This window comes from Psychrobacter glacincola, assembly GCF_904846075.1.
In the GTDB taxonomy this organism is placed as follows: domain Bacteria; phylum Pseudomonadota; class Gammaproteobacteria; order Pseudomonadales; family Moraxellaceae; genus Psychrobacter; species Psychrobacter glacincola_C.
Genome location: NZ_CAJGZH010000001.1, coordinates 1,384,114 through 1,441,784, shown reverse-complemented (window position 1 = coordinate 1,441,784; position 57,671 = coordinate 1,384,114). Strand labels below are relative to the sequence as shown.

At 43.4% G+C, this 57,671-nt stretch carries 46 protein-coding genes and 3 pseudogenes (2 of these 49 only partly in view); 23 read left to right on the top strand and 26 right to left on the bottom strand.

Translation table 11 applies throughout. The features are described 5' to 3' along the window. From JMW85_RS06100 to JMW85_RS06090, 3 genes and pseudogenes are all read right to left on the bottom strand, one after another. Positions 1-33, bottom strand: partial view of an IS982 family transposase gene (locus JMW85_RS06100; protein ID WP_201581201.1) — the start only. Its footprint begins 849 nt before the window's first position; 33 of the gene's 882 nt are visible here — the first part of the coding sequence; the start codon lies at positions 31-33; its stop codon lies beyond the left edge, outside the window. A 415-nt stretch (positions 34-448) separates the two neighbouring features. Next, positions 449-2,620, bottom strand: a complete 2,172-nt coding sequence (locus tag JMW85_RS06095) for a cytochrome c biogenesis protein CcdA (RefSeq protein WP_201581200.1) — start codon at positions 2,618-2,620, stop codon at positions 449-451. A gap of 113 nt (positions 2,621-2,733) precedes the next feature. After that, a pseudogene (locus JMW85_RS06090) lies at positions 2,734-3,562 on the bottom strand (IS982 family transposase). Positions 3,563-3,780: 218 nt separating this feature from the next. Between JMW85_RS06090 and JMW85_RS06085 the strand changes: the two are divergent. Beyond that, positions 3,781-5,005 (top strand): annotated as a pseudogene (locus JMW85_RS06085) (IS3 family transposase). A gap of 140 nt (positions 5,006-5,145) precedes the next feature. Here JMW85_RS06085 and lnt read toward each other — a convergent pair. Then, the gene (lnt, locus tag JMW85_RS06080; RefSeq protein WP_201581199.1) at positions 5,146-6,714 is read right to left on the bottom strand and encodes an apolipoprotein N-acyltransferase; all 1,569 of its coding nucleotides are present in this window, start codon (positions 6,712-6,714) and stop codon (positions 5,146-5,148) included. Positions 6,715-6,953: 239 nt separating this feature from the next. Here lnt and JMW85_RS14390 point away from each other — a divergent pair, with 239 nt between their 5' ends. Next, the gene (locus JMW85_RS14390) at positions 6,954-7,574 is read left to right on the top strand and encodes a DUF411 domain-containing protein (protein WP_201581198.1); all 621 of its coding nucleotides are present in this window, start codon (positions 6,954-6,956) and stop codon (positions 7,572-7,574) included. Positions 7,575-8,370: 796 nt separating this feature from the next. Beyond that, on the top strand, positions 8,371-9,093 hold the full coding sequence (locus JMW85_RS06070; protein WP_011513678.1) for a CHAP domain-containing protein: 723 nt from the start codon (positions 8,371-8,373) through the stop codon (positions 9,091-9,093). 148 nt (positions 9,094-9,241) lie between these two features. Here the strand turns inward: JMW85_RS06070 and cadR (JMW85_RS06065) are convergent, their stop codons facing one another. Then, the gene (gene cadR, locus JMW85_RS06065; protein WP_007394845.1) at positions 9,242-9,652 is read right to left on the bottom strand and encodes a Cd(II)/Pb(II)-responsive transcriptional regulator; all 411 of its coding nucleotides are present in this window, start codon (positions 9,650-9,652) and stop codon (positions 9,242-9,244) included. A 142-nt stretch (positions 9,653-9,794) separates the two neighbouring features. Between cadR (JMW85_RS06065) and JMW85_RS06060 the strand changes: the two genes are divergently transcribed. The 7 genes from JMW85_RS06060 (at position 9,795) to JMW85_RS06030 (ending at position 18,232) form a co-directional block, all read left to right on the top strand. Next, a complete protein-coding gene (locus JMW85_RS06060; protein ID WP_058368778.1) occupies positions 9,795-12,011 on the top strand; it encodes a heavy metal translocating P-type ATPase in 2,217 nt (738 codons plus the stop codon). A 121-nt stretch (positions 12,012-12,132) separates the two neighbouring features. Next, positions 12,133-14,181, top strand: coding sequence for a heme lyase CcmF/NrfE family subunit (locus JMW85_RS06055; protein WP_201581197.1), 2,049 nt, complete (start codon positions 12,133-12,135; stop codon positions 14,179-14,181). Continuing rightward, the gene (locus JMW85_RS06050; protein WP_011513682.1) at positions 14,182-14,844 is read left to right on the top strand and encodes a DsbE family thiol:disulfide interchange protein; all 663 of its coding nucleotides are present in this window, start codon (positions 14,182-14,184) and stop codon (positions 14,842-14,844) included. It abuts the gene before it with no gap. 83 nt (positions 14,845-14,927) lie between these two features. Then, entirely contained in the window at positions 14,928-15,410 is a 483-nt protein-coding gene (locus JMW85_RS06045) for a cytochrome c-type biogenesis protein (RefSeq protein WP_020443538.1), read from the top strand. Further along, positions 15,407-16,687: a c-type cytochrome biogenesis protein CcmI gene (gene ccmI / locus JMW85_RS06040; protein ID WP_101211261.1), complete on the top strand. Its 1,281-nt coding sequence runs from the start codon at positions 15,407-15,409 to the stop codon at positions 16,685-16,687. The genes JMW85_RS06045 and ccmI overlap by 4 nt, the downstream gene beginning before the upstream one ends. A gap of 141 nt (positions 16,688-16,828) precedes the next feature. After that, complete coding sequence (lspA, locus tag JMW85_RS06035; RefSeq protein ID WP_037026031.1) at positions 16,829-17,536, top strand: signal peptidase II; 708 nt, start codon at positions 16,829-16,831, stop codon at positions 17,534-17,536. Positions 17,537-17,869: 333 nt separating this feature from the next. Further along, on the top strand, positions 17,870-18,232 hold the full coding sequence (locus tag JMW85_RS06030) for a DUF3817 domain-containing protein (RefSeq protein WP_058023733.1): 363 nt from the start codon (positions 17,870-17,872) through the stop codon (positions 18,230-18,232). A gap of 644 nt (positions 18,233-18,876) precedes the next feature. On the opposite strand, the gene JMW85_RS06025 is transcribed toward JMW85_RS06030, so the two are convergent. Beyond that, positions 18,877-19,467, bottom strand: coding sequence for a recombinase family protein (locus JMW85_RS06025; protein WP_025643766.1), 591 nt, complete (start codon positions 19,465-19,467; stop codon positions 18,877-18,879). Between the two features lie 267 nt (positions 19,468-19,734). Continuing rightward, positions 19,735-19,809: pseudogene (locus JMW85_RS06020) on the bottom strand (IS1 family transposase); the annotation flags it as partial. 72 nt (positions 19,810-19,881) lie between these two features. Between JMW85_RS06020 and JMW85_RS06015 the strand changes: the two are divergent. Next, positions 19,882-20,718, top strand: coding sequence for a cation transporter (locus JMW85_RS06015; protein ID WP_057758797.1), 837 nt, complete (start codon positions 19,882-19,884; stop codon positions 20,716-20,718). 520 nt (positions 20,719-21,238) lie between these two features. Here the strand turns inward: JMW85_RS06015 and cueR are convergent. Then, the gene (gene cueR / locus JMW85_RS06010; protein WP_087814389.1) at positions 21,239-21,631 is read right to left on the bottom strand and encodes a Cu(I)-responsive transcriptional regulator; all 393 of its coding nucleotides are present in this window, start codon (positions 21,629-21,631) and stop codon (positions 21,239-21,241) included. Positions 21,632-21,695: 64 nt separating this feature from the next. Beyond that, a complete protein-coding gene (locus tag JMW85_RS06005) occupies positions 21,696-24,173 on the bottom strand; it encodes a heavy metal translocating P-type ATPase (RefSeq protein WP_109590098.1) in 2,478 nt (825 codons plus the stop codon). 150 nt (positions 24,174-24,323) lie between these two features. Between JMW85_RS06005 and JMW85_RS06000 the strand changes: the two genes are divergently transcribed. Further along, a complete protein-coding gene (locus tag JMW85_RS06000; RefSeq protein ID WP_109590099.1) occupies positions 24,324-24,518 on the top strand; it encodes a heavy-metal-associated domain-containing protein in 195 nt (64 codons plus the stop codon). A gap of 141 nt (positions 24,519-24,659) precedes the next feature. On the opposite strand, the gene cadR (JMW85_RS05995) is transcribed toward JMW85_RS06000, so the two are convergent. Continuing rightward, entirely contained in the window at positions 24,660-25,070 is a 411-nt protein-coding gene (gene cadR / locus JMW85_RS05995) for a Cd(II)/Pb(II)-responsive transcriptional regulator (protein WP_276529644.1), read from the bottom strand. A 152-nt stretch (positions 25,071-25,222) separates the two neighbouring features. Here cadR (JMW85_RS05995) and JMW85_RS05990 point away from each other — a divergent pair, with 152 nt between their 5' ends. Then, positions 25,223-27,376, top strand: a complete 2,154-nt coding sequence (locus tag JMW85_RS05990; RefSeq protein WP_109590101.1) for a heavy metal translocating P-type ATPase — start codon at positions 25,223-25,225, stop codon at positions 27,374-27,376. A 115-nt stretch (positions 27,377-27,491) separates the two neighbouring features. Here the strand turns inward: JMW85_RS05990 and JMW85_RS05985 are convergent, their stop codons facing one another. After that, positions 27,492-28,472, bottom strand: coding sequence for a GlxA family transcriptional regulator (locus tag JMW85_RS05985; RefSeq protein ID WP_109590103.1), 981 nt, complete (start codon positions 28,470-28,472; stop codon positions 27,492-27,494). A 108-nt stretch (positions 28,473-28,580) separates the two neighbouring features. Here JMW85_RS05985 and JMW85_RS05980 point away from each other — a divergent pair, with 108 nt between their 5' ends. The 4 genes from JMW85_RS05980 (at position 28,581) to JMW85_RS05965 (ending at position 31,835) form a co-directional block, all read left to right on the top strand. Next, positions 28,581-29,126 carry a cysteine hydrolase family protein gene (locus tag JMW85_RS05980; protein WP_087814383.1) on the top strand — a complete coding sequence of 182 codons (546 nt, stop codon included), beginning with the start codon at positions 28,581-28,583 and terminating at the stop codon, positions 29,124-29,126. A gap of 93 nt (positions 29,127-29,219) precedes the next feature. Then, entirely contained in the window at positions 29,220-30,134 is a 915-nt protein-coding gene (locus tag JMW85_RS05975; RefSeq protein ID WP_087814382.1) for an MBL fold metallo-hydrolase, read from the top strand. Positions 30,135-30,226: 92 nt separating this feature from the next. Next, positions 30,227-31,294, top strand: a complete 1,068-nt coding sequence (locus tag JMW85_RS05970) for an LLM class flavin-dependent oxidoreductase (protein WP_087814381.1) — start codon at positions 30,227-30,229, stop codon at positions 31,292-31,294. A 262-nt stretch (positions 31,295-31,556) separates the two neighbouring features. After that, positions 31,557-31,835, top strand: coding sequence for a peptidylprolyl isomerase (locus JMW85_RS05965; RefSeq protein WP_045446094.1), 279 nt, complete (start codon positions 31,557-31,559; stop codon positions 31,833-31,835). Positions 31,836-32,205: 370 nt separating this feature from the next. Here the strand turns inward: JMW85_RS05965 and JMW85_RS05960 are convergent, their stop codons facing one another. Then, a complete protein-coding gene (locus tag JMW85_RS05960) occupies positions 32,206-33,093 on the bottom strand; it encodes an SDR family NAD(P)-dependent oxidoreductase (protein WP_087814380.1) in 888 nt (295 codons plus the stop codon). Between the two features lie 189 nt (positions 33,094-33,282). Between JMW85_RS05960 and JMW85_RS05955 the strand changes: the two genes are divergently transcribed. Continuing rightward, positions 33,283-33,672, top strand: coding sequence for a DUF1622 domain-containing protein (locus JMW85_RS05955; RefSeq protein WP_087814379.1), 390 nt, complete (start codon positions 33,283-33,285; stop codon positions 33,670-33,672). A 50-nt stretch (positions 33,673-33,722) separates the two neighbouring features. On the opposite strand, the gene dusB is transcribed toward JMW85_RS05955, so the two are convergent. From dusB to JMW85_RS05940, 3 genes are all read right to left on the bottom strand, one after another. Next, positions 33,723-34,754, bottom strand: a complete 1,032-nt coding sequence (gene dusB / locus JMW85_RS05950) for a tRNA dihydrouridine synthase DusB (protein ID WP_087814378.1) — start codon at positions 34,752-34,754, stop codon at positions 33,723-33,725. Positions 34,755-34,886: 132 nt separating this feature from the next. After that, complete coding sequence (locus tag JMW85_RS05945; protein WP_087814377.1) at positions 34,887-36,932, bottom strand: BCCT family transporter; 2,046 nt, start codon at positions 36,930-36,932, stop codon at positions 34,887-34,889. A gap of 318 nt (positions 36,933-37,250) precedes the next feature. Continuing rightward, on the bottom strand, positions 37,251-37,691 hold the full coding sequence (locus tag JMW85_RS05940) for an HIT family protein (protein ID WP_055124213.1): 441 nt from the start codon (positions 37,689-37,691) through the stop codon (positions 37,251-37,253). Positions 37,692-37,948: 257 nt separating this feature from the next. Here JMW85_RS05940 and JMW85_RS05935 point away from each other — a divergent pair, with 257 nt between their 5' ends. The 3 genes from JMW85_RS05935 (at position 37,949) to JMW85_RS05925 (ending at position 42,259) form a co-directional block, all read left to right on the top strand. Next, complete coding sequence (locus JMW85_RS05935) at positions 37,949-38,710, top strand: hypothetical protein (RefSeq protein WP_227681678.1); 762 nt, start codon at positions 37,949-37,951, stop codon at positions 38,708-38,710. 205 nt (positions 38,711-38,915) lie between these two features. After that, the gene (gene ilvD, locus JMW85_RS05930; RefSeq protein ID WP_201581195.1) at positions 38,916-40,802 is read left to right on the top strand and encodes a dihydroxy-acid dehydratase; all 1,887 of its coding nucleotides are present in this window, start codon (positions 38,916-38,918) and stop codon (positions 40,800-40,802) included. 209 nt (positions 40,803-41,011) lie between these two features. Next, positions 41,012-42,259 carry a cation:proton antiporter gene (locus tag JMW85_RS05925; RefSeq protein WP_201553713.1) on the top strand — a complete coding sequence of 416 codons (1,248 nt, stop codon included), beginning with the start codon at positions 41,012-41,014 and terminating at the stop codon, positions 42,257-42,259. A gap of 18 nt (positions 42,260-42,277) precedes the next feature. Here the strand turns inward: JMW85_RS05925 and JMW85_RS05920 are convergent, their stop codons facing one another. The 4 genes from JMW85_RS05920 to JMW85_RS05905 all read right to left on the bottom strand — a co-directional run bounded on the left by JMW85_RS05920 (position 42,278) and on the right by JMW85_RS05905 (position 47,538). Continuing rightward, on the bottom strand, positions 42,278-43,690 hold the full coding sequence (locus JMW85_RS05920; protein ID WP_201581194.1) for a serine hydrolase domain-containing protein: 1,413 nt from the start codon (positions 43,688-43,690) through the stop codon (positions 42,278-42,280). Positions 43,691-44,123: 433 nt separating this feature from the next. After that, a complete protein-coding gene (locus JMW85_RS05915; protein ID WP_201581193.1) occupies positions 44,124-44,666 on the bottom strand; it encodes a beta-lactamase hydrolase domain-containing protein in 543 nt (180 codons plus the stop codon). A 176-nt stretch (positions 44,667-44,842) separates the two neighbouring features. Next, entirely contained in the window at positions 44,843-45,760 is a 918-nt protein-coding gene (locus tag JMW85_RS05910; protein WP_055124219.1) for a MaoC family dehydratase, read from the bottom strand. 377 nt (positions 45,761-46,137) lie between these two features. Further along, positions 46,138-47,538 (bottom strand): 3-oxoacyl-ACP reductase, encoded by a 1,401-nt coding sequence (locus tag JMW85_RS05905; protein ID WP_201581192.1) that lies wholly within the window; start codon positions 47,536-47,538, stop codon positions 46,138-46,140. Positions 47,539-48,115: 577 nt separating this feature from the next. Between JMW85_RS05905 and JMW85_RS05900 the strand changes: the two genes are divergently transcribed. Then, positions 48,116-49,675: an acetyl-CoA C-acetyltransferase gene (locus tag JMW85_RS05900; RefSeq protein ID WP_201581191.1), complete on the top strand. Its 1,560-nt coding sequence runs from the start codon at positions 48,116-48,118 to the stop codon at positions 49,673-49,675. Between the two features lie 248 nt (positions 49,676-49,923). Further along, positions 49,924-50,937 carry a polyphosphate kinase 2 gene (gene ppk2, locus JMW85_RS05895; RefSeq protein ID WP_265090728.1) on the top strand — a complete coding sequence of 338 codons (1,014 nt, stop codon included), beginning with the start codon at positions 49,924-49,926 and terminating at the stop codon, positions 50,935-50,937. Positions 50,938-51,237: 300 nt separating this feature from the next. Here ppk2 and JMW85_RS05890 read toward each other — a convergent pair whose 3' ends face one another. The 7 genes from JMW85_RS05890 to JMW85_RS05860 form a co-directional block, all read right to left on the bottom strand. After that, positions 51,238-51,585, bottom strand: a complete 348-nt coding sequence (locus tag JMW85_RS05890) for a PilZ domain-containing protein (protein WP_045446052.1) — start codon at positions 51,583-51,585, stop codon at positions 51,238-51,240. 55 nt (positions 51,586-51,640) lie between these two features. After that, a complete protein-coding gene (locus JMW85_RS05885) occupies positions 51,641-52,786 on the bottom strand; it encodes a DNA polymerase III subunit delta' (protein ID WP_201581190.1) in 1,146 nt (381 codons plus the stop codon). Positions 52,787-52,870: 84 nt separating this feature from the next. Continuing rightward, positions 52,871-53,683, bottom strand: a complete 813-nt coding sequence (kdsB, locus tag JMW85_RS05880; protein WP_201581189.1) for a 3-deoxy-manno-octulosonate cytidylyltransferase — start codon at positions 53,681-53,683, stop codon at positions 52,871-52,873. Between the two features lie 36 nt (positions 53,684-53,719). Then, positions 53,720-54,859, bottom strand: a complete 1,140-nt coding sequence (gene lpxK / locus JMW85_RS05875; RefSeq protein ID WP_201581188.1) for a tetraacyldisaccharide 4'-kinase — start codon at positions 54,857-54,859, stop codon at positions 53,720-53,722. An 85-nt stretch (positions 54,860-54,944) separates the two neighbouring features. Continuing rightward, positions 54,945-56,732 carry a lipid A export permease/ATP-binding protein MsbA gene (gene msbA / locus JMW85_RS05870; RefSeq protein ID WP_227681677.1) on the bottom strand — a complete coding sequence of 596 codons (1,788 nt, stop codon included), beginning with the start codon at positions 56,730-56,732 and terminating at the stop codon, positions 54,945-54,947. Positions 56,733-56,826: 94 nt separating this feature from the next. Continuing rightward, positions 56,827-57,258: an ExbD/TolR family protein gene (locus tag JMW85_RS05865; RefSeq protein WP_025651795.1), complete on the bottom strand. Its 432-nt coding sequence runs from the start codon at positions 57,256-57,258 to the stop codon at positions 56,827-56,829. A gap of 100 nt (positions 57,259-57,358) precedes the next feature. Further along, a protein-coding gene (locus JMW85_RS05860; RefSeq protein WP_055124227.1) for a MotA/TolQ/ExbB proton channel family protein crosses the window boundary here: on the bottom strand, positions 57,359-57,671 show its 3' portion. 422 nt of this gene lie beyond the right edge of the window; 313 of the gene's 735 nt are visible here — the last part of the coding sequence; its start codon lies beyond the right edge, outside the window; the stop codon is at positions 57,359-57,361.

Below are 57,671 nucleotides of genomic sequence, written 5' to 3'. Positions count from 1 at the left end.
AATATGGCAGTATAGTTCGGTTAGGTTGTCCATGTAAGAAGTCCTTGTTGTGAAGTTTGTCTTGGTAAACTTACTTTAGCAACTTCGGACTTCTTTTTTTATCTTTTTTTTGAGCCCTTATCCCGAACTGGGGTTAGAATAAGAACTAAAGAAAATCAATAAATATGGACGTGCAAGGTAGCCATTACTCGTGGTAATGCGCCTTTAGCAATGTTGCTTTATTGTAATGAAAATAAGGGCACTATACTAGCGTTATTGCGAGCAAATACTGATGTAAATAATAAGGTAAGTAGTTAAATGAATAGTAATAAATAACGTTAAACCAAGGATTTAGCGTCTATATTAAAAAGGCTATTTAGTAAGATTGAAAAAGACAACGTCCTATTATCAAAGGACGTTGGCTTTTTAATGGGTAGAAATGATGTGGAATTTATCTACATTTAAACGATTAATTTAGCGCGGTTAAGGTTTGCTCAAACGCTGCGCGCCCGATTTCACCCACTTGCTGATTGACCAATTGCCCGTCTTGATAATACAGCAATGCTGGCGGACCAAATAGTTTATAACGCGCTAAGATTGCTTTTGAATCAGCCGTAGTCTCCGTGATATCAAGTCTGACCAATTGCCAATCTTGCATTTGCGCCGGGCGATTATGAAATAAGTTTTTATCCATAATCCGGCACTCGATACACCATTCAGCAGTGACATCGACCAGCACTTTAGGGTTAGCGGCGACAATAGTGTCTAGTTCAGCGAGTGTCGTGACCGTCTTATCGGTTGCATTACTCATGGCTGGTTGACCAGCAGTCGTCTGCATCATCGGAGCTGCGCTTAATGACGCGAGCGGATGTAAGCTGTCGTCATTGCCCAATGCGGCGCCGACGATTAAACACGTCGCCCAAATACCAGAGATTAAGCTTAATGCTTGGGTCAACATTCGACCTTTGCCTAGCCAGCTCCATGCCCACATCGCCACGACCATAAACCACAGGGCCCAAACTATCAGCATCACAGGCGAGATAAAGACGCGTTCAATTAATAACAACGCCACGGCAAACAGCAGCAAAGCAAAGCCCTGCTTGACCCAATTCATCCACTCGCCTGCTTTTGGCATGATTTTACCTTGGGTCGCGCCAATTAAGATAAGCGGCGCCGATAAACCAAAACCGAGCATAAATAAAGCGGCAAAGCCAAGTAATGGACTTCCAATCGTTGATACGGCAAGCAGCGCCCCAAATAAGGGTGCCGAAACGCATGGCGATACCACGAGCGCCGATAAGAATCCCGCAATTAAACTGCCACCCGTACTACCAAGTTTGCTATCCCCCGCTTGGCTTAGACCCTGCATTTTACTACTGATGAATCTTGGCAGACGAATGCTAAATACGCCCAACATATAAAGGGCTAATAAGACAAAAACGATGGCAAACCCAATTAAAATAATCGGATTTTGTAGCCAACCGATAATGCCTAACGATTCGCCAAATACCGCAATGACCGCGCCTAAAATACCATAAGCGATGGCAACACCAATAGCGTAGCTGGTCGTTAAAATAACACCGCGTTTTACCGTTGGATTGTCTTCACGCGCGACGATATTGGCAACAATCGGTAGCATCGGTAACACGCATGGCGTCAATGCCAAGACCAACCCTGCCAAGAACAATAACACCAATGCCAACCACGGATGCGAAGCTAAGCCAAAAGGGTCACTATTAATGGCGTTATCAACGACAACGGTATTGTTTGTTGCAGCAGCATTATTTATGACAGCGTCATTGTTCGCTGCTTCACTTGTGACATTATCGCCTACCACTTCTTCATCGGCTCCAGAGATGGTATTGATTGCACCAAGCTCTGCATCTAACGCTTCGTCATCTAACAATGCATAATCAATCACCTCGTCATCTGGCGTAGTTTGCTCTGTAGCAAGACTATTGGTAACTGTCCCATCTGTAGAGGCTTGCGCAGTTTCTACATTGCTGTTATTGCTCGCAGAACCTGTAGCAGTACTACTTGAACTATTGGCTGCCGATTGTGACGCAGCAGCAATATTGACCGTGGTTTTTATTTTCTCCGGTGGATAGCATAGACCCGCTTTGGCACAGCCTTGCCAACCTATCGTTACAGCGGCATTATTTATCGCCTTGCCATTACTACTACTCAAAATGGTAGTAGCAACCATATTGGCTTGGTCAAAGACCAATACTTGACCAAAGGTCGGATCATCTATGGAGATAGGCTTTTGGCTAAAGCTAAAAGGTGCAGCGCTCACGCCAGCAGGCAACGTTAGCTTAATTTGGTCTTTATAAACATAGTGCTCAGGCGTAATGTCAAAGTTAATGGCTAAGCGCGTGCCATTATTGGTCGGTTTGCTGCTACTGCTAACTTGAAACGCTTCATCAACAGGCAAAAATTTCGGTTGGGTCGCGCTTTTATCACTGCTAAATAAATCGCCCAATCCTGCCGCTTGCGATGCCACTGGCACGGCCGTCAGCCCAGTCGCTGCTAGCCCTGTCAATAATGAACCCGCGCTGAAAGCGAACGCCAACAGATAAGATTTTTTCGACGATTTATTTTGCGTTAATGACGGAGACTTTTCTGCGCTCTTAAGGGACATGAAGGGCTACCTATTATTTCCAATATTCGAATTGACCAATTCACTGTCTGTATGGACTTGTCTATTTACAACCCCAGTTCGGGATAAGCCACATTGTAACTCATTGATACTATTTACAATGTGGCTACCTGTCCCTGCTGAGGCATATTTTTGATGGTGGGTTTATAGGGAAACCAGCAATAAGCAATCAAACCTGACAGCAAGTTTGTAATAAAACCCGTGACACTACGATGGCGTGAGTGGATGATTGAGTAGTGCCTCATCCATCGGCTCAAGTAATTGGGGTTTCATATTACGCCGAAGTTTGGTTATCAACGTGGTATCACTGTGTTTTGTGAGCCACTCGTTTAGGGCTTTACTGATATAGCCTCTATCACCAAATAGTTTTCCAAATAAAGACGTTGCCATATCCTTAACAGGCACTCTGTCATCCGTATTACCCGCAGTGACTTTAACAGATACAAGCTCGCCCTTATGATTGATAATGGCGTGCAGCTTAAAGCCATAGAACCAGCCCATGCTGCTTTTGCCTCGGGTTGCAAGTCCTTCAAAGACTTTATGACGGTAGATACGTTTGTTATGACAAACTGCTATCTTGGTTGAATCAATATAGCTGATACCCGTACAGTCGCCCATCATGCTTTGCAAGTAGCTGCACAGTGGCATGATACTGCGCGGTATAAGCTCTATAAATCGCGAGTAGCTCGGCAGATTTGGAAACTCCCGTTTCATCATGCCAAGCATGTGATGGTAGTAAAACGCCTTAAACTGTCGATACCGCCGTTGATGAAACAGTACCAAGATGGTCATAATCTCTGCTACACTTATCTGGCATTCTCTTAGCCGTTGACGGCCCGTTGCGATTAAATGAGCGTCAAACTCAGGTTTGAATTGCTGATAAAAGTCGTCAATATGGCAGTATAGTTCGGTTAGGTTGTCCATGTAAGAAGTCCTTGTTGTGAAGTTTGTCTTGGTAAACTTACTTTAGCAACTTCGGACTTCTTTTTTTATCTTTTTTTTGAGCCCTTATCCCGAACTGGGGTTATATTATATACAACATACTACAATATACTATTAAGGGATACAAAATCATGGTGAGCTATGCTGAAGAAACCGTAGAGATAAACTTGGTAAACTAAGCGTATTGACAGGAGTTTACCATGACCAAGAAAGTAAGAACCTACAGTGACGAATTTAAAGCCGAGGCCGTCAAGAAGATAGCGGATAACAACGGCAATATTTCAGCGACCGCAAAGCAACTTGGCATCGCCATGCAAACGCTATCCAACTGGCAGAACAAAGCCAATCAAGGCAAGCTTGTAGGAACAAAGCAGTATGACCCTGAACTTATGAGTGCGCTTGAAGAGGTAAAACGCCTAAAGCGACAGCTCAAAGTGGCTGAAGAGGAACGCGAAATACTAAATGAGGAGGGATAAAGCGAAGCACTGCTTCGCCCCGACGCAAGGGGAGAGCTATGCTCGAGTTGGCGACGGCGTACTTCGCGAGAAACAGCTAGTCAGGTACGCCTTTATCAAAGACAACCAGTTCCTCTTTCGCATCACCACTATGTGCCGTGTGTTAAGGGTTAAGCCATCAAGCTATTACGACTGGCTAAGTCGTGATCTCAGCGACCAACAGATACATCGCAACCAGTCTGAATTACTGGTTAAAGCGGCTCACAATGAAACGAAAGAACGTTATGGCGCAGATCGACTGCATGCTCATCTAAGCGAGCAAGGCCATAACATTAGCCTGTATATGGTAAGAAGCATCAAAGAGCAACACGGCATTAAATGTCGTCGTCATAAGCGCTTTAAAGTCACCACCGACTCCAATCACAACAAGCTGGTCTATCCAAACGTACTGGATCAGAAGTTTGATGCTAAGCGCCCTAACGAGTCGTGGGTCAGCGACATCACCTATATCTGGACGAATGAGGGTTGGCTGTACTTAGCAGGGGTCAAAGACTTATACACCAAAGAGCTTGTCGGTTACGCTATTAACAAGCGTATGACCGCAGATTTAGTTTGCAAAGCACTAAATATGGCCATCAAGAATAAACGTCCAAGCAAAGGGCTAATCGTTCATTCAGACAGAGGCAGTCAGTATTGCAGTCACGCCTACCACAAGACCATTAAGCAGCATCAATTTATAGGCTCAATGAGCGGCAAAGGCAACTGTTTCGATAACGCTCCGATAGAAAGCTTCTGGGGCACATTAAAGAATGAGCTGGTATATCATCAAGACTATAAAACAAGGTTCACAGCCATCAATGATATTATCAGTTATATCGAGCTGTACTACAATCAGACGAGGATTCAAAAGGGTTTGGGCTATCAATCGCCAAGACAGGTGTGGTTTGATTATTATCGTCAAGCTGCGTAATTAAAATCTCCCAAGTTTATGTATACGGATTTGACGGCAGGGGTCAATAGTTTAAAACTTTTATATTTACGTGCGTGAGAACGTTACCTAGAAAAAATAAAAAACTTACACTGATTAAATTATTATGATTAAGTTTACTATTACCCTCGTCTTCTAAGTGTGGTTAGACCTTTGCCAAAATAGCTTAGTAGTAATAACAAGGTTATTATTATCAAGATAGGATAATTTCCCATAAGCATAAAGGGCGTGTTACCAACCCGTGCCTGTATCTCACCACGTAGTACAGTACGCTCAAACTGCGGTGCGCGTTTTACAATACGACCTTTATGGTTAATGATAGCGGTAACACCAGTATTGGTCGCTCGAATAAACCAGCGCCCGTTCTCAAGCGCGCGCATTTGTACCATTTGCAAATGTTGCAATGGTCCTGCTGAAGTGCCAAACCAGGCATCGTTAGAGACGGTCAACAAAAATTCAGTATCGATAGCATTTTTACGCGTGGTATCTGGATAAGCTACCTCATAACAGATAGCCGTCCCTATATTGTGTCCACGCACCTTTAGAGGTGACTGCTGATCACTACCACGACTATAGCTCTTAATATCCTGACTACCGGCCAAACTTGGGAAAATATCGAGCACGCCTTCAAATGGAATATACTCTCCAAAAGGCACTAGACGCTGCTTCTTGTATAGGCCTTCCGCTTCTACACCTCGAGCAATCACGCTATTGTAAAATGGGGGATACTTATCCGTACTGGCATTGAATGCCGCTTTATCCTTATAAGGGATACCAGTTATCCATGTCGTATTGGTCGCATTAGCCATTTCTATCATTTCACTAATAAAGCCCGCAGCCTCATCCTGAAACATAGGAATAGATGATTCAGGCCACACCACAACATCACGTCCCCACTCAGTGCGTGTTAACTTCGCATAAATCTTTAGCGTTTCTACTTGATACTTAGTCAGCCACTTTATATCTTGTGAAATATTACCTTGAATCAATGACACTGACAGATCAGGTGTGCCCTTAGGTTTTGTCCATTGCGGATTGACCAGCCATAATGATGTGCTAATGGCTAATAACAGTACAGAAACGATGGCATAACTACTGCGCCGAAGCAGTAGCTCTACTAAACTTGCAGCCAATAGTATGGCAACAAAAGAGACGGAAAAAACACCAGCAACGGGTGCTAAGGACGATAACCAATACTCTTCAGTAAATGCATAACCAACAAACAGCCACGGAAAGCCTGTGAATAACCAAGTTTTTAACCATTCTTGTAGCACCCAAAGAGCAGCAAATGAAAAGGGTTGTTTGCCTACCATACGGTTAAAGACTAGTGCTAACAATCCATGAAATAGTCCCATACCGAGACCCATCAATGCAATCATAATCAATGCGAGCCACGTTGGTGTATCGCTATAATCATGGATAGCAGTATAGAGCCAAAAGCCGCCGACGCACCATAGCCCCATACCGTAAGCTTCACCGATAATAAAAGCGCGACGACCACTCATATTTGGCACCAACAGCGCATATAAAATCGCTGGTGACACTATTGCTAGCGGCCAGAACCCATAAGGCGATAATGCAAATAAAAAAATAGCCCCTGCAAGCCATGCTGCTACTAGCGTAAGCCATAGCGGTAATTGATTTAAGTGAGTACTCAAACGCTTTTGTAGACTAATAGTAGACAGGTGCATCGCAAATTATCCAAAATTATGAGCCTTGAATTTTTAATCAAAATCCAAAACTCAGATAGACCCGTTAATACTACAGGCAGCATTTCAAAATAAAAACTGCTTATGATACCAGTCCGCACTGCTCAATGTATAAATTTACGTACCCCGTTTGATGGGTTATTATGCTACATTACCAAACGATATGAAGTGTTACTTGACCTTCTATAGCTCACAATATTTACAGTACATGAGAGAGCACTATGACCCCCTTAAAAATAAAATCCAGTCTTATATTCAATCGTCATCTGTCTAAGGGGTTGCGTGGTACGCTGGTGTTACTTGCCGCCTCATCACTATTTGCTTGTAGCCAACCGAGTAGTGGCGTATCTGATGCAAACACAACATCAGTAACAACCGAAAATGCAACAGCTATAAGTGCTCACATGATGACAAGGTCAGTAAGTAAACCAGACCTACTAAAAAACGTCTCAGCTACGGTCTATAAAGATGCCAATTGCGGCTGCTGTAAAGAATGGATAAGTCATGCAGAAGATAATGGTCTAAGTGCAACCGCGCAAGATGTTGCGGACTTAGCCGTATTTAAAGAGCGCTACAGCGTTCCAACTGAGATGCGTTCTTGCCATACTGTAGTCACTACTGATGATTACGTCTTTGAAGGTCATGTACCTGCTAAGTATATGGCGCAGTTCTTAGAAAATCCGCCAGTACAAGCTATGGGTCTTGCCGTACCTGGCATGCCTGTTGGTAGCCCAGGTATGGAGTATCAAAATAAATTCATGCCCTATCAGGTTATGCAGCTCAATAAAGACGGGACGACCCAAGTTTATGCTGATATTGAATCGGTAGAGCAGCAATTATAGTGTGTTAGCAGTTAAGAATACTTTGATTATAGTGTTAGCGTTAAAAGTAAATGAGGCAGGTATAAGACTGTTCTATTGCTTATAAAATGATTCTTCATCAAAAAAATCATTAGCTATTGCGACTTTAAAAGCAAAAACAACTTTGAATTTGTAACTTTTGATGACAATGTAAGCGGATTTATCGGTTATTAACCCTTAAAATAGATAAATAATTAAGGGTTAATACAAGAATATACAGGATGTATCGAAACAATTACGTAATATTACATAAGCCAGTAGGGAATTAACATCTATATTAATATTATAAATTATTATATTATCTTAATAATTAGTTAGACCCTATATAGGGTAATTACTTCATCAATAAAAAAACGTCTGAGGGTTAAATCTGTAATTTAGATTTAACCCTCAGACGTTTTTTTACTTATAAAACAGTAGAAATTGTTGTCAATTTAGTCAGCTATATTCTGTATATGTTACACAAACTTACATTGTAAAATGTGGAATATTAGCAATTTTTTCAACATCAAAAAAGTATTTTTGGGGTTTTTAAGGGTGATGACAGGCTAAACAGCCTATGCTAAAGTCGGCTTTGTGTTTTGGCCAGCAGCTTGATTTGCAACAGCTTCGTAAGACTTCAATGATGCTGTGATCGCCAATAATCATTTTTTATATGAATAATATGCAGCAGAAGTATCAGTCACTATGACGTATATATACTTGAGTTGTTGAAATTTAATTGACTGCGCTGTTGTTGATAACAGACCATTTTGAATTAACCGTAGGTATTAGATTTATGAAACAGGCTTTATTGATTTTGTCAGTACTGGGTATGGGCATAGCACAAACGAGTGGTGCTGCTATCACAATCTCTCAAACAAATAATACCATCACCAATACTTCTGTGGCATCAAACTACGGTTCATCAAAAAACATCTATAGCACTAGCAGTGGTGCTTATGTTTCTAGTAATGACGAAATCAGTCAAGCTATTAGCAACCTAAGTGCGCAGGCTAAGCAAAAAGAGAGTCGGCTTTCATCATTAAACAGCCGCTTATACGCTGAAAAACAACAGCAGCAAGTCAATACAGTTCCTGATAGCAATTCAGCCCCCGCTATCGCTGCTGCTCGTGCTTCACGAGTGGCTCTATCTGGTAGCTCTGGATACTGTGCCCGTTACGTACGTAAAGCACTACAATCAGCAGGTTATGAGTTCACCCCCAATCCTTCAGCCTATCAGTACGCCACTCGTGGCACGCTTGATAAAGCAGGTTTTAGCAAAATCAGTAATGATATGCCAACCCAAGTAGGTGATGTTATTGTCTATGATCGCTCATCAAAGCGTCCACATGGCCATATCCAAATCTTTGATGGCGAAAACTGGATTTCTGATTTCCGTCAGAACAGCATCAGCCCATACAGTGGTGTCTATGCTTATACCACATGGCGTGATTCAAAATACGTGGATGACGCATCCGCATCAGATCGAAATATCTACCTTGCTATGAATGATAAATAAGACCTGATAAGTCAGCACAACATAGTTGTTATTTCCTCCAACCCCAGTAGTGATCTTAATATCATTGCTGGGTTTTTTTGTGCTTAACATCAGGGCGTATTTAACCTTTCATGATTTGATCCGTCAGAAATGAACACTACTGATATCATTACTCATGACAGGAGTTATCGACAAGCGCGTTTAAAATGCCACATGATGACGCTGGTGCACTACTTGCACATTTCTGGCGTAAAACGGTCAAGTGATGCTTTAAGTGCATCAGTTCTTCCATTCGTATTTCCACAGCATGAATGTGCTCATCTAGCAAGTTATTCACATCGCCGCAGTCCTTGTCAGGCGACTCCCAGTATTCAAGTAAGATTCGCACATCATCTAAAGCCATATCGAGCGTACGGCAATGTAGGATAAATTGTAGACGCTCAATGTGCTCTTCATTATATAAACGATAATTCCCTTCGCTACGAAAAGGCTCGGGTAATAAACGCTCTTTTTCATAATAGCGAATGGTTTCTACTGTGGCACCTGTGCGTTTAGCGAGCTCACCAATTTTGATTGTCATAACAACCTCTATGATTTAAATAATTAAAGTGGCTGTAAAGACTGGCGCTAGAGAAATTAAATTTACAAAACTGTAGATAGACAACCTTGACTCTAAAGCCACTAGAGGGTTCATAATACCATTATTCAAAGGGTAAATTATTATGAAATATCATATTGAAGGTATGGACTGTGCCAGTTGCATCGGCAAGATTGAAACAGCTTTGAAACGTATGCCTGGGGTTTCTGATGTTGAGCTAAATTTTGCTACAGAAACGCTAGAGCTAAGCTTGGCCCCTGATGCGCCGACTCAGGCTAGTGATATTGAAAAAACCATCAAAAGCCTAGGGTTCGGTATATCTGCCAATACTGGTCAACAAACTGTATCGGCTATTGATATTGACAGCGACAATCAGATGGCTCCGCAGGATAAGCGGTGGTGGCAAACTCAAAAAGGCAAACAGGTTGTTGGTCTCGGTATTTTGATGGGCAGCGCTTATGCACTGTCACTACTGTTCCCCGCTTATGGGATATGGGTGTTTGCCATCGCTGTGATTGTAGGCGTTTTTCCATTTGCACGCAAAGCCTTAGCACTGGCTAAAACAGGTTCATTCTTTTCAATTGAAACGCTGATGTCCGTCGCCGTGCTTGGCGCACTTATCATTGGTGAAGCTGAAGAGGCCGCAGCGGTTGTCTTTTTGTTCTCAATCGGTGAACTGTTTGAGAGTATCGCTGCTGATCGCGCTCGCGCTGGCATCAGAGCCTTATCATCGCTGGTTCCGAAAAGTGCGATTTTACTTGATGCTCAAGGTGGGCAGCGTAACGTTCCAGCGACTTCACTACAAGTGAATGACCTTGTGCTGGTGCGTCCTGGAGATAGGGTATCTGCTGATGGTTCCATTGTTCAAGGTGCGTCCAGCCTTGATGATTCGCCCGTGACGGGAGAGTCTGTTCCTGTTGCCAAGACGATGGGTGACAATGTATTTGCAGGGTCAATTAACATCGATGGTGTGCTCCAAGTGCGCGTAGAAAAGACAGCCGCCGATAACACTATTTCGCGCATTATTGATTTGGTAGAGCAAGCGCAAGCTTCCAAAGCACCCACTGCCCGTTTTATTGAGAAATTCAGTCGTTACTATACACCGGCTGTGATGGCTATTGCCGCCCTAATTATCATCGTCCCACCGTTAACCATGGGCGGAGATTGGTCAACTTGGTTATATCGAGGTCTAGCCTTATTATTGATCGCTTGTCCTTGTGCTCTTGTGCTCTCAACACCAGCTGCTATCGCCTCTGGTCTAGCGGTCGGTGCGCGCCGCGGCTTGCTGATCAAGGGCGGTAGTGCTTTAGAAACCATCGGCCAAGTGAAGACAGTCGCTTTTGACAAGACAGGCACTTTAACTGAAGGCAAACCACGCGTGACCGATGTTGTTGACATTACACAAGAGTATTCAAGTGTTCAAGGTCAGGATTCTCAGGATCAGGGTTCTCAAGGTAAAGATAAGGTATTGGCGCTCTTTGCCAGTGTGGAGACAGGTTCTAGTCACCCGCTTGCTGAAGCTATTGTCAGTCATGCCAAAGCCGCCAAAGTTGTCATACCTGTGGCTTCTAAAGCTTCTGCTACTGCGGGTAAAGCGGTACACGCAACTATCGCTGGGCGCGCGCTAGCTATCGGTTCGCCTGTTTATGCCGCAGATGAGGCATCAATTTCAGCCGAGCAACAGGCACAAATCGAGGCGCTGCAAAATGAGGGCAAGACCGTCTCAGTTCTTTTCGATGAGCAAAGTCGAGAAGTGCTTGGATTGGTCGCACTAAGAGACGAGTTACGAGACGACGCTCATGAAGGTGTGGCTCAACTTAAAGCGATGGGTGTGCGCTCCGTCATGCTAACAGGCGACAACCGCTTAACCGCTCAAGCACTTGCCAGTAATTTAGACGTGGAATGGGAAGCTGAGCTGTTGCCTGAGGACAAACTGCGCTTGCTTAACGAGATGAAGAACAACCGCAAAATAGCGATGGTGGGTGATGGTATTAACGATGCGCCAGCACTAGCAACCGCTGATGTTGGCATCGCGATGGGTGGTGGTACCGATGTGGCCATTGAGACGGCCGATATCGCATTATTAAAAAGTCGTGTTACAGACATGGCCCATCTGATTGCACTTTCGCGTGCCACCATGCGCAACATTCATCAGAACGTCATTTTCGCTTTAGGTCTCAAAGGCGTCTTTCTGATCACGACCGTATTCGGCATTACTGGACTATGGATTGCGGTTCTAGCTGATGCTGGAGCAACAGTGCTCGTTACTCTCAATGCGTTACGTTTACTGCGCTTTAAAGGCGCGCCTCCACTGGTAACTCCGCCTAAAGTAGTTAAATAAAACCCTTCGAAATCAATTAAAAACTAGAGATAGCAGCAGATTTCGGGGGTGGGTTCTAATAATAAAAATTCCACCGCTACAGTAAACTGCAACCGCATTAGAGTAAATAAGGTTAGACCGTATGTTGATTACAGAATTGGGCTATTTTGCCTTGCTTACCGCTTTTGTATTGGCGTTATTGCAGGTAATTCTGCCAACTATTGGTGTTATTCGTAACCAAGTTGCTTGGCAACGACTAGCCCCTAGCTTAGCTTGGGCACAGTTTGCCGCCATGATAACGTCATTTGGCGCTTTGATAGCAGGTTTTTATTATAATGATTTTAGCCTCAGTTACGTCGCGCAGCATTCCAATACGCTGTTGCCTTGGTACTATAAGTTATCGGCGACATGGGGCGGACACGAGGGCTCTTTGCTGCTATGGATGACCATCATGGCCACATGGTGTGCACTGGTATCATACTTTAGTCGCGGCTTGCCGTTATCAATGCGTGCGCGGGTATTAGTTATTTTGGCCGGTGTACAGTTAATGATGCTAACAATGCTGATATTTACCTCGTCACCGTTTGAGCGTACCTTACCCAATCTAGCGGTCGATGGCGCTGATTTAAATCCTGTCCTACAAGATTTCGGTCTGATTATTCATCCGCCCATGTTATATATGGGCTATGTGGGTATGGTAGTGCCTTTTGCATTTTGTATGGCGGCATTGTGGGAAGGGCGTTTAGATGCTGCTTGGACACGCTGGTCACGTCCATGGGCGCTGGCGGCTTGGGGATTTTTGACCATTGGTATTGCACTGGGCTCGTGGTGGGCCTACTACGAGCTTGGCTGGGGCGGTTGGTGGTTTTGGGATCCGGTAGAGAACGCCTCGTTTATGCCTTGGCTTGTCGGCTTAGCATTGCTGCATTCATTAGCAGTCACTGAAAAGCGCGGGGTGTTTAAAGCATGGACCATCATGCTGGCTATTTTCGCCTTTGCCTTAAGCTTGCTTGGCACGTTCCTGGTACGCTCCGGAGTCCTTACCTCAGTGCATTCGTTTGCCGCTGATCCGACGCGTGGTTTGGTCATCTTAGCTATTCTTGGCATTATCATCGGTAGTGGTCTATTAATGTTTGCCGTTCGCGGTTGGCGTTTGACGGTTGAGAGTCAGTATCAGCTGGTTTCGCGCGAGTCTTTCTTAGTCATTAATAACGCTATTATCTTGATTGCAACGCTCGTGGTATTGCTCGGTACACTTTATCCTATTATCGCTGATGCCTTTAGTCTCGGTCAGGTATCTGTAGGGCCTCCATACTTCAATGCGCTGTTTGTGCCTTTGACATGGCTGTTGTTAATCGCTATGGGTATGGGCTCTAATATTCGCTGGAAACAAGATAAGCGTCCGTTACTAGGGGTGGGTATCGCCATTGCCGCTAGTAGTATCGTATTGGCTGCTATTATCGCCTACTTTACCAGTCCATCTGCTATGTTCAATATTGGCGTGACTTTAGCGGTGAGCTTTTGGGTACTGCTATGGATGATCGTTGACTTTAGAGACAAAACCAAGAACGCCCCTAATTTCTTTAAAGGTCTGCGTCAGCTGCGTCTTAGCTATTGGGGTCAACAGACTGCTCATATTGGCGTATTGGTTGCTGTCATTGGCATAGCCTTTACTAGTAGCCTGAGTATTGAGCGTGACGTAGCAATGGGTATTGGCGATACAGTCAATGTTCAAGGTTACGATTTTGAAGTAACTGAATTTTTTGAAATAAAGGGTAGTAACTTTGATGCAACGCAAGCGCAAGTGGTGGTATCCAAAGACGGTCGTGAAGTGGCGAAACTGACTCCAGAAAAGCGTACTTATATTATCAGCACGATGCCAACAACTGAAGCTGCTATTGACCCCAGTCTTATGCGCGATGTTTATGTCGCACTGGGCGAACCTATTGCCGATGGTAGTAACCAATGGGCATTAAGGATTTATGTAAAACCATTAATTCGCTGGATTTGGTTAGGGGCAATTATCATGGCTCTAGGTGGATTAATTAGCATGCTTGATAAACGATACCGCATCAAAAAAGTTAAAGCTCCATTGCTAGTTACTGGTGATCTGGCTACTGATGGAGTCAATGAGGTAGCTATTGAACAGGCAATCTCAGCATCGACGATGTCGACACTAAAGGAGAAATAAATGACTATGTCGAATAATACTCCTGAGCAAAAAGATAGCCAAAACAGTAAGCAGCGTAACCCAAAGACAATGAAAAAAAAGCAGACGAAGCTATGGTTCTTAATTCCGCTTATCCTCTTTTTTGGTTTGGTAGTTATATTGTACATGCGCTTAGGTAAACCAACAGACATTGTGACCAATACCGCTCTTGAGCGTCCGGTTCCTACCTTTGAGCTGCCGTTATTAGCAGATACTACCCGTACTATCACCAATGATAATTTGCCGGATAAGCCGTTTTTACTTAATGTTTGGGGCTCATGGTGCCCAACTTGCGTTATTGAGCATCCGTTTTTAATGCAACTAGAAGAGCGCGGCGTTGATATCGTTGGTGTGAATTATAAGGATGAGATTGGTAATGCGCTCAGTTACTTAAACCGAGGCGGTGATCCATTTTCTATGTCTATTCAGGATTCATTGGGTCAGTTTGCTCTAGACTTAGGCATAACTGGTGCGCCCGAAACCTTTGTTGTGGATGGAGATGGCATCATTCGTCAGCATATTGTTGGTGAGATTAATGAAGCCAATTGGCAACAGCGTGTTAAGCCGTGCCTGACAGTACTTAATAAGGCTAATAAGAACAACGATAGTCCTGATCTCATTCAGGTTGAGGAGATGTGCAAATGAACGTTACTCGAATAAGAGCTCCTCAACTAAAACCCAATATAGTTTTAAAACTAGCAAGCTTAATACTAGCGTGTCTGCTTAACATGACGGCAAACGCAGCTATTGACGTATACGATTTTGACTCACCACAGCAAGAAGCTCAGTATCGTGGATTAATAGAAGAGTTTCGCTGCCCAAAATGCCAAAATCAAAACCTTGCAGCCTCTGATGCACCGATTGCACAGGATCTAAAGCAAAAAGTCTATGATTTAATTAAAGATAGACGTAGTGATGCTGAAATACGCGTCTATATGCAAGAGCGCTACGGTGACTTTATTAGCTACAAGCCGCCTATGCGACCATCAACATGGATCCTATGGTTTTTTCCACCACTATTATTGCTCGTCTTAATTATTGGTTGGTTTTGGCAAAGTAAGCGTCGCCAAGTTGTTGCCCGTGGTCAAAGCGGCGTCACAGTGAACAGTACTGCTGCCTTGACCTCTACGGAAAAGGCTGAGCTTGATCGTCTATTATCGCAAGCTGAGAGTGTCGACCACGACATTACTAGCCTAGAGGACAAAAAATGACTCTATTTTCTACTTTTGGCTTATTTGTAACTCTAAGCTTGCTGATTGCCCTTATATTTGCGCTGATTGCTATTATGCCATGGCTACGAGCACCGCGTTTGCAGTCCAAACCAATAGACAATCAACTGCTAGATATTAATGTTGCAGTATTTCGCGAACGTTTAGCTGAGCTACAAACAGATAAAGACAGCGGTACTATTAATAATAGCCATTATCAAAATCAAAAGCTGGAACTGGAGCGTCAGCTATTAGATGCGCAGCGTCAGATAACACCTATGGTCACCCCTGATGTCAAAAGCCGTTTAATTGTCGCAGCTTGGATCCCAATATTGGCTGCAATGGCGTATTTACTAATAGGCAATCGTACGCCCGTGTTTGATTTGTGGACAGCTGAGGACAAAGTAGGACAAGTGGCTGACGACCTATTGACAGCTAAAATTGACAAGCCGCCATCATGGGCGTTTGAAGATGGTCGTCAACTGATTAGCGCCATGCAAACCAATGTTCATCGTAATGCTGATGATCCTAATCGCTGGATGCGCCTATCCGAGCTTTTCTTATCTATGGAGGCAACTGATTCTGCGCTGGAAGCCTTATCTCGTGCCTATCGTTTAGCTCCTGAAAATGAAGAAATCGCCACCACTTATGCTCAGACTAGCTTTTTCGTTAATGAAGGTCAGTTAGACGCCAATATTCGCCGTGTATTACAAGCTATATTAGCTAAGAATCCACAGCATGAACGGGCTCAAATGCTCATGGCAATGGGTGAGACTCGTAGTAGTAACTTTGCCCAAGCGCAAGGTTGGATTAAACGCTTACAAGGCAGCATTGTGGCCAAACCAGGTGATCATACTAAAGCTTTAGCAAGCTTAGATGAGTTAAGCAACTACGTTAGCACGCAAGAAAAGCAAGCGCTAGAAGGTATTGACGTGACAGTGAAAATTAACGCTAATTTATTACCGTTAGTGAAAGCTGATGATGTGTTGTTTGTAGCGATACGTGATGTGAAAGGGGGCCCTCCGTTTGCCGCCAAACGTTTACCCATTAGTATTATCAAGCAAGGTGAGGCTAGTATCCGCTTAAGCAATCTTGATGCGATGATGCCAGATCGCACGTTAAATTCAGCTCGTAGTGACAAAACTCAGTTAGCAGTCGTTGCTCGTATTAGTCATAGCGGTAATGCCATAGCAGAGTCAGGCGACTTATCGGGTAATCCTATAGTGATTAGCGCTGAACAGACTCAGGTTAATGTTGAAATCAATCAACAGATTCCCTAATAAAAAATTATTACCGTAAGTTTCATAACACCAGAGCGGTAAGTGGAGCCGTTTATAAAAGTGGCGCGATTAATAGTCGTATACCAAAAACATATACGTTTAACATTGTTCATTGTATAAACACAGATAAAGAAAACAACTATGACTGAATCTACCGACAGATTAGATAGTACTAAATTGAATAGCGTTGAATCGGCTAGTACTAATATTGCTGACAATAAAGTACCTATAGCTGTGAGTAGTACTCATCAATCGATTGACTCTAAAACCATGAATCATACGCCTAAAGCTATGTACGTGACTTCAGGCAACTCGATAACACCTAAAGGTAAGTTGGATAAAATGCCAAAAATGGTTGCCAATGGCAGTCGCGCTTTTATCTGGTATTTGTTGGCGATAATGGTGTTAATACTTGATCAATGGACTAAGTGGTTGGCCCAAACCAAATTAGCGTTCAATGACCCCGTACCGGTCATTGAACCATTTCTCAACTGGACACTCGCTTATAACTATGGGGCAGCATTTAGCTTTTTAGCCGACGCTGGCGGTTGGCAGAAATGGTTTTTCTCAGGCTTAGCTTTTGTAATGGCTATCTTTTTAACGATTTATTTAATCAAAGCGCCACGTACAGCCAAGCTATTGTCTATGGGGTTGGCCTTAGTGCTTGGCGGTGCGATTGGCAACTTAATCGATCGTTTAAGAATTGGCAAAGTGGTTGACTTTATCCATGTGCATTATGCTGATGTCTGGAATTATCCTATTTTCAATGTTGCAGATATAGGTGTCTGTGTCGGTGTAGCGTTGATTATAATTGATATGATATTTTTGGAAAGTAAGCGTAATGAATAAACAAGTGAATATTGATCAGTACAAATAAAAAGAACTAGCGTCATAGCTGCTCTATACGGAAAGATACTTTTTATACTCAAGTGTGTTTATAAAAATGCGAACTGGAAGGTGATATATGATTAATACAAATACTCTCTCATTCTATATCCCAAAACCCAATGCATAATTGTATGCGAGTGAACGCAGGATGATTTTGAAGTGGCTAGACGAAGGCGTGACGTGCTAAGTGGTAGATGACAAAAACCAGTACTTCAAAGCTCTGGACAGGGCCATTATTATAAAGACATTGAATACCGCCTAAATTATTTATTGAAATAACAAAAGGATAATATAGTGTCACATGCTCAGCTAACTATCAAACAAATACATAATCTTAGAAAAAAACAAAGTGCCGCATTAAAAAGCCTTACCATTATAGGCTACCTAGAAGGCACCTCTTTCTTATTATTGCTCTGTATCGCCATGCCACTAAAATATATGCTGGACATTCCAGAAGGTGTGAAATACATCGGTATGGCACACGGTATATTGTTTATTACCTATATCATAATACTTATAGGCTCAGCTATCAAAATGAAAATGCCTCTTTGGGCAATACCTGCGGGCGTACTCGGCTCACTCTTACCTTTTGGCCCGTTTATATTCGATCATTTACTAAAAAAGAATTTACAGGAAAGTGTAAGTAAAGAAGCCTAGAACAAGCCCTGCTGCAAATGCTACAAACGTACCTTATTACTCAAGATTATTTTTCCTAACTAAATCACAAGCCGCCATCACTCATCATGGCGACAAATGAATAACATTGAGCAGAAATTAATCACAATAAAATTTTAATTCAGACCCAGTATGAATAATCTAACACTCTAGTCACTTTTCGAACTTATCTTACATACTATCGACAAACCCGTATTGTTTAAAAGCTAAACAGGTTTTGTCATCCGCGATGGATTTCCTATTATCCTAGGGTATACCCTAGCGGAACCGACTTAAAAGCCCCAAAACCCTATTAACAGACCACTCAAAACAGACTGCTATAATGGAACCACTTATATGTGCTAAAAATGAGCTTATAGCATTTGCTCAAAGCATGGGCATAAAGTCGCTGCATTCGATATATAAAATAAATCAGTTGCAACGCTAGTACGTACAAAGTTGATACAGCTGATTACTATCATAGCTAAAAAGGCAAAGTGATACTCAAATACTCAAATACTCAAATACTCAAATACAGGGTTTTTTTGAATCAAGATACATGATTAAAATCTATCAACTTAATGATTATATATTTGATAGCATCGCGTCTATAGAAACGTAAATTAATGTTTAAAATACTTCAGCTATTAACCCTGTTTTAAGACACGATAAACCGTAGCTACCCCAACACCAACCGCCTTAGCGATTTCCTCTTTTGTCATATTATTTTGACTGTCTAATTCTCTAATACGATTGTGTTTTGCTAGATTTGCTTTCTTACCAGTAGGTTTATATCCACTGTTTGCTAATCCCTGCTTGATACGTTCTCTACGCTTATCGTTATCAAGCTTTGCCATCGTTGCTAATAAGTCGATCAGCATATTGTTAATTACCCTAAGGATGTCGCCTGTCATACCCTCGCTAACCGTATGTGTAGTTGGTAGATCAGCCACTACCAATCGCAAACCTTTATCTTTGATGCGCTGCTTTAAGATAGCAAAATCATCCTGAGACAATCTACTCAATCTATCTACACTCTCAACAAGCAATATATCGCCTTGCTCAGCATCATTGAGTAACTTAGTGAGTGCTGGTCTATCTAACTTTGTACCACTGAAATGCTCTACGTACTCAACATGGTTATCATCATAGCTTTGGCTAAAGCTAATCAAGTCAGACAATGCTCTGGTCGCGTCTTGATCCTTAGTGCTGGCTCTCACATAAATACGAACAGTCATAACGCCACCTCTATTATTTAGACTTAATAATTAATGTTCATTGATAATAGCAAGATATTACTATCATTTAATAACATAAAAAAGTCTAATGATAGATAGGTTATCATTTAAAGGTTTTATGTTTTAGGTATAGGCTAATGATAGGGCAAAAGCGCGGCGACCAGTCCCATAATTCAAAAGCCTGTTATAGATAGTTCCATATTAACAGTCTATTTTGAGTAGTCTGTTAATAGGTTTAAAGGGTGAAATAGCTGGTTCCTTTGGGGTATAGCTTTTGAAACCATTTTTCTTTATATTGTCACTTAGACAGGCTGGGCATTTGATGTATAGTGTCATTTGCATTTCACTATTTATCAATTTCTCAGCCTGTTTTTTTTCTACTTTTTGAACCACCACCCGGATATAAATGTAGCTATGAATAAAACAACTTTTAAAATATCGAAGATGGACTGCCCTTCGGAGGAAAACCTAATCCGAATGAAATTAGAGGGCCACTCGAATATTGAACATCTTGAGTTCGACATTCCTAACCGTCAATTAACTGTGTTTCATCATGACAATATAGAAGGGATAGAGACTGCTATTCATGACCTAAAATTAGGAGACACCCTACTCTCGACCGAAACCATTGACCCCTCTGATCCCAACAATAATTTTAAAATTGATGCTGACTCTAGTCACAAAAAAGATGCTGAGCAAAGAAAGCTACTATGGATAGTGCTGGTCATTAACTTTGCTTTCTTTATTATTGAAATGAGCACGGGACTGATTTCTCGTTCGATGGGGTTGGTCGCCGACAGCTTAGATATGTTAGCAGATAGCTTAGTGTACGGAATTAGCTTATTTGCGGTCGGTGGAACGGTCATTAAGAAAAAACGGATTGCTAGAATTGCCGGATATTTTCAAATTACGCTAGCGATTCTTGGTTTTTTAGAAGTACTAAGACGTTTCTTTGGCAATGAGCAGTTACCTGACTTTTCTACCATGATAGTCATATCGATTCTTGCGCTAATTGCAAACTTGATTTGCCTCTATTTACTACAAAAATCGAAAAGCAAAGAAGGAGAAGAAGCCCATATGCAAGCCAGTATGATTTTCACTTCAAACGATGTGATTATCAATTTAGGGGTAATTGTTGCAGGGATTTTGGTTAATTGGTTACACTCTAGTACGCCTGATTTGATTATTGGTAGCATCGTATTTGCTTTAGTTATTCAGGGCGCCTTTAGAATATTGAAGTTGAGTAAGTAGCCAAGCCTAATAACTGAAGCAAATAGCTCAAGTAAGTAGCTTAATTAAACCGCTAAGTGTAAAGTAACTGGGTTTGAAGCAAATAAACATCATAAGGATATGAGACCTCAAGCAATGATTGAACAAACTTTAAATCTAGTCACCACCAAAGACCATCAGCAAGTTGCCGTTTGGCGAATAATAGATGATGAAGTCTTTGATAAGAATCTGGGAGACCTTCCTAAATTTTGTGTAAGTATTTAATCTAAACGTCAGTTACACAGAATCTGGGATGGTCTCGACGATATGTATCCTCACTAGCGCACCGATCATAGATAGAATATCTATGGTAAGTACATCATGAAGTACACTGTGGCTATCTCAGCAAGTTGAAACCTTAATACCATTAGCTCACAGCCAAAGATTCAAGTCCTCACTAGGAAACCATAGCCTTAATTTTTTCTGAAAGTATTCTTTTAGACACATGTTTTTTTAGACTGAAATATGCATAAAAAACAGATGAGATTACATGTAATTTACTTTATTTATTCTGTTCAAGATCTTTTAGTATGGCACAATCGGCGTTTGCATCACCTGAGCAATGATCAGCTGAAATCTGTAGTGAGCTCACCATATCTTGCAATTGAGCTATTTTTTGGTTCAAAGTTGCGATATGTTGCAGTGTCAATTGTTTAACATCAGCACTCTGCCGATCTGTATTTTTCCGCAAATCAAGCAACTCTTTCATCTGTTTGGACGAAAAACCTAAATCACGAGCCTGTCTTAAAAAGCATAAGTCTTTTATATCTTGTTTAGAATAGATTCGATATCCTGAATTTGAGCGTTTTGCGGCATCAAGTAACCCAATCTGTTCATAATAGCGGATCATTTTGGGAGAGATTCCTGATTGCTCTGACGCTTGACCGATATTCATAACTTTCCTCCTGATATAAAAAGGGTTAAAGCCAAACGGGTACTTTAACCCTATATTAACAGTTCTACGCTTTAATCACGGGCACCTGAAAGTACTTTAAGCGTAAGGCATTACCTAGTACAAAAACAGAGGATAGCGCCATTGCGCCTGCTGCAAAAATAGGTGACAACAAAATTCCAAATGCTGGATATAAAACCCCTGCGGCAATTGGAATTAAAGCAATGTTATAGAAAAATGCCCAAAATAGATTTTGTCGAATATTTTTGATGGTAGCCTGACTTAAAGCAATCGCATTAGGAACCCCTTGTAAACTACCTGACATTAACACTACATCTGCGGCTTCAATTGCCACATCTGTCCCTGTGCCAATTGCCAGTCCGACATCAGCTTGAGCAAGAGCGGGTGCATCATTAATACCATCACCAACAAAAGCCACTCGTCCATATTGTTGTTGCAGTTGACGTATTGCATCTACTTTTCCATCAGGCAACACTTCTGCGATCACTTGATCAATATGTAATTTTGCTGCAATAGCTTGCGCAGTATGCCGATTGTCCCCTGTAATCATTGCTACTTTTAAGCCCAGTTGATGTAAACCTGCAATCGCGGCATAAGTGGTGTCTTTAATGGGATCTGCAACGGCAATAATAGCAACCAATTTCTGATCAATCGCGACATATATGGGGGTTTTAGCTTCTTGTCCTAAGTGCGCGGCTTCGTCTTTAAAGGGAGTAACATCAAGTCCTAATTGCTGCATATAACGATCAGCACCAATATGAACGGCTTGACCTTCAACTCCTGCTTTGATTCCAAATCCCGTCACAGAGTCAAAAGTGGTAATCGGCAATAAGCTAATATTCTGTTGCTCTGCGGCCTGAACAATGGCTAAGGCAATGGGATGTTCAGATTTTGCTTCAACCGATGCCACAATACGCAAGACTTGCTCACGTTCGAACCCTGGTTGGACATAAAAATCTGTTAAGGTTGGTTTGCCTTCAGTCAATGTGCCAGTTTTATCGACAGCAATGACTTTTACTTCCTGTAAAGCTTGTAACGCTTCACCTTTGCGGAATAAGACGCCCATTTCTGCGCCGCGACCTGTACCAACCATTATGGATGTAGGGGTTGCCAATCCCATTGCACAGGGACAAGCAATGATTAGGACGGCAACGGCGTTGACGAGACTAAACGTCAACGCAGGGTCAGGACCAAAGATAAACCAGACTATAAAAGTGAGCATTGCTAAGAGCATGACCATGGGGACAAACCACATAGTGACTTTATCAACCAATGCCTGAATCGGTAATTTAGACCCTTGAGCCTGTTCAACCATGCGAATGATTTGTGCCAATACCGACGATTCTCCGATAGCAGTCACCCGAAAATTTAAGGTTCCATTCTGATTGACTGTTCCTCCGACCACTTGATCACCGACTTGTTTTTTGACAGGAACGGGTTCACCTGTAATCATGGATTCATCAATATAACTTTGACCTTCAATTACTTCACCATCGACTGGAACACGCTCACCGGGACGAATCTCAACAATCGTTTCTGTGGTCACCTCTGCAATCGGTACTTCAGTCACTTGCCCATTGTGGTGAACACGTGCTGTTTTTGCTTGCATACCCACTAGATGTTGAATGGCTTGAGAGGTACGCCCTTTGGCTTTTGCCTCGAAATAACGCCCTAATAAAATTAAGCTCACAATCACAGCCGCCGCTTCGTAATACACATTCACAGTACCCTCAGGTAGAACTTGTGGAATAAATGTTGCGACTAGCGAAAAACTATAAGCCGCCAGTGTTCCAACAGCCACCAATGAATTCATATCTGGAGCCAAGCGCCATAATGCTGGAATACCTTTTTGATAAAAACGTCGGCCTGGAAAGATGAGTACCAGCGTGGTCAAAACAAATTGAATCAGCCAGCTTTGTTGCGTGCCGATATTGTCCATGACCCACATATGAAAAGCTGGAATCATATGTGACCCCATTTCTAGAATAAAAACAGGCACGGCTAGAATTAAAGAGATCATCAAATCTCGTTTCAGCTGTTGCTGCTCCGTGGCTTTTTTATCCTGTCGAACACGTGCATTCTGCTCAATCTGCTTAGCCGTGTACCCCGCTTTTTTAACGGCTTGAATCAAATCGCTGCTCTGTACTTGAGCGTTGCCTTGTACCCATGCGCGTTCAGTAGCAAGGTTGACGTTTGCTTGTTGTACGCCTTCAACTTTTTTTAAGGCTTTTTCTACCCGTCCAACGCAGGAAGCACAAGTCATACCTTCTATCGACAGCTCAATCGGCTGAGAGGCCAAGACCTTATAACCGGCTCGTTCTACGGCTTTGGTTGCTGCGATAAGATCTAAAGGTTGAGACGAGGAAATCATGGCGTTTTCAGTCGCAAGATTCACCTCAGCATTTTCAACACCTTCAACTTTTTTTAATGCTTTTTCCACCCGCCCCACACAGGAAGCACAGGTCATACCTTCAATGGGTAATGTTTCATTGTAAAGATAAGACTTACTATTTTCTGAGTTCATAACATCCTCTATCATGTTCAATCTGTTATCAACAGCATAGAGGTTGACATGATGGTAAGGTCAAGCGTGTTTTTTTAAAATATGTTTGACATTACCATCAAGACAAGGCTTAAGCTTAGTGATGAAATAAAACTTATTTGGAGAAAGGCTATGAAACTATGGATTGGAAACATGAAATATGGCGGCTGTGCTCGTGGTGTGACAGCAATTATTCACGATATCGACTCAAACGCCAAGGTTGACATGGATTTAGCAGCCAAAGTGGTCAGTATTGAAACCATCGCAAGTGTTGAGCAGATGACGGCTGCTTTAGCAAAGGCTGGCTTCCCTGCACAAGTGCAATGAGTCAGTCTGATAGACGCGCAGTCTATACGATTAACAGAAAGGATTATGGGCTGAATCATTTTGAATTTATTGACCACGCGCGTTTGGTGATAGGTCTACTTTTACGTATGAAAAGTGGATAATGTTACCAAAATGAATACTTTATTTATGACAGGAGTTATCGGCAAGCGCATGCAATATTCCGCAGGATTCAGCCAGCGCTTCACTTGCGAATTTTTGCCGCAACGCTAGTAGATGTTGCTTTAACTGAACCAATTCTTCCATACGTGTTTCTACCGCATCGATATGCTCATCCAATAGCACATTGACCTCACCGCAGTTTTCCTCAGGTTTATCTCTATACTGAAGCAGGGTTCGTACTTCATCCAAAGTCATATCGAGCGTACGGCAGTGCAGGATAAATTGTAGACGCTCAAAATGCGCCTCATTGTACAAACGATAGTTGCCTTGGCTACGCGCAGGCTCTGGTAATAACATCTCTTTCTCATAATAACGAATGGTTTCGACCGTCGCACCGGTGCGCGTGGCAAGCTCGCCAATTTTGATAAGCATGTGTATCTCCTTAAATAGTATTTTCTATTATCTAAAACAATAAAGTAACTATAAGGTTTGCTGATAAAAAATCAAACCCCTTTATCGTTAAAAGCCTTGACCCTGAAGCTACTATAGGGTTAATAATATCTTCAATAAGAGGATAAATAACTATGCAATATCATATTGAAGGTATGGACTGTGCCAGTTGTGTTGGCAAAATTGAGCGGGCGCTCATACGTATGCCAGGCGTCTCTGGTGTTCAGTTAAACTTTGCGACCCAAAAGCTAGAGCTAATCTTGGCGTCTGATGCAGCGACTGATGTTAAAGATATCGAAAAAACCATTAAGCGTCTCGGGTTCGGTATATCAGCGTTAAATGGTCAACAAGAGAAGAGTAGCACTGATGAAAGTCAATCAGCGATAGAGAATCAGCGCTGGTGGCAAACCATAAAGGGTAAGCAGGTTATTGGTACTGGGATTTTGATGAGTGCCGCATATATGTTGTCCTTAATTTTCCCTGAATATGGCGCATGGGTTTTTATTGCCGCTGTGGCTATCGGAGTCCTACCATTTGCTCGTAAAGCTTTTGCACTGGCGTTAGTAGGTTCGCCTTTTTCAATTGAAATGCTCATGTCTGTTGCGGCTATCGGCGCCCTTATCATTGGAGAGGCAGAAGAAGCTGCCGCCGTGGTATTTTTATTCTCAGTTGGTGAGCTGCTAGAAAGTGTCGCAGCTGATCGTGCGCGCGCTGGCATCAGAGCGTTATCATCGCTAGTGCCAAAGACAGCTATCTTGTTAGACACGCAAGGACAACAACGTCAGGTGGCAGCGACTGCATTACAGATTAACGATAAGGTGCTTGTGCGTCCCGGTGATAGAGTTTCTGCTGATGGGGTGATTATTCAAGGAATATCTAGCCTTGATGAGTCACCTGTGACAGGAGAATCTGTTCCTGTTGCCAAAACCATAGGTGCTGAGGTCTTTGCTGGATCTATCAACGTTGATGGGGTACTACAAATACGCGTAGAAAAGACAGCAGCAGATAATACGATTGCGCGTATTATTGAACTTGTGGAGCAGGCGCAATCGTCCAAAGCACCGACTGCACGCTTTATTGAAACCTTTAGCCGTTACTATACGCCTATCGTGATGGCGATTGCAGCGCTGGTCATTATTATCCCACCTCTACTGATGGGAGCAGAATGGGGAATATGGTTATATCGCGGTTTGGCGCTATTACTGATAGCTTGTCCTTGTGCTCTTGTGCTGTCAACACCTGCCGCTATTGCCTCAGGTTTGGCGGTCGGCACGCGCCATGGACTGCTTATCAAAGGCGGTAATGTCATGGAGTTGGTTGGTCAGGTCAGCACCGTCGCTTTTGATAAAACGGGTACTTTGACTGAAGGAAAACCACGGGTAACCGATGTCATTGATTTTAAAACAGTACATGGCGATGCTGAGGGTCACGATAAACTACTGTCACTGTTTGCGAGTGTCGACTCCGTCTCTAGTCATCCGCTTGCTATCGCTATTGTGGATCATGCCAAAGCCGCTAAGGTAGTCATACCTAGATCCTCCAACGCCTTTGCGACTGCCGGTAAAGCCGTTCATGCAACGGTTGCTGGACGCTCTTTGGCCATCGGCTCACCAGTCTACGTCGCTGAGAAAGTGAGGTTGCCAGCTGAGCAGCAGATTCAAATTGAGATGCTACAAAATGATGGTAAAACGGTTTCTATTTTGTTTGATGAGCACACGAGGGAGGCGCTCGGATTGGTCGCTCTACGTGATGAGTTACGAGAAGATGCACAGCAAGCCATTGCCCAGCTCAATAAAATGAACGTGCGCTCTGTCATGCTCACAGGTGACAATAGCCGTACGGCAAAAGCACTTGCTAGTCAATTAGATATAGAGTGGCAGGCTGAGCTGTTACCTGAAGACAAGCTACGTCTACTCAGCGAGATGCAAAGCAATAGTAAAATAGCGATGATTGGTGATGGTATCAATGATGCACCCGCTTTGGCAGCGGCAGATATTGGCATTGCGATGGGCAGTGGCACGGATGTGGCTATCGAAACGGCTGATATTGCCCTATTAAAAAGCCGCGTGATGGACGTTGCTAACCTTATTGCCTTATCCCGCGCCACCATGAGAAATATCCATCAAAATGTCATATTTGCACTTGGGTTAAAAGGCATATTTCTGATAACCACTGTGCTCGGCGTGACAGGACTTTGGATTGCTGTGCTAGCGGATACTGGTGCTACGGTACTGGTGACGCTGAATGCATTGCGTTTACTGCGTTTTAAAGGAATGTCTTCCCGTTAATGACAGTTAAAGAATAAAACGGTTATGGCTACATCAGTGGCCGTTTTATTACATCCACCTCTTACCTAGAAGCAGTCAATGAGCCTACCTTTAAAAAAATCATTACCTAAACCTATCACACCTTATTCGAATTAAATCTACGTCGATACTCACTTGGTGTCAACCCAACAATGCGCTTAAATATTTTACGAAATGCACTGGCATCACTATAACCAACTTTCCACGCTATTTGCTCAACAGGAGATGACGAGAACTGTAAAAAGTCTTTTGCCTCTCCGATGCGTAATCGCTGACAATATTCTGTGGATGTCATGCCCGTCGCCTTATGAAAACGACGCAGAAAAGTACGCTCTTCTAACTGTGCGCAATCGGCTAAGGTAGATAAATCGATATCTTGTGCATTGGTTCTTTGTAGCCAATGCTGCACTTTTAATATGGCTGTGTCTCCATGGGTGAGGTTGGGTGAGAAAGCACTGTAATAACATTGTTCACGCCTTGAAGGGTCAATTAATAACATACGAGCGGTCTCATTCATCACCTGAGAACCAAGAAAGCGATCCACCATTCTCAATCCCAAATCCGTCCAAGCCATCGCGCCACCAGCGGTCACAATATCACCGTCTTCGATAATAATGCGATCGACATCGAGCTCCACATCAGGGAAACGCTGCTTAAAATCCTCTGCATAACCCCAATGCGTGGTTGCCTTTCGCTTGGAGAGTAGTCCTGTTTCGCCCAATAAAAAAGCACCGGCGCAGACGGACGACAGTATCACCCCTGTCGAATGCTGCTCTTTTAGCCATTCTAGCCAAGGTTCTGCCGCTTGCTTTGCAATCGGTGCTTCTAACGTGGGTGGAATGATGACGGCTGTTAATCTTCCTACGCTATCAGGATTGCTCGAAAAAGTGCGCTTAGGCTGCTGCTTAACGCCGCAAATCTCCCAGTGACTGACCTGTAAAGGCAGATCGGTTGTATCTTGACGTTTAGCGGCGAGTTTACTGGCCACCACGAATAAATCAGTCAGTCCAAGGACAGCCGCCGTTTGTGCTTTCTCATAAACGATCAAGCCAATTTCAATAGCATGTTTTTGATTCATATGTCGTTATTAACCTCTTATGTGTCGATGTAGCCACTCGTTAGTGTAGCACAGTGCTTGTAAAATATACGCCTATACAGTCACTTCCATAAACAAAGAGGCATTATCATGAACACACAAGCATTGATCGTTGTCGACATTCAAAATGAGTATTTCCCACAAGGTAACTTATCACTTGTAGGTATTAACGAAGCCGCTGATAATGCAGCTTTGGTGATTGCGTCTGCGAGAGAAAAAGGTCATACCGTCATTCATATCCGTCATGAAATGCCTGCTGACGCACCGATCTTTACGCCTGGTACCGATGGTGTAGCAATCAATGAAAAGGTAAAACCAATAGAGAATGAAGCCGTCATCACTAAGCATTACCCCAATTCGTTCCGTGAGACCAATCTGAAAGAGCTATTAGATAAAGAAGGTATCAAAGAAGTGACTGTGATTGGCGCCATGAGCCACATGTGTGTGGATGCCACAGTTCGTGCTGCAGTGGACTTTGGTTATACAACCACTACGGTTCATGATGCCTGTGCCACGCTTGATCTTGAATTTAATGGTACGAAAGTACCTGCTGTTCAGGCTCATGCCACCATCATGGCAGCGATTGAGTTTCTATATGGCGAAGTGATTGATACCCAAACTTGGATTGCCCGTTAATCCAGAGTTGTTAGCCAAACCATGATTTAGTCATGAAATAGACTCTTAAACCCTAGTCCCATTAAGAAGAATTTCCTCAATAAGGTAACTATTATGAATATCGCAAAATCACTGACCGGCACCACACTGTTAAGTGGCGTCATGTTGTTAACGGCATGTACCACCTTTGCCAGTCCAGCAGCAAATTCTAACGCGGTAAAACAGACAGCTACCAATACCGTTCAATTTCAGCAAATCCGTAATGCCACGATCAAGCTTGATTATGCTGGCACCACGTTTTTAGTGGATCCGATGCTAGCAGCTAAAAACGCTTATCCAGGGTTTGATGGCACAGTAAATAGCCAAATACGCTATCCAATGGTGGATTTGCCGATGACTGTTGCCGAAGTGCTTAGGGCTGATGCCATTATCTTGACGCATCTTCATGCTGACCATTGGGATGATGCCGCACGCAACCTCGTGCCGCGTGACATGCCAATTTTTACCCAAGATGAAGCGGATACGGCAATCGTACGTAAAGATGGTTTTACCAATGTTATAGCATTAACAGAGCAAGGCTTTGTGTTTAAAGGCGTTACAATTCATAAAACCATCGGACAGCATGGTACTGATGAGATGTACAAAGTGGCACCATTAGCTGAACTACTGGGCAAAACGATGGGGATTGTATTCCAGAAACCAAACTACAAGACCGTTTATGTCGCAGGGGATACCGTTTGGAATAAGGAAGTGGAAGATGCATTCACTCGCTATAAGCCTGATGCGGTCATCCTTAATACAGGCTATGCGAAGTTAACTACCTTTGTTGATGACTCTATCATTATGGGTAAAGAGGATGTATACCGTGCGTATAAATTCTCTCCTAATGCTCAGATCGTGAGCGTGCACATGGATACGGTCAATCATGCCACCCTCACCAAGGCAGAGCTGCGCCGCTTTATCGAAGAAAAGCACTTAGACAAGCAGCGTGCGCTTGTCCCTAATGATGGTCAAACCTATAAATTCTAGTGCTTGATGGTTGGGTCTTTAAATCTTCCCTGTGTGGCAATACCCAAAGTGTGTTGCTATGCATCGTTAATACGGTAAAAATGAGATCGTTTATGAATATGCCAAATCATTCAGGTAGCGCCCCTTTCGTTCTTTCGGTGCTCGACAATGCCTTCACCGGCGTTAGTCACACGGCAGAGGACACCTTTCAAGAGATGATTGCGCTTGCGAAATTGGCTGACAAAAGAGGCTTTCAGCGGTTTTGGATGTCTGAACATCATGCCATGCCTGGTGCTTCGGTGCCTTCACCGCAGATGATGGTGGCTCGGCTTACTGGGGAAACTGAGCGAATTAGGCTTGGTGCAGGCGGCATCATGCTACCGAATCATGTGCCTTTGGTCATTGCTGAACAATTTGGCATGCTCGATGCGATGGCGCCAGGACGAATTGATCTTGGTTTGGGACGGGCACTGGGTACGGATGGTGCAACGGCTTCCGCTTTGCGTCGGCATAAGGCAGCAAACGATGAATTTCCTCAGCAAGTCGCAGAGTTGTTGGGCTTTTTAGAAAACAGTTTTCCAAAAGACCATCCTTATCATGCGGTTCATGCGGTGCCAGGCCCATGGCAAGCCGAGCAAAACCGAGTACCCCCATCGAAGACCGCTGCTGATGTTTGGATCTTAGGGTCATCGACTTACTCCGCGCATCTGGCAGCAAAGCTGGGTAGACCTTATGCATTTGCTCTACAGTTTGGCAATGCTGATGTCTTAAGTGCCATGCGCATTTACCGAGAGAATTTCCGTCCTTCAAAAATTCTAGCCAAGCCATACTGCTTAGTCAGCATTGGCGCGATTGCGGACGAAGATCCTGTAGAGGCACGTCGCCAGTCAACATCGTCTGCCATGGCAATGTTGAGAATGTTTCAGCGCAAGCCTTTTGCTTTACTGCCTCCTGATGAAGTAGCCGCTTTTCAAGGCAATATGCAAGAGCGCCAGATTATTGAACAGTATACCGATCAAACCCTGCATGGCACTGCTGCCGAGGTCGCAAAAGGTTTAGAGGATCTTCAGGAGCAGACAGGTGTCGATGAGGTAATGATGGTGGTTCAGGGCTATTCGCGCCGCGCCCAATCGCGCACTGTTGAGCTAATCGCAGATCATTATGGTATGCCAAATCACTAGATCCTGTTGGGAATAACGATATTAAAAAGTTAGCAAAGCGCTTAATGCCTAACCATTAGGCTTGATTGGGCTCGTAAGCTACCCAAATGCATTGCACCGATGTAATGACAGCGACACTCAAAAGACACTGATTCTCATCCAAATAGTAGTCCCTGTGTAGATAATGGCTTTTGAAGAAGTAGCGCATACAAGTGAAGTTAGCAACCAAGATAAGCCGTGATATAATGCCCCGATAATTGATATTTTATGAAAGGTTTACATTATGGCTCGTACAGCTAGCGCATTACACATTTTAGTAAAACACAAAGAGCAGGCTGAAGACATTATTGCCAAGCTTCAAAAAGGCGCTAAGTTCGATGTGCTGGCGAAACGACATTCAACCTGCCCATCAGGTAAAAAAGGCGGCAGCTTAGGTGAGTTTCAACAAGGCGACATGGTACCGCCATTTGACAAAATCTGCTTCAGCGGCAAACTCTTCACCCCACATTTGGTAAAAACCAAATTTGGCTGGCATGTGGTCAAAGTACTCTACAGGACATAAGCATTAGGAGCGGAGCTTTAATTATAAGCCGACTGACATATGCCTTAAACATTATCCTGACTCATACAGGATCTAACATCATGGCAATCACGATTTGAGCTGCCATGATTGACTCATTTATGACCCAAAACGACTTATGATCTAATGTCCGTGTCATATCTAAATTTGAGTTGAAGACACTTTAGTTCCCATAAAAGTGATGATGATAGACATTTATAAATAGGTTTTGATCATAATAAAGCGTTAAGAACAAAAGGCTGCTACTGCCCTCTCTCCTATTTTATATCAACAATAATAATTTTTAAGGCATTAAAAAAGGACACCGCAGCGTCCTTTTTTATTCTAAATCAAGGCTCATATACAGCCTATTCTAATGATGCTCACCAGGCAGTATTCTGGCAAAAGCACGCTGAGCAAGGTTTGGCTTCTTATCGGTAGTCAGTCCAGCGCGGGTGCTTGGAAAAATACGATAACCCATCGACTGAATACCAACGTTGATTGCTGGTGCCAGTGAATAAGTAGCTGACGCAAATTTACCCATGTTGCTGGCAATACTGTTTGGTTTATGGACAATCGCTTTGGCAACCATCATCGCGGCTTCATCAGGCATTAATGCAGGCATGTAACGGTATAACTTAGTAGGCTCAATCATAGGCGTACGCACCAATGGCATAAAAATATTGGTAATCGTCACATTATCGCCCTTCACTTCAGCAGCTAAGCAGCGGCTAAAAGCGTCCAATGCCGATTTTGAGGCAACATAAGCGGCAAAACGCGGACTGTTTGCCAATACGCCAATCGATGAGATATTCACAATTTGACCAGTCTGACGTTCAATCATCCTCGGCAAAAACCCAAGAACTATTTTAACCGCGCCAAAGTAATTGATATCCATAGTACGCTCAAAATCATGGAAACGATCAATAGACTCGTGAACCGAACGCCGAATTGAACGACCAGCGTTATTGACCAAGACATCAACATGTCCGAAATCTGCCAAAATTTGCGTGCTAACTTTTTCGATATCATCCATATTGGTCAAATCACAAGGGTAATAACTGGCATTGCCACCAAGCTCCTCGATACTTTCTTTAACGGCTTTTAGTTTGTCTTCGGTACGTGCTAATAAGATAACATGCGCACCGCATTCACTAAGTAAATATGCTGTACGCTCACCAATACCGCTTGATGCCCCTGTGATAATGATATGCTTATCTTTGACCGCTTTGTTGATTGCTTTTTTTGAGGGATTGGCCATAAAAAATCCTTTTTGTTGTTTCTATGCCTATGAATGTTCGATTACAGCATAGCAAAAAATTATGGCTTAAAGTGAACAAAACCGCCGTCTCAGCCAGATAATTTGCCGATCATAAGGATCGATAAACGTATAATCGCAGTATTTTTCAGACTTACGCTTTTCACCGAGCATCGATAAGGAGTATCTATTTTGATTGCAACTCTAGCTCATTACATTGATTTAATTGCTAAGATAGTCGAGGTCATTGGCGTACTTATTATGTTTTTTGGACTGTTTTTTGCTTTTTATCGAGGGATTCGCCTAACCAGTGGGTTTAACCATGAGACCTATATCGAAGTCAGACAAACCGTCGGTAAATCTATTTTGTTAGGATTAGAAGTCCTCATCGCCGCTGATATTATGGCGACTGTCGTCACAGAACCGACGTTACGCAGCGTCCTAGTACTAGGTTTTATCGTACTCATTCGGACTTTTTTGAGCTTGTCACTACAAGTAGAATTAGAAGGCAAATTCCCTTGGCAAAAAGAAAATACCGCACTCAAAAAAGAACCAAGTACCGCTAAAGTGGACGAGCCTTAAAGCTTTTTTATTATTTAACAAACGCTTAGCATGAACCCTCTGCTCACTTACTATCCGTGCGCCTGCAAAAAATCTTCGACCACGCGAAACTGTCCAGCGGTACTTTCTTCACCATACATTGCTTGGCGAAAAGCATTAGAATTAGGAATGCCTGTGGTATACCAAGCAATGTGCTTGCGAGCGATACGGCAGCCAGAGTACTCACCATAAAAGTCATATAGCTCTTGCAAATGCGCCAATACGATCTCTTTTATCTCACTGACGCTCGGTGCATCAAGACTCTCACCAGTGCGTAAGAAATGCTCGATATCGCGGAATATCCACGGTTGTCCTTGGGCAGCACGCCCAATCATCACCGCGTCACAGCCTGTCAACTCATAGACACGCTGGGCTTTTTGCGCGCTATCGATATCGCCATTGGCAATGACGGGAATGTTGATACTTTCTTTAACTTCGCGTATCAGCTCATAACGCGCCTCGCCAGTGTACATATCCTCGCGCGTGCGTCCGTGAATGGCAATCGCTGCAATACCTGCTTGCTCAGCGCGCTTCGCCACACGCAAGATATTCTCACGACCATTCTCATAGCCCAATCGCGTTTTTAAGGTCACGGGGGCATTTACGCTATTTACCGCCGCATCTAGTAAACGGGCAACCAAATCTTCGTCTTGCAACAGTGCAGAACCTGCCAGCCTACGGCAAACTTTTTTGGCAGGGCAGCCCATATTGATATCAATAATTTGCGCGCCATTATCGATCTGATAACGTGCCGCTTCTGCTAATTTATCAGGCTCAGCCCCTGCAATTTGCGCTGATATAGGCGCAATTTCATTGTCAAAATTGGCACGATACAAGGACTTTTTGCGCGCGTAAAGCGCCGTGTCAGCGATAATCATTTCACTCACCGCATGACCGGCACCAAAGGATTTACATAAACGCCGAAAAGGATTGTCCGTCACGCCAGCCATAGGAGCAACCATGAGGCGGTTTTCAATCGTCAGGCCACCGATATTCAATGGTTGCAATAATGGATGGTCAGATACTGGCAAAGACGACGGTAAAGCAGGAGAATCAGTAGACATAACAAACGGCTTGCCATTAATTAAAATAAGATAATAAAAACAAGCCGTTATTCTAAGGAATCGTACGCATATTGCAAGCTATTAACATGAATAACTTGCATTAAGAAACACGACTTTTTCAACAGTGTACCCTTACTTATCAAACACACTGCCCTGTTCTAGTGTGATGTCCTCATCATGCTCCTGCATACGCCACGGCAAACTATCTGGCGACACATTTAAGAAGTGTAGGTATTTTTCGAACTGATCAATAATATCGTTAATCACCGACTCTGATTGATAGCCATATAAATCATAGGTTTGACCACCACGGCGCAAATACACCTCAGCACGATGATGGTGCTCTTGTGGTAATTCATTGGCCATATCTTCCGTATAATAGTCAGGAATTTCATGCTCTGACAAACGAACTTCATACCAGAACTCTACATTGTCACCGCGTCTTAATTCCAATACAGCACGGTTATTGACCTCATCATAATTTACATCAGGCAACCAGCCTGTTTCGGCAAATTTCTCTGCCACCTCATGCATCGATGATAAAACCGTACCTTTGATATAACCCAGCACTTTTTCGCGCGTTGGTTGATTGGTGATATAGTCAATACGATCACGCCATGCGTCGAGCTTAAGTAGATGCGGCGGCAAATGATTGTCATTGGCTAGGCTTTGATTGCGATGTCCTTCAATACGTAGTGCGCGCCACATACCAAATGTCGAAATCAATATAATGATTGCAAACGGTAAAGCACTAACGATAGCTGCTGTTTGTAGTGCACTTAGACCGCCTGCGATAAGTAGAACCGCCGCGACCGCCCCCTCGGTTACCACCCAAAACGAGCGCTGCCACCAAGGCGTATCACTACGTCCACCTGCGGCGAGCGAGTCAATCACTAATGACCCTGAATCCGATGACGTCACAAAAAAAGTAATAATTAACAGTACTGTCAATGACGAGACAATCTGCGTGAATGGTAAATTCTCTAGCAATTTAAATAACGCAATCGCTTGGTTGTTTTGCACTTCGCTAATCAGCGCGTCGTAACCATCGACCATAATCATATGCAGTGCCGTATCGCCAAACACTGAAAACCAAAAGAAGGTAAATAGCGTTGGCACTAACATGACGCCCAATACAAACTCACGAATGGTGCGGCCGCGACTGATCTTGGCAATGAACAGACCCACAAAAGGCGCCCAAGCAATTGTCCATGCAAAAATAAATAGTGTCCAACTACCGATCCAATCACTCGATTGGTACGCTTGTAAGCTAAAAGTACGCTCAACGATATTGCCCAGATAGCTGCCCGTATTTTCCATGAAAGCATTGAGAATAAAAATCGACGGACCAACGATAAAGACAAATAACATGAGTGCCGTTGCTAATACCATGTTTAAGATAGACAAGCGCTTGACGCCTTTGTCCATACCTGCCAACACGGAAACCAAGGCAGCTGCTGTTACTAAAGCAATGATAATAACCTGCACCGTCGTATTAACTGGCACCATCTCTGGTAGCAAATAATTTAGACCCGCGTTAATTTGCGCCACCGACAGACCCAAGCTGGTGGCGATACCGAACATCGTACCCACGATCGCAAACACATCAACAGTATGTCCGATAGGGCCATAGATTTTGTCACCGATTAATGGATATAGCGTTGAGCGTACCGACAATGGCAAGCCATGACGAAAAGAGAAATACGCCAGCGACAAACCTACTACGCCATAAATCGCCCAAATATGAAAACCCCAATGGAAATAGGCAATTTGCATGGCTTCTTTGGCAGCTTCAATCGTCTGCGGCGTGGAAAGTGGCGGACTGGCAAAATGCAATACCGGCTCTGCTACGCCATAAAACAATAGCGCGATACCGTAGCCTGCGGAAAACAGCATGGCGAACCATTCCAGAAACTTATACTCAGCCTCCGCATGGTCAGGGCCTAATTTAATACTGCCATAAGGCGAAAATGCCAAGGCGATAATAAACATCAAAAATATGGCGACTGCCAACATATAAAACCAGCCGAAAGTGTCGGTGGTAAATGCCAGCACTTTGCTGAACAGCTCGCCAGCAGCGTCAGGGTTGATGGCTGTGCCGATCACCAATAACAGCATAATCGCTGCTGCCGGCACAAAAACCGGCAACAAAATAGTGGAGCGAGGTAATTTACTCATAGAAAGTGATATCCCCAAAAAGTAGCAATGAAAAATAATCTTCGATATCAAGATTAATAATCAGAAGGAGCAGTGCCTTTTTTATAAAAAGTGACTCACAAAGGCGAAAATGCATCAGTTATTATTAAACAAATACAATTTTTATCACACTATGCTCAAAAACCCCAGACAAGCGCCCAACTTGTAACATGACTTTAACGATTGTTACATGACTATTACCAAGTAATAAAAAAGGCCGCTTGTTAGCGACCTTTTTATTTTATTCTGGAACAATTTACGTTTTGCTTGTTAATTCGACAATATCTCGTTTTTTTATTACTAAATAGTAATGGCAGCAGCAAGTTGCTTTGACGTTTCAGCCAGTTCTGTATGATCAGCTTGGGTCACTGCATGTCGACCGAGCTCATGAATACTCGATGGAATGAGATGCACGTGATAATGAAAAACGGTTTGACCCGCCTCGCTACCATTTAATTGCATCTGAATAATACCTTCACGCGCAAATACTTGACGCTGTGCTTGCATAACTTTTTTAGCGGTCATTAACACCGCGGCGGCATACTCTGGTTCAAGATCCGCCAAATCAACGGCTTTTTGCTTAGGAATCACCAGCACATGCCCCTCTGCTTGTGGCATTATATCCATAAAGGCAAGGGTTTTATCATCTTCATAGACTTTGTGATAGGGGATGTCACCGTTTAGCATTTTGGCAAAGATATTGTTATCGTCATACGCAGCTTGCTCATTGGCTTGGGTCATTATTTTTCCTTTACTTGTTTGATTATTGGTTACTCGACAGCTTTTATAAGGAATGGAATAGCCTGTAATATAGTGGACGAAATGTCGTTTAAGCACAAGTTGCGATAGCACTCGTTATTAAAAATTCGCAATACGTAAGCTAATCGCGGTAGCTCACTAATTTGGTTGGCGAGTCAGGCGCTTTAAATGTTATATTAACCCTCTACTTTAACAACACTACGTTTATGGATTCGTCTACTTTGCCGACTCAATCAAATATGAGTAACATTTATACAGAACCTGCTCAAGCAGCGCAAACGTCTGTCACAGCTGACTCTGTGTTCAATAATGAAAAACAACCAAGCAGCACTGAGACTGAAAATGAGACTCAAGCCCCCACTCAAAGTATTGAGCCTAACGCGCTCATTCTGGCCGAAGTACTGAGCGACAAGACGATTGGTTGGAAGATACACAATTGCAAAATCACTAAAAAGACGGTCACACAGGATTTACCATTACCGTTCTTATATCATTACGACAGTTTAAATGATGCGATTAAGCAAGCAAATCCGCTCACACCTGCCCTACTGTCACAGTTCAATACGCCCATGAGCGCTCGTGAAGCATCCAAGCTGATTGGTATTAACGAAGCACTAATCATCAGCCCTTGGCATGTCAAAATCATCGGTTCATTGGTGGTTTTTAGCGAAGCGTTGCAGTTAGCCGTACGCTTGCATTGGACCAATACGGGCAAAGACACCCAACAACTTTATACCCAGAATGAAGCAGATGCTATTACAGCCGCTTTTAAAGATTGGCAGTTTTTTGGTCGTATCGATGTACTCTACAAAAATAATAAGCAAACCTTAATCAGTATAGATGAACAAGCTGAAGGCAATGAGCAACTACTTCGTATTGAAGCAAACGCTGATTATCAATGCTTGCCAGCGACTCATGCGTTAGTGGTTATCGCTAAATTGGAAGCGGACAAAATAGAGCTACCTTGGTTTGAGGCGGCGATAGTAGAGCGCGTCGAATAACACCTTATCTTCCAAATACTTACGATGTTATGACTACTATTGACTTGGCATTATCAATGAGTAGTTTTCAGTGACTCATATCTAATGGTATGGTAACGACCTAGTATTATTCACTAGTCCTCGCATTTTATAAAAAGCACACTATCAATATTAAAATTGAGGGTGCACATTTTCACAAACCTCGCCTATTTGTAAGGAACATCACATGGATTATCGCTCAAAAACCTCTACTGGCGGCCGTAATATGGCAGGCGCGCGCGCATTATGGCGTGCGACTGGCATGACTGATGGTGACTTTGGCAAACCAATCATTGCCATCGCCAACTCATTTACCCAGTTCGTACCCGGCCATGTGCATCTAAAAGACTTGGGGCAACTGGTCGCACGTGAGATTGAACAAGCAGGCGGCGTGGCCAAAGAGTTCAATACCATTGCAGTCGATGATGGTATTGCCATGGGTCATAGCGGTATGTTGTACTCGCTACCCAGCCGCGACCTAATTGCTGACTCTGTAGAATACATGGTCAATGCTCACTGTGCGGATGCACTAGTGTGTATCTCTAACTGCGATAAAATCACACCGGGTATGTTAATGGCTGCGATGCGCCTCAATATTCCAGTAGTGTTTATTTCAGGTGGCCCAATGGAAGCGGGCAAAATTTTAGCCAGCACAGTTGGTAAGAGCCATAATACCGATGGTAGTGACAGTAGTGCGATTCGTAAGCTTGACCTTGTCGATGCGATGATGGATGCCGCTGATGACAGCATTAGTGATGCAGATGTAGCCGCTATTGAAGCCTCAGCTTGCCCAACTTGTGGTTCGTGCTCTGGTATGTTTACGGCCAACTCAATGAACTGCTTAACCGAAGCGTTGGGCTTGGCATTACCGGGTAATGGCTCACTACTAGCGACTCATTCATTACGTCGTGAGCTGTTTTTAGAAGCAGGACGCACCATTGTCTCGCTTGCCAAACGTCGCTATGAGCAAGATGATGATTCAGTATTGCCACGCTCCATCGCTAGCAAAGCGGCTTTTGAAAACGCAATGACCTTAGATATCGCGATGGGTGGCTCAACCAATACTATTTTGCATCTGTTAGCGGCTGCTAACGAAGCAGAAGTCGATTTCAAAATGTCAGATATCGATCGTCTAAGTCGCGGTGTACCTTGCCTTGCAAAAGTCGCCCCTGCCTCGCAAAAATATCACATGGAAGATGTGCATCGTGCTGGCGGTGTCTTTGCGTTATTGGCCGAGCTTGATCGTGCTGGATTACTGAAGACTGACGTACCGACCATCCATAGTCCAACGATGAAAGCCGCGATTGATAAGTGGGATATCATGAATCCTGATAATCAAGAGGCTCGCGCACGCTTCCTTGCAGCACCGGGTGGCATACGTACCACTGAGGCATTTTCACAATCAAAAGAATGGTCAAACCTCGACGTCAACCGTGAGTCAGGTTGTATCCGTAGTGCCCAACATGCCTATTCTACAGATGGTGGTTTGGCCGTATTGTATGGCAATATCGCTGAGCGTGGCTGTGCAGTCAAAACCGCAGGTGTGGATGACAGCATCCTAGTATTTACTGGTCGTGCGCGATTATTTGAATCACAAGATGACGCAGTTGCCGCGGTATTGGCTGATGATATTGTCGCAGGTGATGTTGTTATCATCCGTTATGAAGGCCCTAAAGGCGGTCCTGGTATGCAAGAGATGCTCTATCCAACGACTTATCTCAAGTCAAAAGGCTTGGGTAAAGAATGCGCCCTACTCACCGATGGTCGTTTCTCTGGTGGTACCTCAGGCCTATCAATCGGTCATGCCAGCCCAGAAGCAGCGGAAGGCGGCGCAATTGGTCTGGTTGAAGAAGGCGATACCATCCATATCGACATTCCTAATCGTACGATTAACATGCAAGTCAGTGATGCCGATTTGGCCACTCGCCGCGAAGCAATGGAAGCTCGTGGCCGCGATGCGTGGAAGCCTGTAAGCCGTGACCGTCATGTGACCCCTGCGCTACGTGCCTATGCTGCCATGACTACCAGTGCCGATACCGGTGCGGTACGTGACGTGAGTCAAGTTGAGCGCTAGGCCTTAAATTATTAATCGTTAAAGTATATTGGTAAAAATCTATTAAGCCTGCGCTATGCAGGCTTTTTTTTCACCAAAAAACAACGCATATGTCGTTTTGATAACGATTTTTTGCGGTAATCATTATTTTTTAGCGTCATTATAATGGACTAGTAAATATGGCCTTATTCTAACTTTTTAAGATAAACATAACAGCGTGCACCTACCTTATGATTGAAAACTACAATTTATTTTTATTGGTCTGCGGTATCGCTTTTTTACTGGGGGCGTTATTCCCCATTATATTTAAGCGCACGCCTATCTCTTTGCCTATGTTGCAGGTCAGCTTTGGGCTGCTGATGGGCTACTGGTGGACGACCTTATCATTTTTAGACCCTATGAATAACGGCTTAATTATCGAAAAATTAACCGAAATTGTGGTGCTCGTATCCTTGGTTGGTGCTGGTATTAAAATTGATACGAAGCTGTCTTGGCAATTGTGGCGACCGACCGTGCGTCTGTTGCTTATTACCATGCCGATTGGCATCTTTGCGATGGCGGTACTGGGCTACTATGCATTTGGTCTCAGTCTGGGAGCCGCTATATTGCTGGGCGCAGTACTAGCTCCAACCGATCCCGTCTTAGCTTCTAGTATTCAAGTAGGGCCACCCAACACAGGTCGCGAAGATACACCGCGCTTTACTTTGACCTCAGAAGCAGGATTGAATGACGGACTGGCTTTCCCATTTGTTTATTTGGCCATAAAAATAGCGGAAGCCTTTAGCCAAGGCAATTCCTTTACCCTCGAGATGCTCTGGTCATGGTTCACTCATGATGTCTTATGGAAAATTGGTGCTGGGCTGGTGGTGGGGATTGTCGTTGGTAAAATTATGGCCAAGCTGGTATTTTCAAAATACAGCCAAAACACCACTATTTCTCAAGGCTATGTGGTCATTGCACTAACGTTAGTGGCTTATGGACTTGCCGAATTTGTACATAGTTATGGCTTTATCGCCGTGTTTATCGCGGCATTTGCCTTTCGCCGCTCAGAGCATGAGCATAGCTATCACCACAAGCTCCATGATTTTGCAGAACAATCAGAAGGCTTACTCATGTCTCTAGTGCTGGTCACTTTCGGCATGTTTCTTGGTCAAGGATTGCAGTCGGGTGTTGAGCTGACATGGCGTGTTTACATCGTCAGCTTCACTTTCCTCTTGTTGATACGTCCCATTGGTGGGTTTATTGCTTTATCAGGACTAAACATGCCACACACTGAAAAGTATGCCATTTCTGCTTTGGGCATCCGTGGCATTGGTACGCTATATTATTTATCTTATGCGCTCAACCAAGGTTTTTTCGGTGATGAAGATGCGCTTAAGCTATGGGTCGTCTGTTCAATTGTCATTTTGGCGTCAATCTTTATTCATGGTCTTAGCGCCACAAAATTGCTTAAAATGACGCCGAATAAATCACATTAACCTTATCGATAGAGCTATCTAGCGCTTTGAAAGCTCTGAATCGACTAAGTTAAGTACCGCTTCCGTTAGTGCAAATTGACGGACATCATTCAGCATCGTGGTGTCAAAATTATGGATAAAGGCAAATGACAACTGACGCTCTGTGTCACACCAAGCCACTGAACCGTTATAGCCCATATGCCCAAATCCTTGCTTGTTTGCATCAAATTTTTCACTGTCTATATGCTGACAAAGACTAAATAACCGATGATAACCCAAGCGCCAATCCATGTTTGCTGGCATGACGGCATCTAGCCCTGTGACTTGCGGTTTGGATAGTTGCTCAAAAGTGGCGCTATTAATAAACGTGTGTCCTTGCCATGTTCCGCCGTTGGCTAACATCGCATAGATGGTGGCCAATGCCTGAGCTGAAGCGACACCATTTGCTGCTGGAATAATCGCCTGTAATGTCTCACGACTGTGATAATCGATTGCTTGTTTGCCAGCAGGTATGAGTGCCGCCTTATAATTTTTTAGATTAAGCTGACTGGTATTGAAGTACAAACGATTAATATGAGCCGTGTCTAGTATCGGTAAAGTATTTTGCTCATCATCTGAACTTAGGTCTGCCGCTTGTATATCAACTAAGGCGAGCTGCTGCCAACAAGTGTAGCTAGGCAGACTAGCATAAGTACGTAAAGTACTTTGTGAGTCAGCTTTTAGCGTTGGTTTATGACGTTTATGACGCAGTTGTGAGCCAGCCTCATTTGATGCTTCGAAGTCTTTGGCGAGTCTTGCTACTTGGTTGACTTTATTCTCTGGTACACCAAAATAGCAACTATCAGCAATACCTAAAGGCTCAGTAAGATAATGGCGCAATGCCTCAGCTAAAGACATTTCCGTAACGGCTTCTATCAGACCGCCCAACACCCAACCATAGACCAGAGCACTATAAGCGCTGTCATATAGCTCGCCATGGTCTGATGCTGTGATTGGCATGGCAGCAACTTTATTGAGCATTTGATCCCAATCAAGCAAAGTTTCGCTATCCGCATCGATACTCTGAATTGAGAATAAGTTGGCTTGATGCGACATCACGCTACGTAGCGTAATATTCCCTTTATTCTGTGCAGAAAATGCACGCCAATAATGGGCAATAGGCTGGTCATAATCAAGCATCTGCTGCGAAACCAATATATGTACAAGCGTCGCCAATATACCTTTACCCGTCGAAAAGTTAATCGCCAAAGTATCAGGCTGCCATGGCATCTCTGGACGTGCCATCCCTACACTCGCCTGTGCAATACATTCTCCTGCCTGATAGACAACCACGGCACCCCCTGCTGGTGCATCATCTAGCTGTAAGTCGGTGAGTATTTGCTGCAAACGTTGTTGCAACGTTATATTTATCTGTTGATCAAAAATCTGCGTGGTTTTATTATTATCGATCATGGCTACCCTGCTCCATTTCTATAAAATAGCTAAACGGTAAGAACTATTTAGCCCTTAATATTAAGTGTTCATATGATAAAAAATACATTATTTGCTAAGGCGTAACTGTTCAATATCTCAATACTAACTCGTTATTTTTTCGTTTGCTTAGAGCATGTCCTCAATTCAATCGATTACTTTCTAAACGGGCTAAAAATAGCTAAATTTTGCCAAACATCGTCAAATAGCTTCTTAGTATCTCGATATTATATGCGCTACTTTCCTTGTTTGACGCCAATTTATCTCATTTTTATCACCATTTTAAAATGAGGACACGCCCTAGAACTTTTATCCTCATTTTAAAAATAACAACGCGCCTTAATAAAAAAGGCAACCTAGTGGTCGCCTCTCTGTCATGCAATGCTGCTTAATAATACGTTGTCATCTTTATGTCTTAGCGCGGTACCAACAGACGATTATGAACTTCTTGCTCAAGCTTCGTTAATCCATGACTGCGCCCACGTTCCATAGCGGTGTCCATTTTACGTCCACGTAACCATCCTGCGCGTAGCGCCATTGCGGCACCTACTCTATTGCCTGAGCCACAATGCACTGCTGTTTTTTTGCCATGATGTTGGCGCAATATATTATCAAATGCCAATATATTGAGCTGCTTTAAGTCTGCAGCACCGTTAATAGGCAGATGCTCATAGTGCATGCCAGCTCGCTCGACCGCTGCGGCTTCATCAAAGCTCAATTCATCATCTGGCTGTAAGTTAATCACTAGCTCAACCCCAGCGTTCGCTAAGGCAACCACTTTTTCGTCATTGAGTGCACCGCATACAATGGTAGTGTCGTCAGGACGAAAATAAGGCTCAAGAATAGTACTAAGATCAACATCATTGTCTAAAACGCTATTGCCAGCATTCGATACTGTGTCAGTAGCTACTGAATGATTCAGTTGATCTGAGTTTGGTACGGCGGTATGTGAAGTCATAATTATAAATTTGTTCGTTATATTTACTATGGTCAATTCCAGTTAAAATAAGTACAAAGCAACCGCGTGTCGATGTATAAGCAATACTTCAAGCGAGGTTAACGCTATCACTTTTCTATCACGAATCGACCATATTGAGATATTTTTTAGTTAAATGACAGTTGTTCTACTGGCTTTTACTCATTGCCACTCTGTAATTTAACCGTACCTGCCAAATGCGGCTTGTCATTTTTAGAGCTAAATAAGCCAAACTCACAGGTATCGTCTGTGTCTTTAAGTGCAGCTACCGGATCAGCGATCAGCTCTACTTCGGCTGGCAAAAAGATAGGCAGTTTAAATGACACATCAACCGTACACGCATCTGGCAACTCGTCCATCATAGCAAGGCATTTGGCCTTTGACCACATGCCGTGAGCAATCGCTTTAGGAAAGCCAAACGCACGCGCAGATAATGGATGAAGATGAATAAGGTTAAAGTCACCTGAAACAAAAGCATAACGACGACCGATATCTTCTGGCACTTCAAAGATACTATGCACGCCTTCTGGGTTGACTGATGGCTTAACCGTTATTGGACGTGGAGTGCTTTTTTTGTCTTTGCTGCTGATGGGTTTTTTGCTACGTGATAGATACGTCGAAGTACCTTCCCAAATCACCTTATCTTCTGACTTGACCGTCGTCACAAAATCAAACTGCTGACCCTGAGCATGGTCACGCAAATTATCAAAGGTGACTGACATAGCAACCGTTTCACGCTCACCGATAGGACGATACTGAGTCACACTATTATCGACGTGCACTAGACCCAACATAGCAAATGGAAATGGCTCTTTAACCATCATATTCATCTGCAGCGTTTGAGACAGCACTGAGAAGTAAGTAATGGGTACTTTGCCATTATCTGCAAAACCACAAATTTTACGATAATCGTTTAAGTTACTTTGGTCAATGTGCAAATCGTCCACATAGTAAGTCGCCTGCGGCAATTGGTCTTTACTGATTTTGCCGTTATTACCAATAGGCAATAAACTTTTAACGATATTGGCATAGGTCGTATGCGCTTTCGGCAACGCATCATAATGTTTGTCTGACATAATAAATCCTAAGTGGGGCTTGAGCAAATTTTCTTGGTGTATCTAAAGATGCTATGACATTATTGGTTACAGCCTATCATTGAGCAATGCCACCAGTATTATGCCTAAATTAGGCACAATTCATAGGCGTGGTTTTAGACAATGTAAGCAACTCTCACAGCAAAAAACAATTTGGCTACTGGTTCTCTGTGTTTTTATCATAAAAAAGCCACCCTTGGGCAGCTTTATTACGATTTATGAGCAATTTTTTCGTAAGCATATGTGAGGAAAATTGAAAATACTGATTAATATCAGCTATTTATCATAATCTAAATCATCATCTACACTTACTTATAATTGACACTTACTTATAATTGACACTTACTTATAAAGTGATGTTAAGCACCCAATAAGCTTTGACCACAAACGCGAACGATGTTGCCATTTAAGCCACCAGAAGCAGGTGATGCAAACCATGCGATGGTCTCAGCCACGTCTACTGGCAAGCCGCCTTGGCTCATAGAGTTCATACGGCGACCCGCTTCACGAATAGCAAATGGAATGGCTTCTGTCATTTGCGTTTCAATAAACCCTGGAGCAACGGCATTGATTGTCATGCCTTTGGCGTTGTCTTCTAACTGCTTGGCAGTGGCATTCACCAAACCAATCACCCCTGCTTTAGAGGTGGCATAGTTGGTTTGACCCAAGTTGCCAGCGATACCTGAAATCGATGACACACAAACAATACGTGCATTGTCTTTTAATACATCGTTGTCTAGTAAATAGCGGTTCAGCCTAGCAATACTACCTAGGTTAATATCGATAACCATGTCCCACTTTTTCTCGTCCATGTTTGCCAATGTCTTATCACGAGTGACGCCAGCATTATGGATGATTGAATCTAATCCGCCACGCTTTTGTGCGGCTTCGGCGATTTGTTTGCCAGCGTCATCACTGGTGATGTCGACGGTCAATACTGAGCCACTAATTTCGCTAGCGACTTTTTGTAGGTCTGCTTGTTGCTGCGGTACATCGAGGCAGATAACGTGAGCGCCTTCGCGAGCCAATACACGAGCAATTGCTTCACCAATACCGCGGCTTGCGCCAGTCACCAGCATGGTTTTGCCGCCAAGAGGCTGTGTCCAATCGACATCAACGTTACTACCCTTACTAACGCGTACGACTTGTCCTGAGACATAAGCTGAACGAGCTGAGGTGAAAAAGCGTAAAGTCGAATCTAGATTTTGCTCTGCGCCGTCTTCCACATAAACAAGCTGTGCCGTAATACCGCGTTTGAACTCTTTACCGACAGACTTTACAAAGCCTTCAAGCGCACGCTGAGCCAAAGCTGTATCAATGTCAGTGATATTTTCTGGTGGGCGACCAATAATAATGACGCGACCAGACTTTTCTACACGACGAGCGACAGTATGGAAGAACTCATACACTTCTTTTAATTGATCGGCATTGCTAATATTGCTGGCATCAAACAACAAAACTTTAAATTTATCATCGCCGCCCGTATTGGCTTTTGCTTCAACGCCTGCATCAGCAAGGGCATCTTTGATATCATCACTGCTGTTTACATAAACATCAGCATGTACGTCTGACAAAATTCGCGCCACAGACTCACTGACGCTTTTATCATCGCCATTAGCACGACCAACCAATACGCTACCACGTACTAAAGGCTCACCGCTTTCGAAGCGATCAAGAGTAACAGGTAACGGTAAACCTAAATTTTTGGCCACTTTTTTGCCAATAGAAGACTGAACAAAATCACCATAACGGTCTGACATAATATAATCCCTATAACGAACGGTTAGAATAATAGTAATAAATGTAATGTGCCTATTATATAGACTCAATAACCTCATAATTATTGATATTTAGTAAATGAGTCTAAAGCTGGCCTAACTATACACTGCCATCTTAAACAAGTCCAAAAACCGATAATGTCTACAACAATCTGTAAACAACTCAGTATACAAGGCGGTCACTTTTTCTGGATTTAAAAATCACCACATTGTGCTAAAATCAGACCTATAAGTTATAGCAAATGCAATTATCGATAACAATATATTATCAAATCTATCGTTATGCAATGCCAATAATCGATACTAGCCAGTCTACGAAAGTCATATTGATATCTTTCAAAGCTGATACCGACCTTAGATAAGCGTCACATAGTTTGCCAAAGATATACAGTAAGGTCGTAAAAACGTCTTATCATAAACAGTTATGCTGCGTAATAAGTGATAATATTTGCTTCTTGTTTATTTTCGATTATTGAATTTTTTAATGTAATCATTTTTATTATTAGCTTTACTATTGTTACCCTCTTTTCTTCTGCCCATATTTTTTAAGGATAATATTATGAGTAATAAAAACAATCACCCTGATAGCCCTGTTGTTGAAAGCACAGTGGTCAAAGCCAGTGCGTCAAAATCTACTGATAATAAATCAGACAGCGCCAAAACAGAAACGGCTGTTAAAAAAGCTAAAAGCACGACAGCTACAGACATGTCTAATAAAGAGTCTTCTAGTAATAAAGAGTCTGCTAGCACTACAGAGGCGAATGATAAATCACCAGATTCTACTACGAAAAAGCCAGCGTCTGCCGCCAAAAAAACCAGCAAAACAAAAGCCGTTGCTGGTCAAAATCGTGTGGCTATCTTAGGTGGCAACCGTATTCCGTTTGCACGCTCGAACGGTTCATACGCTGACGTTAGCAACACCGACATGTTGACAGCTGCATTAGATGGCTTGATTGAACGCTATAATCTACAAGACGAAGTGTTGGGTGAAGTGGTGTCTGGTGCCGTCATGAAACTAAGCCGTGACATCAACCTAACTCGCGAAGCCACACTTAACACAGCGCTCAACCCACATACGCCAACTTATGATATCTCACAAGCTTGCGGTACTGGCTTGCAAGCGACTTTTGCTTCTGCCAATAAAATCGCACTGGGTCTTATCGATTCAGCGATTACTGGTGGCGTAGATACGACCTCTGATGCACCGATCGCGATTGGTGATGGTCTACGTAAAGTACTGATCAAACTGGGCGCGGCTAAAGACAACAAACAACGCTTAAAAGCACTAATGGGTCTAAATCCAAAAGACTTAATCGATTCGCCACAAAACGGTGAACCACGCACTGGTCTATCAATGGGCGACCATCAAGCCATCACCACTCTTGAGTGGAATATCAGCCGCGAAGCACAAGATGAGCTTGCTTTTAACAGTCATCAAAACCTAGCGCGCGCTTATGATGAAGGATTCTTTGACGACCTAATCACTCCATACAAAGGTCTGACGCGCGATAACAACTTGCGTCCTGATACCACTTTGGAAAAACTGGCTAAATTAAAGCCTGTGTTTGGTAAAAAGAACGCCAACCCAACGATGACAGCAGCCAACTCTACACCGTTAACGGATGGTGCCTCTTGTGTCCTATTAGGAACCGATGAGTGGGCAAAAGAGCGTGGTCTTAAGCCATTGGCTTATATCGTTCATCAAGAAACGGCCGCCGTTGATTTCATTGGTAAATCTGGCACCACAGAAGGCCTATTAATGGCACCTGCTTATGCCGTACCGCGTATGCTTGAGCGTGCAGGTCTAACACTACAAGATTTCGATTTTTATGAAATCCATGAAGCCTTTGCATCACAAGTGTTATCAACACTAGCTGCTTGGGAAGATGAAAAATTCTGTGAAGAGCGTCTAGGACTAGATGCACCACTAGGCTCTATCGATCGTAGCAAGCTAAACGTTAATGGCTCGTCGTTAGCTGCGGGTCATCCATTTGCCGCAACGGGTGGTCGTATCCTAGCCACTGCAGCGAAGCTATTGGATCAAAAAGGCTCAGGTCGTGCACTAATCTCTATCTGTGCAGCTGGTGGTCAGGGCGTGACTTGTATCTTAGAGAAATAACTCTTTGACTGCTATTATTTGATTGGTATTATCAGTCAATAGTTAGCATGAATACTTTAAAGCACTCTTTAATCGATGGATTAGAGGGTGCTTTTTTATGCCCATTCACTACTCAAAACTGGATGATAGTCATGGTCTTGCTAACAACACAATAATGAAACGTAGCCAACGCATAGCTCTATCGGTAGTTATGCTAAAGTAAGAGGATAACCAATAAAAATCATAACAACACTGATTAGGAGTTTTTTATGGGTAAGATACCTTCGTCCATCAATCCCAAATCCCTCACGCCACAAGAGCGTCAGGAACTTAGCTCACCTGAGCAACACAGTTTTATCGAGCGTATGGATAAGGAGGTTTTTAATGATCAGTTGCGGCGTAAAATGCACGAAGACCTCATCGATACTTATGATGAAGAGCTAGAAAACGAGATAGATGATTATGTGCGTGATTTTCGTTTTGATGGGCGCGAAATGAGTGAGCAAGAAAGACTTGATCGGCGTATGTACTTTCAAGAGTTGGTAAGGCTACAGCGCGAGCTTATTAAGTTGCAAGACTGGGTCGTTGATCGCGGTGAGCGTATCGTCGTCATATTTGAGGGTCGTGACTCGGCGGGTAAAGGTGGCGCTATCAAGCGTATCACGCAGCGCTTAAACCCTCGTGTGTGTCGAGTGGCTGCCCTACCTGCACCGACAGAACGTGAGCAATCACAATGGTATTTTCAGCGTTATGTCGCCCATTTGCCTGCTGCTGGTGAGATTGTGCTGTTTGACCGCAGTTGGTATAATCGTGTGGGGGTTGAGCGTGTGATGGGTTTTTGTACCGATGCACAGTATGAAGAATTTTTTCAGTCGGTGCCTGAGTTTGAACGTATGCTAGTACGCTCAGGTATTCGCTTGGTGAAGTACTGGTTTTCGATCACTGATGATGAGCAGCATTCACGCTGTATGAGCCGTATTCATGATCCGCTCAAGCAATGGAAGCTCTCAGCCATGGACTTACAGTCACGCCGCCGTTGGGAAGACTATACCAAGGCTAAAGAGACCATGTTTGAGCGAACGCATATCCCTGAAGCACCTTGGTGGGTGGTTGAAGGTAACAATAAAAAACGCGCAAGGCTAAACTGTATTGCTCATCTACTCGAACAAATTCCTTATAAGGAAGTGCCACGTGATGAAGTAGAATTACCCGATCGTAAACGTGATGACGAATACTACCGTGAGCCTATTCCAGATGATATGTATGTGCCACCGCGCTATTAAAAGATATGCTGGTTTTACGTAAGCCGTGTCCTCAATTCAATCGATTGTCCTCTAAATTGGCTAATAATGGCTACATTTTGCCAAGGATAGTCAAACAGCTTATTGATATCTCGATATTATTGGCATTACCTTCATTGTTTGACGGCAATTTTTATCACCATTTTTAAAATGAAGACACGCCCTAGTCTTATGCTCATAAAAAAAGCCGCCTTATCGATATATAAGGTGGCTTTTTTTATACTGTTTGTTGAATAATAGTCGTCTAACATTCATCAAAACCATTACAAGTACAATAAATAATTACATGGTATAGGTGGACTGCAAACCATCTATTTTACCCGCCAATAATCGCTCAACTTCGTTTTTAATTCTTTGACCTGCAATATCAGTTCCAATCTGTACCGCAAAACCTGCCGGTCGACCACCTTGAGTTTTGGCGTTAATCCAAACCACTTTGCCATTCATAGGCAAACGCTCGCTAGAATTGGGTAAAGTGATGGCGATAAATACCTCGTTACCTAGCTGCTGAGCGTCATTGGATGGCACAAATAATGCGCCATTACTGACAAAGGACAAGTAGCTGGCATATAACATTTCGATATTTTCAATGTGGCAGGTTAATATCCCGCCGCGTCCTGGCATGGCCATAGTCAGCTTCCTTCATTAAGTTTGGTATTTTTATTTGCTATCAAGGCAGATTTTCTTATAAACAAGCCAATTCTTGCATTAGCTTATCATAGGCAAATTTTTCTTGCACATTTTGTTGCAGAGCGATTTTTGTCTGCTGTAAGCTATTAGAAAAAAGTGCGAGGCCATTATTATCAGGTGGATATTTTTCTAAGGCAGCGGATAGATTGACATCTTTTTGAAGCTCATTAAGCCCTAAGTAAAGACGGCGCATATCAAGTAGCATCAGCTCAGAAAGCTGAATAAATTCCGTGATACTCAGTTGGTTTTGCCAATAGTCACTGGCTGCCACACTACTACGTTTACCACTACGCAATGCCTGCCACGTCGTCAACCATAGCGCACGTTTGCTATACCATGGCGCTTGTGCCATGGCTATCGCTGCCAAAGGTGCGCCATTTGCCAATTGGATAAGCTGCTCAATCGCAGCCGTTCCGACCGCTTCACGATTGACCGTAGAGCCAAGTGCCTGTGTCACATAGTCAACGGCGATCATAGGCTGAATGGTCTGTAATGGCAACTGCTGCACCCGACTTTTAATGGTGGGCAGTAGTTGTGCTGGAGTATCGCTGATCAAAAACAAATGGACTTTAGCTTGTGGTTCTTCCAAGGTTTTGAGTAGCGCGTTGGCCGCAGCAATCGTCATTTGCTCTGCATGGTCTAACACACAGATACGCATCCCTTGACCACCTTGGTAGATAAAAGGCTGCAAGTTGCGGATATCATCCACTTTAATCTTAAGAGCACTGTTATTGGCTGTTTTGGATGATTTTTTATCCTTTGCAGCGTTACTTAATTTTTCTTGATTATCAGCACTATCTGCACTATCTGCACTGATCGGCATACTGATCAGTGGCAATACCTGTAAGCTTGGATGCGTGCCAGATCTTAGCCATTGGCAACTTTCACACGCGCCGCAAGCCCCTGTGGGATGGCTATCACGCTTACGGCATAATAGCCAAGCGACCAAACGCCATACAAAAGCCCGCTTGCCCATACCCTGCATACCAGCAGCTAATAGCGCATGTGGCAAAGATTGCTGTGATGTCAAAACTCGCTTGGTCAATTGCGACCACAGATTTTTCTGCCATGGCAATAACGCGGCGAAATAAATGTGGTCTGTAGTATCCATTGTGCCTGTATTTTGCGTCTTATCACTCATAGCTAACGTCCTATCACTTCGCTTGATTATTCAGGATATAGCGTGTTCATGACGCTTTAGATGAAATATTTTTGCTTAGGCTATCTATCCAATGGGGCTCTGAAATTCAGTCAAACTCATGGCATTTAAGCGGTCTAAATCTTCTTGGGTATCGACCCCTGCAGGTAGATGACAAGCGGCAACTGCAATAGCAATCTGCGCTCCATTTTCTAAAACGCGTAACTGCTCTAGGCTCTCAAGTGTCTCAAGTGGCGTTTGCGGCCAATGCACAAACTGCTGCAATAAACGGACGCGATAAGCATATAACCCTAAATGACGATAAGCATTTTTTGGTGGGTTTCTATGACCATCATTGGACAATACGACATCACGGTCGCAAGGAATGGGTGCTCGGCTAAAATAAAGCGCACGTTGCAAGTCATTAGAGTGTTGACTGACCACCTTAACCACTGATGGACGCATAAAAGTCTCATAGTCGTCGATAGGCTCACACAAAGTCGCCATCACGCTATCACTGTCTGCGACCAAAAGCGCCTTTACCTGCTCCAATAATAACGGTGGCACTAACGGTTCATCGCCTTGCATGTTGACCACGATATCATGGTCAGCCCACCCTTTAATGGCGGCAACTTCTGCCAAACGGTCAGTGCCTGAAGCATGCTCGCTACTGGTCATCACCACATCAAACCCTGCATCTATGCATATCTTGGCAATATCGTCATCATCCGTGGCAATACACATATCATCAGCGAAGTGCGCTGTTTGCGCCTTTTCAGCAACCCAAAGAATCATCGGCTTATCATGTATCTCTAGTAATGGCTTGCCGGGCAGCCGCGTGCTCTTAAAACGAGCAGGGATAACAATATGAGTTTTGGCGGGCATAATCACTGACGACATGGGTTTCCTATAGCAATTTTTATACGGTTTAAAGCATCATCTATTATTTGCTTTGGTATTATTATTGGTACTGTTATCGTTTGCGATATCGATACCTAGCTTTTTTAGCTGCTGCTGCAGATTATCATAACAGCTGTCAGAGAGTTCGGCGGTTACTGGCAGTACCCATAGTCTGTTTATCAGCGTTTGATACTCATTATTTAGCGCTTTATCAGTAGTAGCTTTCGATAGCAACGCTCTTATTTTTACCGCATCTTTACTGGTGACTACGATTGGATATTCGGTATACTGCAATAATTCCGCCAACTCAAAATCATAATGATCAGGATAAGCATGTCCAACGACATCGAAGCCTAGCGAACTTAAAGTATCAAAAAACCGCTGCGGATAACCAATACCGCTCACCGCATGCACTCTACAACCCTTTTTAGGGGCATCAATTTGAGAATAAGATAAAGTAGGTTGCCATAAGAGTTGCAGAGCATCCGCTTCTAGATGCATTGTCAAACGATGGGCTCGGTACAGATTGCTATTATCTTTATTATTGTCCACTGAATCTGTTGTTAGTGGCTCATGGTAGATGACAGTTGCACCCTGCAATCGCGACATGGGTTCACGTAAAAACCCTGTTGGCAGGAGTTGCTGATTACCAAAGCCCCGTTCTGAATCGACCACAATCCATTCAATGTCACGTTGCAGTGCATAATGCTGCAAGCCATCGTCGGCAATAATGAATTGCAAGTCAGGATGGGCAGCTAACAAGGTCATAATTGCTTGCTTACGATCGGGACATACTGCCATGGGTGCATCTGTCATATTGACAATCAAACAAGGCTCATCCCCTACCACGTTGGGCAAACTGGCGGCATCGACCAAAGCGGGCATTTGACTGGTGTCGCCACCGTAACCACGGCTGATGACTCCTACCTTTATTCCGCGTTCTTGTAGATAATCAACCAAAGCAATAATCAATGGTGTTTTGCCACTACCGCCCACGCTAATATTGCCGATCACCATAACGGGAACAGGCGCACGATAACTTGCTAACAGCCCAGCTTTATAAGCTTGACGACGCAGCGTGGTGATAAGTCCGTACAACCAACTAATAGGTAGCAATAGCCATAGCCAAGCGGCTTGACGTTGCCAGGCACGCGTCACTGTCGTTTCAATACTCATGATAATTGACCACTTACCTATTCAGCTAAACTTGAACTTAGCACGATTTGAACGTCAAAGCTGCTCAAAGAATAGTCCGATAATTTTATTCAAAGTCGCGTTCATACATTTGCGCATAATGACCTTGTAATTGCATAAGCTCATCGTGCGTGCCCAACTCGACGATTTGACCGCTGTCTAACACGGCGATACGATCGGCTGATTCAATGGTGGTCAGTCGATGTGCAATGACTAATGTGGTACGATCTTTCATCACATTATCAAGCGCTTGCTGAATGTAATACTCTGATTCATTGTCTAACGCACTGGTTGCTTCATCTAAAATTAAAATCGGCGCGTCTTTTAATAGCGCACGAGCAATCGATAAGCGCTGACGCTGCCCGCCAGACAGCTGCAAACCTTCAGCACCAATTTCACTTTGATAGCCGTTTGGCATTTTCATAATAAAATCATGAGCAAAGGCATCTTTTGCGGCGCGCTCAACCTCAGCTTGGGTTTTATTGGCTAAGCCACCATAAGCAATATTGTTAAATACCGTGGTATTGAACAGGACTACTTGTTGATTGACCATCGCAATCTGCGCCCGTAAGCTCTCAAGCTTAATGTCTTCAATCGGTATACCATCCAAGGTAATTTGCCCAGAAGAGGTCGATAAGGTGCGCGTCAGTAAGTTTACTAAAGATGACTTACCAGCACCACTTCGCCCTACCAATGCAACCGTCTCACCCGCTTTTACATCTAACGTAAAGTCACGCAAAGCGACCGTTGAGTCAGGATAAATCAGACTGACATTATCCAGCTTGATTTCGCCCGTCAAAGCAGGGCTAAGCACACCAGTGTCTGTTTCTTCTGGCTCATCTAACAAGGCAAAAATAGACTCACCTGCCGCGATACCTTTTTGCAGTTTCTGATTGATGTCAGTCAATGAGCGTACCGGCTTGCTGAGCAAACCTGCAGCGGCAATATATGAGATAAACTCACCCGCTGAGATATTGTCAATCACCGATGGGCGTAGTGCGAGCCACACCACAACTGACATGGCGACAGCCATTAGCAGCTGTACTGCTGGCGTATTGATACTGTTGGTCACCACGACCTTCATGCCTTGGCGTAAGTTCTTTTTCGATGTTTTATCGAAGCGTGCGGCTTCGTATGCTTGACCGCCATAGTTTTTGACAACCTGATAGCCACCAATCACTTCATTGGTAATATGGCTGACATCACCCATCGTCTCTTGAATACCCTTAGACAACTTTAGATAACGCTTTGAGGCGATGCGAATAAGCCACAATATTGGCGGTAGCACAACGAATAAAATCAACGTCAAACGCCAATTGCTATAAAGCAAGAAACCTATCAAGGCGACGACTGTCAAACCATCCCGCAGTAGCGTCTTCATAGAGTCTGTACTAGCGGCGGTGACTTGCTCAACATCAAATATCAGCTTGGATGAAATGGTACCAGCAGGATTGGCTAAGTAAAAAGAGCTTGGCAGACGAAGCAATTTATTAAAGACTTCCACTCGCAGCTCATATACCAAATTACGTGAGACCAGAGCAGAATAGTAATTACCCAAAAAGCTACCAACACCGCGGACAAAAAACAGACCAATGATCAATAATGGAAATAAATCTTGTTTGCTTTGATCGTTCTGATTAATGGCATCGGTGATGTATTGAAGTAATTTGGCAATCCAAATCTCTGTCGCCGCATTAATCGCAAAGCCCAACACAGTAAGCATTAATGCCCACCAGTATGGTTTTAAATAACTCAGCAAACGCAGCAAGGTCTTATGTTTAGGTATGTTTGACGGCTCTGCTGATAGTTTTTTAGCAGCAGTTTTTGCAGAGTCAGGTTGATATGCTTGGCTCATAAAAGCCTCAATTTGGGGGTCATAACATGAATGGACTGCGTTAAAATTACAGTTTTATAAGAACATCTATCAATGGCAATAAAGTAGCTATAGGCTACTGCGGTAACGGCTGACCAAGTGGCACGACCGTACTGATATTAAGATTCAAAAATCCCAGTTTACCCGCAATGTCCATCACTCGCACAACCGATTGGTGGGTGGCATTGGCATCCGCAGCAATAACAAATAGCATGTCACGATTACTGCCAGCTTCTTGTTGTAGCATACTTGTCAACTCTGCCTCATTGCTACTAGCAAGCGTAATACCGTTCACCAGATAACTGCCATCTTCTTGTACTGCCACTTCGATACTGTTTTTCTCTTCTGTCAGCGCAACACCTTCAGCTTCAGGAAGAATAATATTTAAACGACTAAAATGATTAAACGACGTTGCTAACAGCAAAAACACAATCAAAAACAACAAACAATCAATCATCGGGGTCAAGTTAATTTCGAGCGGCTCAACAGTCGGTTTTCTAAAGCGCATATCACTCTCTTTAATTTACTAGATACTCATGTGCTTGATGGATTATTAGTGCGTGTTGAACAGTCACAAATACTAAAAAATAAATGCTAAAAAATAAATACTAAGAAGTGACGGCAACACCATTATTTGAGCTTAATCCATCCACTGCATACTCATTATCTACAACGTCATCCGATGGCGCACGATGTGCAGGCACATTCAAGCCAGCAGTAGATGTATTTTCCAGTAAATGATAATCATACAACTCTTGAATCATGAGTCCCGCTTGCGTCTCAAACTGGGCATTAATATCGATAATACGGCGCTGAAAATAACGATAGGCAACCAGTGCTGGAATAGCCACGATCATACCAGCAGCAGTCGTAATCAACGCTTGTGACACACCAGCAGCAAGCATCGTTGGGTCTTGCATC

Excerpts from the sequence above, each read along its gene's own strand:
- JMW85_RS14390 (WP_201581198.1), top strand. The coding sequence starts at position 6,954 with ATGACCCCCTTAAAAATAAAATCCAGTCTTATATTCAATCGTCATCTG.
- kdsB (WP_201581189.1), bottom strand. The coding sequence starts at position 53,683 with ATGTCGTCAGTGATTATGCCCGCCAAAACTCATATTGTTATCCCTGCT.
- JMW85_RS05960 (WP_087814380.1), bottom strand. The coding sequence starts at position 33,093 with ATGGCCAATCCCTCAAAAAAAGCAATCAACAAAGCGGTCAAAGATAAG.
- JMW85_RS05890 (WP_045446052.1), bottom strand. The coding sequence starts at position 51,585 with ATGGCCATGCCAGGACGCGGCGGGATATTAACCTGCCACATTGAAAAT.
- lspA (WP_037026031.1), top strand. The coding sequence starts at position 16,829 with ATGACTGAATCTACCGACAGATTAGATAGTACTAAATTGAATAGCGTT.
- JMW85_RS05935 (WP_227681678.1), top strand. The coding sequence starts at position 37,949 with ATGAGTAACATTTATACAGAACCTGCTCAAGCAGCGCAAACGTCTGTC.
- cadR (WP_276529644.1), bottom strand. The coding sequence starts at position 25,070 with ATGCTTATCAAAATTGGCGAGCTTGCCACGCGCACCGGTGCGACGGTC.
- JMW85_RS05970 (WP_087814381.1), top strand. The coding sequence starts at position 30,227 with ATGAATATGCCAAATCATTCAGGTAGCGCCCCTTTCGTTCTTTCGGTG.
- JMW85_RS05900 (WP_201581191.1), top strand. The coding sequence starts at position 48,116 with ATGAGTAATAAAAACAATCACCCTGATAGCCCTGTTGTTGAAAGCACA.
- JMW85_RS05905 (WP_201581192.1), bottom strand. The coding sequence starts at position 47,538 with ATGTCAGACCGTTATGGTGATTTTGTTCAGTCTTCTATTGGCAAAAAA.
- JMW85_RS06025 (WP_025643766.1), bottom strand. The coding sequence starts at position 19,467 with ATGACTGTTCGTATTTATGTGAGAGCCAGCACTAAGGATCAAGACGCG.
- JMW85_RS06095 (WP_201581200.1), bottom strand. The coding sequence starts at position 2,620 with ATGTCCCTTAAGAGCGCAGAAAAGTCTCCGTCATTAACGCAAAATAAA.
- JMW85_RS06000 (WP_109590099.1), top strand. The coding sequence starts at position 24,324 with ATGAAACTATGGATTGGAAACATGAAATATGGCGGCTGTGCTCGTGGT.
- JMW85_RS06045 (WP_020443538.1), top strand. The coding sequence starts at position 14,928 with ATGACGGCAAACGCAGCTATTGACGTATACGATTTTGACTCACCACAG.
- JMW85_RS06015 (WP_057758797.1), top strand. The coding sequence starts at position 19,882 with ATGAATAAAACAACTTTTAAAATATCGAAGATGGACTGCCCTTCGGAG.
- JMW85_RS06050 (WP_011513682.1), top strand. The coding sequence starts at position 14,182 with ATGACTATGTCGAATAATACTCCTGAGCAAAAAGATAGCCAAAACAGT.
- JMW85_RS05975 (WP_087814382.1), top strand. The coding sequence starts at position 29,220 with ATGAATATCGCAAAATCACTGACCGGCACCACACTGTTAAGTGGCGTC.
- lnt (WP_201581199.1), bottom strand. The coding sequence starts at position 6,714 with ATGCACCTGTCTACTATTAGTCTACAAAAGCGTTTGAGTACTCACTTA.
- JMW85_RS05920 (WP_201581194.1), bottom strand. The coding sequence starts at position 43,690 with ATGATCGATAATAATAAAACCACGCAGATTTTTGATCAACAGATAAAT.
- JMW85_RS06005 (WP_109590098.1), bottom strand. The coding sequence starts at position 24,173 with ATGAACTCAGAAAATAGTAAGTCTTATCTTTACAATGAAACATTACCC.
- JMW85_RS06070 (WP_011513678.1), top strand. The coding sequence starts at position 8,371 with ATGAAACAGGCTTTATTGATTTTGTCAGTACTGGGTATGGGCATAGCA.
- JMW85_RS05915 (WP_201581193.1), bottom strand. The coding sequence starts at position 44,666 with ATGACTTCACATACCGCCGTACCAAACTCAGATCAACTGAATCATTCA.
- ppk2 (WP_265090728.1), top strand. The coding sequence starts at position 49,924 with ATGGGTAAGATACCTTCGTCCATCAATCCCAAATCCCTCACGCCACAA.
- ilvD (WP_201581195.1), top strand. The coding sequence starts at position 38,916 with ATGGATTATCGCTCAAAAACCTCTACTGGCGGCCGTAATATGGCAGGC.
- dusB (WP_087814378.1), bottom strand. The coding sequence starts at position 34,754 with ATGTCTACTGATTCTCCTGCTTTACCGTCGTCTTTGCCAGTATCTGAC.
- lpxK (WP_201581188.1), bottom strand. The coding sequence starts at position 54,859 with ATGAGTATTGAAACGACAGTGACGCGTGCCTGGCAACGTCAAGCCGCT.
- JMW85_RS05865 (WP_025651795.1), bottom strand. The coding sequence starts at position 57,258 with ATGCGCTTTAGAAAACCGACTGTTGAGCCGCTCGAAATTAACTTGACC.
- cueR (WP_087814389.1), bottom strand. The coding sequence starts at position 21,631 with ATGAATATCGGTCAAGCGTCAGAGCAATCAGGAATCTCTCCCAAAATG.
- JMW85_RS05985 (WP_109590103.1), bottom strand. The coding sequence starts at position 28,472 with ATGAATCAAAAACATGCTATTGAAATTGGCTTGATCGTTTATGAGAAA.
- cadR (WP_007394845.1), bottom strand. The coding sequence starts at position 9,652 with ATGACAATCAAAATTGGTGAGCTCGCTAAACGCACAGGTGCCACAGTA.
- JMW85_RS05910 (WP_055124219.1), bottom strand. The coding sequence starts at position 45,760 with ATGTCAGACAAACATTATGATGCGTTGCCGAAAGCGCATACGACCTAT.
- JMW85_RS05925 (WP_201553713.1), top strand. The coding sequence starts at position 41,012 with ATGATTGAAAACTACAATTTATTTTTATTGGTCTGCGGTATCGCTTTT.
- JMW85_RS05980 (WP_087814383.1), top strand. The coding sequence starts at position 28,581 with ATGAACACACAAGCATTGATCGTTGTCGACATTCAAAATGAGTATTTC.
- JMW85_RS05940 (WP_055124213.1), bottom strand. The coding sequence starts at position 37,691 with ATGACCCAAGCCAATGAGCAAGCTGCGTATGACGATAACAATATCTTT.
- msbA (WP_227681677.1), bottom strand. The coding sequence starts at position 56,732 with ATGAGCCAAGCATATCAACCTGACTCTGCAAAAACTGCTGCTAAAAAA.
- JMW85_RS06055 (WP_201581197.1), top strand. The coding sequence starts at position 12,133 with ATGTTGATTACAGAATTGGGCTATTTTGCCTTGCTTACCGCTTTTGTA.
- JMW85_RS06060 (WP_058368778.1), top strand. The coding sequence starts at position 9,795 with ATGAAATATCATATTGAAGGTATGGACTGTGCCAGTTGCATCGGCAAG.
- JMW85_RS05990 (WP_109590101.1), top strand. The coding sequence starts at position 25,223 with ATGCAATATCATATTGAAGGTATGGACTGTGCCAGTTGTGTTGGCAAA.
- JMW85_RS05885 (WP_201581190.1), bottom strand. The coding sequence starts at position 52,786 with ATGAGTGATAAGACGCAAAATACAGGCACAATGGATACTACAGACCAC.
- JMW85_RS05945 (WP_087814377.1), bottom strand. The coding sequence starts at position 36,932 with ATGAGTAAATTACCTCGCTCCACTATTTTGTTGCCGGTTTTTGTGCCG.
- JMW85_RS05965 (WP_045446094.1), top strand. The coding sequence starts at position 31,557 with ATGGCTCGTACAGCTAGCGCATTACACATTTTAGTAAAACACAAAGAG.
- ccmI (WP_101211261.1), top strand. The coding sequence starts at position 15,407 with ATGACTCTATTTTCTACTTTTGGCTTATTTGTAACTCTAAGCTTGCTG.